This is a genomic window from Streptomyces sp. NPDC031274 (assembly GCF_055570235.1).
Genome location: NZ_JBVIHP010000041.1, coordinates 1 through 56,272, shown reverse-complemented (window position 1 = coordinate 56,272; position 56,272 = coordinate 1). Strand labels below are relative to the sequence as shown.

The following is a 56,272-nucleotide window of genomic DNA, read 5'->3' as shown; positions in this document are numbered from 1 at the left end:
TGGTGCGGTGGGCGGCCTGGGCGCTGCTGCTCGCGGGCCCGGCCCTTGGCCTGTATGCGCTGGCGCAGCCCCCGTCCGCGGTGGGCGCACCCCAGCCGCAGGCCACGGCACCGGCGGTGGCGCGCGATGCGGCGGGGCCAGCGGGGTTCGCCGAGCTGTACGTCGCGGCGTACGTGAAGGCCGGGGAGGGCAGTGAGGCCTCGCTGCAGCCGTACTTCCCGGGCGTGCGCGACGTCGTCCTGGACGCCAAGCCCGATCTCCAGCGTGCGGAGCGGCTGGCGACGGTGCAGGTCAAGGAAGCCTCCAGCGGCTACTGGTCGGTGACTGTGGCTGCACGCGTGACCGGTGCCAAGGGCTCGGCGAAGAAGGAGGGGCCGAGCGGCGCTGACTCGTCGCAGGCGGCGGCTGGTGAGGTGCTGCGGTACTTCCAGGTTGCGGTGAAGTCGGCTGGTTCCGGCGGCGGGTATGTCGCCGCCGCGCTGCCGGCCGAGGTCGCCGCGCCGGACCCGGGTGAGGCGCCGGAGCTCGATTACGGCCACCCGGTGCCCGCGGACGAGGACGAGCCCGCCACCGACGCCGTGGGCGACTTCCTGGCCGCCTACCTCAGCGGCACGGGCGAGCTGGACCGCTATCTGTCGCCCGGCACCGATCTGAATGCGGTCTCGCCCGCCCCGTACAGCGAAATCAAGGTCACTCAGCTCGCCGAGCACGGCGGTGAGTTCCGCCCCGGCGCGGCCACTGCCGAGGGCACGCGGCGTCAGCTGCTCGTCGACCTGGAGGCCACCGACCACGCCGGACAGACCCGGCCGCTGACCTATGCGCTCGCGCTCACCGCGCGGGATGGGCGCTGGGAGATCTCCGCGCTCGCCACCGCGCCCGCCCTGGGCGCCTCTGTGAAGGGACACAAGTAATGAACAACCTCACGATGGCCGCGGGCGTGCTTGAGGACGTCACCTCGCTCGGCGGCGACGTCAACGGCATCCTCGTCAACCTCGCCCCGCCGATCGCCGGAGCGTTGTTCGTCTTCTACGTCTGGGGGCAGACCAAGTCCCCGCTCAAGGCCTTGGTGGCGACGGTGATGGCCGGGGCGATCTGGTGGGGCATTGCCAACATGGAGACCCTGCGCGACAAGACCGGCGAAGACATCGACAGCGCCAGCGGGCACGTCCTGGTCGTGCCCGTGCAGGAGCGTCCGTGAGTGCCACGGAGGCGGCCTTCAGCACCGAGGTCGAGGACGCGCTCATCGGGCGCTGCTACACCAAGGCCCGCCGACATCCTCTGGTGGTCGGCACCCTGCCGGGCGGCGGCCGGCTGTGGGGTGGCCCGTACACGATTCCGCAGCTGGTCGTCGCGGCCGCATCGTTCGCGCTGCTGCTGCTCTTTCGCCCGGTGTGGGCGCACTTCGGGTCCGTGCTGAACGTGCTGATCGCCGTGGGAGTGCCGCTGGGCCTGGCGTTCGCGGTGCGGCGGGTCAGTGTCGATGGGCGTAATCCGCTGGCGGTGGCCGGCAGCGTGCTCGGCGTGCTGGGTTCCCCGGCCGAGGGGCGCCTGGGCGGACGTCCGGTCAAGGCGCTGACGCGCCGGACATCGGTCCGCGGTGGCTGCACCCTCACCCTGCGTCCGCCTCAGGACGCAGCGGCCGCATCTGCTGAACCGGCGACAGCCCCGGTGGTGGACCGGATCCCGGCCCGGCGCGTCCGCCCCCAGCCCGCCCCGGGCAACGGCCACGACGCAACGCGACTGCAGCCGCCACGCCGCCGCCCGGCGGCCGCTGCGCCGGTCACAGGCACAGCGCCCGCTCCGGTGCGGGTGCGCTCGGGCGTCCAGGCGCGGCTCGCCGCCCACACCAACACATCGCACAGCAACAAGAAGTAGGGACGGGGAAGCGTCATGCGGGTTCCGGTACGGCACATGTCCGGCAACGTCACCTGGACGGTGCACGGCAGCGTGTGGGCGATCTGGCGGGTGGAGGGCTCAGCGCACGCCAACGCCTCCCGGCGCGCGAAGAAGGAGCGTCTGAGCGGCCTGGAGTCGCTGGTCAAGCAGCTTGAGGGCGAGTCGATGCTGCTGTCGCTGTGCCCGCAGGTCAACCCCGCCAGCGTGGTGGAGAAGATGACGGCCGGGGTAAATCTGGCCGCCTCCGAGCGCTACACCGCCCTGGCGCACCGGGTGCTGGACCAGCTGGAGCAGCTGGAGCTGACCGCGCGCACCGACTGGCTCGCGGTGAAGCTGCCCACCTCGCGGCGCCAGGCCGTGAGCGATGCGGTGCGGGCCTCGAAGGCGGAACTGGCCTGGCAGCTGGGCCTGCTGCCCGCGCCGGTGTCCGCGGCCGAGGAGCTGGAGCGCCTGGTGCAGGCCGGCGACATGGCCGCGACCTGGCCCTCGGCCGTGCGGATGCGGCCCGCCAGCGAGGCCGAAATCATGTGGATCTACGGGCACAGCGCGCGCCGCGGTGTCATCGAACCGCTGCTGCCCGAAGACCCCAGGCGCCATGCAACGCGTGGGCGGGGGCGCTCGGTTGCCGCGCTGGGTCAGGTGATCCTCGCCGAGGGCGGCATCAGCCGCCAGCCGCCCGCGCAGAAGAGCCGGCGCAGTAACGCGAAGGCGAAGGCGCCGTCGTTCGAGCGGCGCTGGCTGGAGTCGACGACCGAGTGGGGCACCTCCTACCAGGCGCTGCTGGGCCTGTCCCAGATGCCCGAGTCCTTCATCTTTCCCGGCAGCGAGTACCTGGCCGACGTCGACCAGTTCCCCTACCCGGTGGACTGGGTGGTGCGCCTGGCCGTGGAGGGCGGGGCGAGTGCCGAGGCCAAGTCCCGGCGCCAGGCCCGTGAACTGGCCAACCAGTACAGCGAATACGAGGCGGAGACGGCCGGGGTGCCCGCGAGTGTGGAGAAGGCCGCCAGCGGGATGGATGAGTACCGCGACCGGCTGAGCTCCTCGGCCTCCGAGGTCGAGGTGCGGGCCATGGTCACGCTGTGCGTGTGGGGCGACAGTCCCGCCGAGGCCGAGCGGCGCGCGACCGAGCTGCGCGGGCACTTCGGCGGCAACGAGTACGTCTTCGACCGGCCGCGCGGGGAGATGGAGAACCTCTGGTACGGGATGCTGCCCGGCGCCCGCACCCCGCGCGTCATGACTCAGTACGCCCAGTACCTGCTCGCCCGGGACTTCGCGATGAGCGGGCCCTTCTCCGGCAGCGGTCTGGGCGATGACAACGGCCCGCTGTACGGGCTGCAGCTGGCGGGCGGCGGCATGCGCCCCGTTTTGATCGACTTCGCGCGGGCGCCGCGGGAGAACGCCTCCGCCTCCGCGGCGTACTGCGGCGAGCTCGGCGCGGGCAAGTCCGTCGCGCTGAAGGCGGCGGTGTACGCGATTCTGGCCGCCGGGCGCCGCAAGGGGGTGCGGGGCAGCCGCGGCCGTGCGGTGATCGTGGACCGCACGCCGAAGCAGGAATGGGTGAAGTTCGCCAAGGCCTGCCCCGGCGAGACGCAGGTCATCACGATCGACAACACCGCCTCCGTCTCTCTCGATCCCCTGCGGATCTTCGACAACCCGCAGGAGGCGCAGCGGTTCACCGAGTCCTTCCTGACGCTGTTGCTGGGCATGTCGCCGATGAGCGATGAGGGCATCGCGCTGTCGGAGGCGATCTCCTCCGTGCTCGCCGCGCCGCGGGCCTCGATGCGGGTCCTGGCCGAGGAGCTCGCCACCCGCGGCGCGGAGGATCCGGCGTCCAAGACGATGGCGCGCCGTCTGGGCGCGGTGGCCCGCAAGGACCTGGGCCGGGCCCTGTTCGACGAGACGCTGCCCGTTGTGCGCACCAGCGAGGCCGACAGTGTGGTGTTCTCCGTCGCCTCGCTCACGCTGCCCAAGAAGCGCGAACTGGAAGGCTCGCGCCTGGACCGCCTCGAGTTCGAGAAGACCTTCGGACGCGCCGCCATGTATCTGATCGCCGCCCTGTGCAGGAAGATCGCCTTCCAGCGCGACGAGGAATTCACCGCGGTCGTGTGGGATGAGTGCTGGTGGCTCACCTCCTCCCCCGAGGGCTGCGAGCTGCTGCTGGAAGTCGTCCGCGATGGCCGTAAGCACAATTCGGCGGCGCTGGTCGGCTCGCACGACCCCAACGACATCGGGCCCCAGGACAGCGAGATCGGCCAGGTCATCCTCGGCCTGATCCCCCGCAAGTTCCTCTTCCGCCACACCGACCGCGAACTCGCCCGCCGTGGCCTGCGCTTTTTGGGCTGCGACCCGCACGACGAGGACCTGCTGACCGTGGTCACCACGGGCCTGTCCCCCATCAACGTCGACGACGAGGAAAAGGCGGCACGGGCGGGCGAGTGCCTGCACCGCGATCTCAACGGGCGCATCGGCGGCATGCAGATCCTCATCCCCGCCGACACGGCGGCCGCAAAAGCCATCCACTCCCAGCCGTTGGCCGCCGTATGAACGCCATCGACGTTGCCGGCGCCCGAGCCCGGGTGCTGGGGCGGCGGCTGGGAAGCGGCGCCAAGACCTGGGCGAGCCCGCGGCGTGCCTTCGCCGCAGGAGCGGGGCTGTTGCTGCTCGCCACCCTGTTGTCGCTGCTGCTGGCCGGCAGCGCGGGGGCAGCTCCCGAGCCGCCGCCCGCTCCCTCGCCCTCCCAGTACGAGCCCGGCCTGGAACCCACCGCCCCCGGCCTGCTGCCGCCCGACGAACGCCGCGAGGAACCGGCCGTTCCCTACGCCCCGGACGGGGATGAGGACGCCGCCGCAGACAAGGCGAAGGAGGACAAGGAGGAGGAACGGGCGGGCAAGCGGGCGACCTGGCTCGCGGACTGGAACAAGCGCATCGCCCAGTACAAGAACGACCGCCGCAACGGCGGCGTGCTCTCCGCATTCGAGGTCACCGACCAGTACGGCAACCCGGTCTCCCTCTACCGGATCTACTCCGACACCGGCAGCTGGAAAGACTGGGACCTCAAGATCGAAGCCTTCCTGGTCGAGATGCTCTTCCTCGGCACGAAGTGGCTCGTCAGCTTCGCGTGCTTCCTCATCGCCTGGTCACTCAGTTTCAAGCTCGCCGGGCTGCTGCTGAAACCGGCGCTGATCGTCTCCGATGCGCTGTACTCCAACGTCGTCGTGCAGATCGGGCTGCCCGGCCTGTGCCTGACCTATGCGGGATGCATCGCGGGATGGCATCTGATGTTCGGGCAGCGCGCCCGCGGCTGGGGCGAGGCAGCCGCCGCCCTGGTCATCTCCGCACTCGCCGTGACCACCCTGGCCGCCCCGCCCCAGATGCTGCTCTCCGAGCAGGACGGTGCCGTGGCCACCACCCGCGCCCTGGCCGTCGAGGTCGCCGCCCTGGTCCTGGACAACCAGGACCTCAAGAACGACAAGGCCACCACGCTCTCCAACTCCGGCAAGGACAACAACGGGTGGGAGAGCGACGAGTCCCACCAACTGTCGCGCCCCATCACCGACGCGCTCGCCGACGCCTTCGTCGTGCGCCCCGCGATGCTCCTCTCCTACGGCCAGACCTTCGAAGGCTCCTGCGCCAAGAAATTCCAGGAATCGCGCATCGAGCAGGCCGTCGCCCTCCAGTACCTGGATGAGCTGCTGGACAAACCGGAGAACGGGATGAAGGAGAAGATCCCGTGGGTCGGCGACACCCTCGGCGGCATCGTAGGCGACCTCACGGAACCTACCGATGCACTCATCAAGGAGAAGGCGGTCGACGACGCCGGCCCCGTCACGAAGTTCGAGAAGACCTGCGTCAAGGGCAGCACCGCGTCTTTGAAGAAGGCCTCGATGGACAAAGTGGGCGGCGCGTTCTTCATGCTCCTCGCCGCGTTCCTCACCTGCCTGTTCATCACCGTCGTCGACGGCAGCTTCCTCTATGCGCAGTTCTGCATCGCCAAGGAAGCGATGATCGCCAAGGTCGCGCTCGTCATCGGGGTGCTGCCCGGTCCGGGGCGTTCCTGGCTGTGGGCCAGAGCCACCTCGATCGCCCGCTCCCTGGCCCTGATGGTCGTCACCGTCCTCGCCCTGAGCGTGCTGATCGTCATCATCACCGCCATCATCAACGCCCCCGAGAAGGATCTGCCCGGCGGCGTCACCATCCGCTTCATCGTCATCGACCTCGTGTGCATCTCCGCGTTCGTCTACCGCAAGCGCCTGGCCAGGGCCACCGAGAACGCGACCGCGCGCGCCCGCTCCCGCCTCAACCGGAGCATCTTCGGCGGCAGCGAGCCCTCCGAACTGCCCCAGCAGGGACCGCGGCGCAGCATCGGCCGCAAGCTGCTGGTAGGCGGCATGATGCTCGGCGCGATGGCCGCCAGCGGCGGCGCGGCCGGCGCCTCCTTCGGATCCGCGCGCGGCTCCACCGCGCTGGCCGCCCGCCTGGCCCGCGGATCGGGACGCATGATCGGCGGCACCGCGAAGGCAGCGGCCCACACCACCAAGGCGGCCGCCAAGGGCGGCCTCGCGGTGACCAAGCTCGGCCTGAAGTCCACACTGGGACTTCCGGTGTACGGGCCGAGAGCTGCCCGCCGCACGGCCGCGGCAGCAGCCGCGGTTCCCGGACAGGTCACCGGCAGCGTCCAGCAGCTCGGCCAGCGCCTGGCCCAGGTCCACCAGCAATACGCCCCGCCCGTGCAGAACTTCGGCAAGGAGTACTGGCACAACCTGCGCTCCGCCGGACGCATCGCCCGCGGACGACGCCCGCTGGGCCGCTACACCCCGTCGCAGCACCCCAACACGGCGCCGGCCCGCACCGGGCGCCGCCCCTCCCCTGCACGTCCCGCCGCGCCCGTCCGCACCACGGGGCCCGCGCGCCCCACTGCTGTGGCGCCCTCGCCCGCACCACGGCGCCGCCCGGTGCCCCCGCGCGTCCCGCAGCCGCCGGCCAGCAACCGCCAGGCCTCGCTGCAGCGGCGCCTGGCCCGCATCCAGCTGCGCATGCCGCTGCCCGGGAACAACAACAACGGGAACAACGGCAACAACCCGCCCCCGCCGCCTCCGGCACCACGGCTGCTGGCGCGCCCCGCTCCCCGCCGTCGCAGCGGTGGCCGCCCGTGACCGGCGGCAAGAAGGCGCTGTTCGCCTCCGGCCTGCTCCTCAGCCCGATCGCGTTCGTGCTCGGACTGTGCATCCTGTTCGTCGCCGCCGTCGCCGGCGGAGCCGCCGAGCACGAGGAGGAGGCAGGCGGCGGCGCCCCGGCTCTGGGGCATGGGGTGCCCGCGAAGGTGGCGGGCGTGGACCCGGTGATGCTCGCCGCCTACAGCTCCGCCGCCGACCGCATCCGCAGCGTGCGGCCGAAGTGTTCAGGGGTGCGGTGGTCGGTCATCGCCGGAATCGGGAAGGTCGAGTCCAACCACGCCGGCGGCCGCAAGGTCACCGCGAACGGAGCGATCACACCCCGCATCATCGGCGCCCGCCTCGACGGCAGCGGCGCCGGCGGCAACACCACCGCGTTCACCGACACCGACGGCGGCGCCTGGGACGGCGACACCACCTATGACCGGGCGGTGGGGCCCATGCAGTTCCTGCCCTCCACCTGGAAAGGCGGCACCGGCCAGGACGGCAACAACGACGGCGATAAAGACCCGCACAACGCCTTCGACGCCGCGCTGGGCACCGCCGCCCACCTGTGCGGAACCGGCAAGAAGAACCTCGGCGACGACGGCCAGCTGCGCAGGTCGATCCTGCGCTACAACAACGCCGGCTGGTACGCCGACAAGGTGCTGGGCTTCATCCACCAGTACGACCAGCTCGCCCCCTCCACCGACAACAGCGCCGTCGGCGGCCGCGCCGGAGACGTCATCCAGGCCGCCCTCGCCCAGCAAGGCGTGCCCTACGTCTGGGGCGGCGGCAGCACCAGCGGCCCCACCAAGGGCGGCTTCGACTGCTCCGGACTGCTGATGTACGCCTTCTACAAAGGCGCCCACATCACCCTGCCACGCACCTCACAGGCCATGCGCGGGTTGAAAGGCTCCGTCTCCCGCAGCGAGATGAAACCCGGCGACATCATCGTCCTCAACAACGACGGCAACTGGGGCCACGTCGGCCTCTACATCGGCGGCGGAAAGATGGTCCACGCCCCCAGAACCGGCAAGACCATCGAAACGACCCCCGTCACCACCGGCTACTGGACCCAATACGACTGGGCCATCCGCCGCGTCTTGTAAGTGCTGTAGGGACTCATTTGATCTGTCGGTTTCTCATCGGCTTGTCCGGCACTTGTCCGACCGGACAGACCGATGAGAAACCGATCTGTCCCGTCGCACTCCAGCTGGCAGATTCTCAATACTCTGCAGACCGACCTTGCGGATTCTCATTCGCCACTGAGGCGGACCAGACGCCAAGGTCGCCTCCCGGCAGAGACACGAACCGCCATCCTCCAGGTCCGGTGATCTGCCACGCCTCGAACGCCGCATCGGTTGGACACGTCAGATGTGTGCCGTCCTCGAACACCATCCGAAGCGTGCCGGACTTGAAGGCGACCACAGAGACGACCTTCGCCCCGAAGAGCGGGAGAACTGCGGCCACGTCCTGAGTCTCCGGCACCAGAAGCACGCCGGAATCGGTGTGGGCCGAGCCGGATGAGAGCCGAGCAGATGTCTCGAGTACGACTTCCCAACCTTCGTCGAGGGCCAGCGTGAGGCGGTAGTCGACAGTGATCCCAACAACGCCCTGCCCTCGGAGATTCACCATCCACCGGTCATCGTGTTCGACCGGTTCTGCTTCGGTACTCATCACCCCACCATGGTGCACGGTCCAGCCGAGAGCGACGGACGGTCATCAGGGGTTCCGCCGAAGCCACGCCTGTTGAGAATCCGGCGAGGTGTGTTCTCGATCCACTTGGCGAACCAGCAGCTCAGGCCAAGATCCAGAGATAGCTCCGATGCGACAGGACACGATCAACCTCTCTGGTTCCTCAAATGGAATCGGGCTCTCGGCACAGCCCATACCGTCATCAGCACCCGTCCGAGGAGAGGCTCAATGAAGTTCATCAAGAAGCGGCTTGCACGACGCCGAGTCGGGCGCGTAGCTCTGGCATCGCTGCTCGCCAACGAACTTGAGTACGGCGACCTGCGGGAGCGAATCTTCCAGTGCCTCGACGAGCGCGGCGCCGATGATGTGCTGCGAGAAGCGGTGGCCCACGAGCTCACGAAGTTCCGCCGCACGGCCACGCGGAACATGAAACCTGCTCAGCTCACCGAACTGGCCAGCGTTGCAGGGCGCGGGAATGCCTATCACTTCTTTGCAGGCATCGAGGCGGCAGACGTACGAGCCGAACGACTGTTGCCTGACTCATCGTCGGCAACGGAGAACCGGACATGCTGATGAGAAGCCACGGGCAGAACGGTGAGAAGCGGCCGCAAACGTGCAGCTAGCGGTGCTCCGGCTGGACAAGAGGGATGAGTACCTACAAGTGCCTGTTCCATATCCTCCACGTACGTGGAGAGAGTGGAGAATCATGGACCATCACGCCATCCCGTACGTCGCGAGCAGCCGGGCGTGCTCCTGTGCCGTGCGGCGGGATCGCGCCCAACGTCGAGTGTCCTGACCACGGTCATCGCAAGAACCCGGCTTTGGCGTGGCACACAGAGGGCAGCGCCCGCTGTCTGGAGCTGGCTACCGAGGCCCGGGCCGAAGAGCACTAATGCAGTTCAGGAGGCCTTGATAGGGCGAGAGGGGGCAGCGGGGAGAGCCTGTGCTGCTGCTTCCTTCGCGGCGATCAGCGCCGTGGTGAACCGGTCAGCGACCGCAGCCGCGTCACTGGACATCTTGTCCAGACCCTCGACGGCGACGTCAGCGCGCGCGGTCGAGGCCAGGAAGTCGAGCAGCTCGCCGCTGTCCCTATCGAGCCGCTCGACCTGTTGCAGCTCATGCAGACGGGCGTCGGCCTCAGCCGTCTGCGCCGCGTACGCCTCGATGGCCTCGACCTGACGCTCGATGGCGCCGAGCCCGGTGGCCAGTGCGCTCTTTCGTGCTGCTGCCTCGCTGATGTCGGGTGTCTCGTCGACGAGGCGGCTGTACTGGGCCAGTGAGCGGGCAACCTCCCACACCTGCGCAGGGAGGTGGAGCTGTGCGTGCTGCCGGTCGATCAGATCGCGGGCGTGGACCTCGGAGCGCAGGATCCGACGCGCAGCGCCACTCGCTCGCCGCAGCAGGGCCGCGGCCTTGCCGGTGAGCTGAGAGAACAGCACGTACCGCTGCCGTGCCGCTTTGGCCTCCCGCCACCTCCGCGCCTTGCCGTTCGCATTAATGGTCAGGAAGATGACGCAAACGGCCGCGACGCAGGTAGCCGCGGGCAGGACACTGCCGACCCACTCGGCGGCGCGACTGAACACGTAGTGAAGAGCTCCGGTGTTCGTGGTGTGCTCGGCGGAGGCTGTGTTGTCCGCACTCCTGTTGAGCGTCCACCACACGCCCGTCGCCGCGCCCAGCGGGGCGACGAAACGGATGAAATAGCGACCTGCGTCCCACAGGGGTGATGGGGTCGGAAGCGCGGGATCGCCGTAGCTCTTGAGGACCGACAGCGGGGTCTCGTGCAGGAACTTGCGCACGTGGTCGGGGAGCTCAGGATCGACCACAAGCGGAGTGTCGCCGGAGTCGAGCAACGCTTCTATATCCCGCTCAGGTCCTCGTGCTCGCCGCGTCATGCTCCGCATTGTCCCCCTGGCGGGGGCCGTCTGTGGAGTCGGCTGTCTGCTCATTTTCCCTCCACGGTCTTCTTCCCGGGGTTCCGGCTTCCGCTGCTCAGCCACCGCCGCACCTTTCGTCTTGATGACCTGGGATCACGCGTAGGGGGTGAGGGGGGACACTCCGGTGCCGGAGTACAGCTGGGGGGCAGTGCTGATCACGTGGAGCGCTTCGCCCTGGGACATTGCCTGCCAATACAGGGCGGCCGGGTGCACGACAGCCCAGCGGAGAGGTCACCAGTCGGACTGCGGATGCCCCGCCGCCGATCGGCAGCCACGGGCAAGCGCCTGCAGGCTGACTCCGATCAGCCAGCGCGTTGTGGCTTCCACACGCAAGGGGAGATGTTCCCTGCGTTGAACACCTCCCCTTGCTCAGGGCGCCAGCGTATGACGTCGTGATGTGGCCGCGCTGGATCACCGAGCACATCCGCCTTCTGCTTCCCTCTCTGCTGCGGCTGTCAATGCCCCGAACGGTGGGCATTGACCGCTCAACTCACGTCCCGGGTGACAGTTCGGCAAGAGCCTGAATGCAGTAGTGCCGACGGCGGATACTCGCGTTCATGACGCTGAGTGTGGGCCTGGATGCGAAGACTCAGAAGGCAGCCCTGGAGGGTGTGATGCCGTGGTTGGCGCCGACTGGTCTGGCAGCGGAGGCGCTGGCGAGGCTGGACCGGCCGCTGCTGGCCTGGATGCAGGATCCCGAGTTCCACATGTTCGACTCGGCGGCGCACTACGCCGGATTCGAAGACGAGCCGGGGGGCCTTTCCCGGCTGGAACGGAAGATCGCGAAGCTGCCGCCGCGCCCGGAATGGGCGATGGAACGAGTCTGGACGCCCGACGAGGAGACCGGCGAGGCGTACGAGAAGGCGTGCGTGACGATCGGAGGCCGCCGACTGCATCCTCGCGATCTCGACGCGTACACCACCATCGCCTACGAGCTCGCCGACCTCGCCGACCAGGACGAGGACTTCGACCCCAACGATGTGGAGAACGAGGCGGATCTCGTCCGTGGCGACCTGGAGACCGCGCTGTCCTGGGCTGCCGCCGGGGTCTGCGTCCTGCAGCAGTCGCTTCCCTACCCCTTCCGCGCCGTCCTGCCCTACGGCGAGCTCGACAACCGGCCCGCTCACCGCACGGTGTACGCCTACGCGAACCTGCTGAGCCTGAAGCATCCGCGCAAGGCCGGGACCTGGTTCACAGCCATGGTCTACTTCAGCCCGATGGACAACATGGGCGCCCGCTTCCTCGCCCCGAAAGGGCCCTCAGGCCGCCAGTCCGTCCTCGACGCCGCGCAGCAGCTCACTACGCTCGGCCTCGGCGACGATCTGGCAGGCGAAGGTGACACCTTGTGAAACGTGGTGACATCTGGACGCTCACGGACGGCCGCCACGTAGCTGGTCGCTTCGACCTTGTCGACCTCGCTTGGTCAGCGAGAAGGACGGACCATCACTGTGAGGACCGGTGAGGCCGCTGAGGGCTGGCTCTGCCCGATGTCCTCGTACCCCCACGACTGGTAGAGCGAGTGGACCTTGCCGTCACCGGCTGCCGTGTTGACCATGAGCGTCACGTACGGCTCGTCGCGACTGGCGAGCAGGGCGTCATGGATGCGCCGCGCGGTGCCTGTGCCCCGCCATGCGGGACTCACCCCGATTTCTTTCAATGCCACGGTCGGGCGCTGGGTGTACTTTGCCGCCGGCGCCGGGTTGGTGCGCTGCCAGTACCGGTCGCCGTGCTCGATCGTGTTGCCGTAGGCGTAGCCGACCGGCTGTCCGTCCGCGTAGGCAAGGACGGCCACGAACCCGGGCTCGGTGCCGTGCCGGTCCAGGCGTTCACCGAACACGGTGACCGCGTAGTTCGGCAGGTGCAGCAGCGGGGCACGCACCTCGGCGTACACGTCGAGCAGGTCGCCCCGGGCGGCGTCGAGTTCGGTGAACGTGCGGAGGTCGATCGTGGGTGCCGTGGTCATGTCGTGGCCCTCCAGGCGGCAGTGTGCTCGGTCCAGGCGTGTGCGGTGGAACTGCCCGGCGCAGTGGCGCGCAGCGCAGCCCCGAACTCCTGAAGCATCCTCGATACACGGGCGTGGTGGGTAGCGGCGTCCGGCGGTACGGACATCGCGGTGGCCGTGGCGGCGTCGGTTGCTCCTTGGGCGAGTTGGGCGTGGGCGAGGCGGCTGGTGGTGATCGCCCGTGACCGGCGCATGTACGGCCGAAGGGCGGCCAGGCTGCGGTGCGCGTGGTATTCGGCGGTGGGGTAGTCCCCGAGGGACAAGTGGGCCGAGAGGGCAAGGGAGTGCAGCTCGGCCTCGTCGTAGAAGGCGAGCAGCCACACGGGACGGTAGGCACCCGGGTCGGCGCGGTCCATGGCGTTCTGTGCTTGATCGAAAGCGCGGTGCAGGCCATTGCGGTCCTGCACGACGCCCTGGATGGCCATCTGACGGGCCGTGCCCAGCGAGGCGAACAGGGGGTCGCGGCGCGTGATGTACAGGCCCCGGGCGACGTCGTTGGCGGCGAAGGCGTCGGCGGGACGCCCCATGTGCCGGTACAGGCTGCCCGCGTGCGACCAGATGCGGAACTTGATCGCCTGGTCGCCGGAGAGCTCGGCCAGAGCCTGGGCCTCGCGCATGTGCCCGATCGCCTCGGTGTAGCGGCGGCCGTCGATCGCCGCCCACATCGCGGACGACCGGAAGGAGGCAGCGCATGCGTACAGGCTGCTGCGTACCCGCTGGGTCGCGCTGCCCGAGTTCTGGAGGTTCAGCGCTTCGGTGGCAAGGGCCACGGCGCGCCGCTCGATGGCGGGATTCCCACCGTGGCGGTGGTCGCTGGCGATGACGTCGGCAAACGTGAGCTGTAAGCGCTCGACGTCGCTCATGCCGATGCGGCGGGCCGCAGCGTTTCCGGGAGCGGCTGCGGCGGCCACTGCCGCAACTCCGCCAACGACGATGGTGCGGCGCTTCATGGGGTCCTCCTGCGGTGGGGCGGGGGCGGACTGAACCCGGCCCCGCGGCACGAACCCTAGAGCGACAGCGGGCAGTCCGGTGACATCCTCCAACGCCCGACGTGTGGCCGCGTTGGGCCAGCGGGCGCGCCCCGAGCGCCACTCCCGGACCGTGCGGCCGTCGAACCTGCCGGGGTGCCCGGTGAGGCGCTCCAGGGCTGAATTCAGCTCGCGCGACAGGCTGCTGGAGCTGTGGCCGTGCTCGTCCATCCACGCCTCAAGGGCCACGTTGCGCGTGGTGTCCATAACCGCACCGTAGACCCCTGCACACGAACCGTCAGGTAAACGAGTCGTCAAAACCCCCTAGGGGAGACACCGTGATGACGCCGCCTAGCTCCTAACCCCCCTACCCGCTACCGGCGTTACCTGGTGCGTACGGCCCCACCGGGCCCCCATCCGGGGCGCGGCACTGTCCCCACCCAAGGTGTGATCATGACCATGGCAGCAGCCAGACAGCCAGAGCACCCGGGCTACGACGTCACGCTGGCCAAGGCCGAGCAGACCGCAGGCGAGGCCCGGCGTCTGGTCCGCACCGCCTACAAGGCGTGGGGCGTGGAGGACTACGCCGATGCGGCACAGCTGGTGATCTCCGAGCTCGTCGCCAATGCCGTGCGCCACGCAGACGGGGACTCAATCAGCGTCATCGTCCAGCCCCCGCACATCGACCGTCTGCTGGTTGCCGTCGAGGACTCGTCGCCTGACCTGCCGGTCGTGTGCGCCCCGCACACCGACGACTTAGGCGGCCGCGGGCTGCTCCTGATCGACGCGCTCACCGAGCACTGGGACGTCACCCGCCTCCCCGGCGGCAAGCGCGTCTGGGCCCTGCTGGCGGTCAAAACCGGAGGAGCAGCGGTGAGCGCCGCACCGCGCCCACAGGTGGGCGACGAGGTCGAGTACGCGCCCCACTGCCGGGCCGTCCTTGCCGATCTCCACGACGGGGTGCCGCTCCTGCGCGGGCCGGGCGGTCTGGAGTGGACGGCCGCCGACCCCGAAGGGCTACGCGTGACCCGTACGCGTGCCGAGCGCATCGCGGCGGCAGAGTCGTGAAGGTCCGCCGTAGTTCTCGCCTTTGTCTCAGCGGCCGCGCCCAGTGGCTCCCCCGTACCGGCCAGCTGACTCAAGCCGTCAGCCGACCACCAGATGAGACCGCACCTGCCGGTGCGGCCAGTTCCGGCGGCGCGTGGCGCGCACGCTCCCATGCGCCGCTGGTTCAGCTCCCGCCCCTTTGGTCAGGGGCGGGAGGTCTGGAGGCGTCCCCCGTCGCCGCCGGGTCACCGGCTGCTCCCCTTCCCGTGAAGGGGAGCAGCCACAAGCCCTCCGGGTCCGGCTCGTTCAGCTGGCCCGGCAGGCACGCACCATTCAGTGAGAAGGAGCGAACCATGCCCGTCACCACAGCAGCAGTACTCGCGGGCCTCCCCGGGGAGCCCTGGCCCGGCCCGCAGGACCCGCCCAGCCCTGATGGCGGCCCCGGCATTGGCAAGGCGCGCAAGCCCGATGGGGCAGCAGCGGCGTGAGGACGGCCGCGTATCAGGAGCGCCCCAGCCGTACCGGGCTGGGGCGTCTGCTCATGTCTGCGGGCGCCCTCACTGCCGAGTGGGCGCCCACGTTCGCGGCCGTCGACCGAGCCGCTTTCCTGCCCGATGTCATCTGGCCCTACGACATGGACAGCGGCCAGAGCCTCACCATCGACCGCCGGGAGAACCCACGCGCCTGGTACGGGCACGCCGATATGGACATCCCGATCGTCACGCAGTGGGACGACGGCCACCACCAGGGCCCGGGCCCCGGAAAGGTTTCCACGTCCTCCAGCTCGATGCCCTCGGTCGTCTACCGGCTGCTGGCCGATCTCGACGTACAGCCGGGCATGAGCGTCTTCGACGGTGGTTCCGGCAGCGGTGAGACCGCCGCTGCCCTCACCCACCGGCTCGGCCACGGCGCCGTCACCACCGCCGAGGTCGACCCCGCGGTGGCCCGTGCGGCCCGCGAGCGGCTAGGCGGCATGGGCTTGCGCCCGCAGTTCGTAGAGGGGGATGCCACCGCCCACGTCGTCGGTGCCTTCGACCGGGTCCTGATCACGTTCGGACTGCGGGACTTCGGCCACCTGGTCCGCATCACGAAACCAGGCGGCGTGATCGTCGCCCCGTTTGGTACGCACTACAGCAACGCCGATGCCGTCGCCCGCCTGACGGTCCGCGGCGGCACCGCACAAGGTCACTTCGTGCGGCCCGTGGAGTTCATGAAGGCTCGCGCCCAGCGCGCCCCCGACATCGTGCACACGGACTTCGTCGCCAGCATCAGCGACGGCGACAAACGCACCGCCAGCGTCGGCGAAGGCGCCTTCACCACAGGCAAGTTCGACCCGGCGCACTGGGCGGTGAGCCTGCGCGTACGCGACGTCGTCAAGGTCGTCGCCGACAAACGCGACGGCGCCCGCCCCATCTGGCTCTACGGGCCCCGCGACAAGTCATGGGCCTGCGTCTTCTTCCGCGACGGCGTGGAAACCGTTGTATGGCAGCACGGGCCACGCCGCCTGTGGGACGAGGTAGACGCCGCGTTCGCCTGGTGGGTGGAGCGCGACCGGCCCGGACACGAGCGGTTCGGGCTGACCGTCGCCCCGGACGGCACCCGCGCGTGGCTCGACTCTCCGGCCAACTCCTGGCCGCTCTAGCCACCGGGCCGAGGTCGGGCGTCTCATCCCCGTGACGGCACCCTGGCGGCCAGGTTCGACAGCAGTCGGCCTGCAGCCTCGACGTCCGGCTGGCCGCCGTTCATCACCGCGGCCAGCACCCCGAGCAGCTCCTGTGCCTCGGCCAGCGACAGCACCGGCAGCAGCGGGGCCGGCGGGTCGTCGGCGGTCGGAACATCGGCAGCGAGATCGCTCATGCCCGGCACAACGAGAACATCCCCGGCCGGACACCGCAGCCTGCTAATCCCGTGTTACCCGACCGGGCGGGCGGCCGGGCGGTACCATCCGATTGTCAACCGCGAACTCATCTGGATTCAGATCCCCGAACTCAGTCGAGAACCGCAACGGGAGGACGGCATGAGCGACCAGCCATGGACCATCGAGTCCATTAGCGACGCCCTCGGCAACCCTGCCCTCGCCCAGCGCTTCCTCAGTGAGATCAACCGAGCGCCCGCGCATGAACTCCTCGGCGTCTTCGCCCGATGGGAGCGCGTGGCCAGGGACACCCTCGCCTCCGTACAACGCGGCCGCGAACTCGCCGCCTACGACGCCCGCGGCGAAGAGCCCCCCGGCGAATGGATCGACGTCACCGACCGCGTCCTGGCAGAGGCTGAGCGGGCGCGCGACCAAGGCGCTGCCTGACTCCAAAGAAGTCGCCCCCTCCACCCCCTGCACCCGCTACGGTGAGTCGTCTTAAAGTCACTGCCCGCCGTCCAGTGATTTCATCGCGTCCTTCGGGATGCCCGGAATCCAAGGAAACCAGTGATGCACCGGCTCAAGTACGACCCTGGGGTTGAAGCAGTTCACGACGCGCTCCCCGCGCAGGTCAGCGAGCAACTGAGCCAGGCACTCGCCGCCGCATGCCACGACCCCCTTGGCGCCACACAGCCTTACGGCGAAGAGGACGACCTCGTGCGGATGACCGTCACCGAACACGCCTTCGCAGTCCTGTTCATCGGCCACACCCTCAAGACCGTCACCGTTTTGCAGATCAGCTACCTCGGCTAGACGCGACATCGCCCCTGACCGGACACGGCGAATTCCAGGGGCCGAAGCAACACAGTGATCAACTGGGGACTTTGAGCGCCTGGTGCTGGAATGTGGCAAGGAGCGGCTGGTGCGCACACCGTGGGCGGTGCTCGCCGGCACCCTGTGCGTCAACGCCGGTCTGGGCTGGGGCAGTGTCCTGGGGCGGGCCCGCTTCGAGCCGCCCGCCATCGGAACGGAACTCCTCTCTGAGGACGGTGTTCCCGGCCCGGACAGTGAGCCACCGCCGTGGGGTGTATCGGTCGAGCGGGCGGTGCTCCTGGCCCGTGGCGAGAGTCTCGGCGATGTGGTGCCCGCTCTGCGCAGCGCTCCGTACGGACAGCAGGACATTGCCGTCACGTTCAGCTGCCTCGACTTCGGCAACCCTTCGATCCTGGACCACTATTGGTACGAGGACGAGCGCACTGTGCTGGCCTGCTTCGCTCTGGCTACGCCGCAGCAGCGGCCTCTGGAGGCGTACACCGGATGCCGGTCGGGCGGGGCGACGCACCCTGTCCAGACGTGCGTGGTCAACACCTTCAAGCACGGCGAGGGAACACCCTGCCCGGCCATCGAAACGGTCGCTGCCCGGCACTTCGGCCCTGCCCTGGCCAGCGGAGAGACCTGGGGGTGAGCCCCCTGGAGCCCGGCCGGTAGATGTGTCTGCGCTCGGTGAGGGGCGGGAGGAGGGCTGTTGGCCCCCTCGCGGCAAACAAGGGGGCCGTGTCCCGGACAGGGATCTTGCAGCCGGAGCGCGGTGCCGTGCTCCTTCCTTCCTCTATTGGGCCGTGGAGCGGCAGGGCGGCGCAAGCGGAAAGGGGAACATGGCCCTTTCCGGGCCATGGCGGGCATGAACGCGCGAAAGGTGACACGAATTCGCCCGTTCTGCCCGTCCTGTGGGCACTCGCATTGTTCCCGGATCACCAATGGTCGCCTCGCGGCCCTTGGCCGCGTTCCATGCTGAGGCTGGCTTCTCGATCTGGGGGACGCGGCAAACGTCCGAGGAGCCTTCAAACGGACTAGGAAACGCAGTCAAAGGAAGCCCATGTCAGGCAGAACTGCCGTTGTCGTAACGGCGATCGTGTCACTCGTCGCACTCTGCGCGGTGATGATCGCGATGGGACAGACCGCCGCCGCGGCCATCACCCTCATCCCGTCCATCGCGCTCGGCGTCCAACAGATCTTCCAGGCCTACACCCAGCACGCCGAATCCCCTCGCACGGCCGCCGGTCCGCGCGACGGTGAGGAGCACCAGCGGTGACTCTGCCGATGCCGCCGACCGGGCCGGGAGACCCGGCGCAGCCCAGAGCGGGCCGCAAGCTGGGGCCGATCGACGCCGATGCGGGCCCGGCCCACCGGGCCTGGCTGGAGCCGCTGCGTGAGACCTACCAGGCCAGCGGCATGACCTTCGCCCAGCTCGGCCGCAACGCAGGCTGGTCCCGCTCAAAGATCAGCGAACTACTGCGCGCGGTGGGCCGCTACCCCCGCTGGGAGTGCCTGCGCGCCCTGCTCCAGGCCCTGGCCCTGCCCGACACCTCGGTCGTCGACCTGCGCGGTCAGTGGGTCCTGGCCGCGCTTGACCTGAACAAGCGCACCGTGTGGATCAACGGCTGTGTTGCCAAAGACTTCCCGCACCCGGACAGTGAGCGGCCCGTGCAATTCAGCGACTTCCAGGAGCGGCACCGCGAGACCTACATCCGCTACGCCCAGACGTTCCTGCGCAGCCCGACCGATGTACAGCGCACCGTCGACGCCACGTTCTTCCTGCTCCGCCTCGTCTGGGACAAAGACCCGTGCAGCACGAACCGCGCGCTGTTCTCCTGGCGCCGGCTGCGCGAGACCGTCCTGGAACGCGCCCCCCACCCCGATGGCTACCCCGACCTGGTGGAAGCCGCCTTCGACTCCATCGCCCTGCGCCAGGCCCACGACCATGCCACCGAGCTGCACCAGGTCGAGGAGTCCATGAGCCTGTTACACGCAGTACGCCGCCTGCCGCCCGATCAGCTCGACGTGGTCGTCCTGATGCACCTGCGCGGCATGCAGGACCTTGATGTCGCCAAAGTCCTGGGCCGTTCCGTGGGCCTGGTCGGCTCTACCGAACGCCACGCCAAACACAGTCTGAACGCCTTCCTCTTCCCCAACCGTTCCACCCCGGAGGGACCACGGTGACCTCACCCATCGACGACCTTCTCGCCAGAGCCCGCCTCATCGACGCCCCCCACACCCCTCCCAGTACACGGTGCACGCACGACACCGCACCAGAGCCCTGGAACCTCCAATCCGCCCGCCGGCACGCACGAGGAGACGACCGGAACCGCCAGGCCACCGCAGACCTGCGCATCCTGTGCGAAACCGTCGCCACCCGCGCCGCGCTCGACATCCTCAGCCGCGGCTTCCTCACCCATACGGTGCCCGCCGAACCAGACGCCGCCCGCGTGCTGGGCTGCCTCCTCCAACTCGGCCAAGCTGGTGACGCCGCTCGGTTCTGGTGGCAATTCGCCGGCGGCGCGGGCGACCACACCGCCGCCTACTGTCTCGCCCTCCAGCACCGCTCGCAGGGGGAAGAGACCGCCGCCGCCTGGTGGCTCGAACAGATCCCCGGCGCCACCGAACCCGACACACACGTACGCGCCATGCCCGGCCAGGTTCCCGTCATCGAACGGCCCGCGAGCCTGCCCACCACCCTGCGCATCCTGCGCAGGCTCAGACCCGACCGCCGCTTCCGCTCCCGCCAGCCCGTCATCGCCGCAGTCGTGGACTATGTCGTCTCCGCCATCAGATACGTCGACGACGACCTGGAACTTCCCCTGCCCGGGCCCGAATTCCCCGCCCGGATCCGCTCCTTGACCAACCCCGGGGCCCCGCATCCGGCCTCCGCCACTCCCCCGGTTCTCCAGCCAGACCCAGATCCCCTGCCTGCCCGCCACCGCGGCGGAACAGCCATCCGCTCCGTCCAGCGCCACACCGACGACTGGAACATCTGCGCTTCCACATAGCCGCCCGCGACGCTGGCTCGCCTACCGCGGGCGAGGCCGGGGACATCCCGACGCCCCGGCCTCGCCCAGGTACGGCTCCCGCCCCCTTGTGCCGTGGTCAGAGGGGTGTCCCATCCTCTTCCCGTCGAGCCCGGAGATGATGGGGCACAACGGAAAGCGATCAGGGCCGGGACGGGGCGGGGCGAGCCGCCCTTCGGCGCACTACGGGGCCCTGCCGCCGCGTTGCGTGTTCCGCGCCGCGTAGCCCCTCACTCCCGCGACGGCACCCTGGTAGCCAGGTTCGACAGCAGTTCCTCGGCAGCCTGGACGTCCACCTGGCTCCCGATCACCACCGCTGCGAGCACACCCAACACATCGTGCGCCTCGTGCGGCGTCCGTCACCTTGACGTGTCGTACTGGCAGGTCGGCGGATACTACGGCTCGGACCGCGCCATCGACGTGAAACGCTTCTACGACGACTTCGTCATCCCCTGCTCCTTCAACTAAACAAGCGAACCGCTCCAGCTCCGGGCGCATAGGCACTTCGGGGACTGTCCCCAGGCGGCGTGCTCACCAGTCAGAAATTCCACCACCAGTGGGAAGACCGGCGCGACACCTCCCTCCTCGTGTGTCGACACGCACACGGTCTTGCCCTCGAACGCCGTCGAGATCAGGAACGTGTCGCCACGTCCGCCTGGGCGAAGGTGGATGCGGCCGTCAGTGCGGTACTGGCGGCCTTCTGAACGCGCACTCATCCTTCTGCTGATCTGGTAACCCAGCGGGTGGGGCACCAGTTTTCGCGGGGCTGGGACAGCCCTTAGCCTTCTCCGGCAAGGGGTTCTTTGACGACCTTGCTGAGCAGCTCACGCGTCTGCTTGTTGAAGACGTCGACGAAGCCGTCGTCGAGGGCATCGGCCTTCTCGCCGTTGACGGCCGGGGGTGAGTCGGATGCGGGCCTGGTCGGCTCGCTCTCATGGGCCTGTGCGACACCGGAGAAGGACAGGGCCGCTCCGGTGAGGGCGACAGCGGCCAAGACGCGCTTCATGTTACTCATGGCCCGCCAACGATCACAGTCATGGCAGGTCACGGTAGTGACAGGGGGCTTGACCGGGAAGGGCCGGACAGCATCCTCGTTTAGGGCGTCGCATTCCCCTCTGGACCATGGCACGTAACCTGCGGCCGGGCGGCGGACTTAGACGCAGTGATCCGCTTCAGCGATCGTGATCCCCGAGGCCAAAGCCGCGGGTGTCAGTAGCTCCACCGGACACAGTTCAGCGGCCAGCCACTCGGCCAGCCGCTCTTGGTCGTCCTCGGTGTTCGCCCGGAACCCGTACGCCTCCCGAATCCCCTTGCGATGCCGCTAACAACGGATTAGCTATACGAGAACAGGGCCAAACCGATCGCACAGGGATGCGGCACGGTTCTTCCCCGGTCACGGTCTAGAACGGCCGGACATCCCACCTCTGCGTGGAATCGGTGTCGTCGCAATCTTCGAGCGTGACGTTGTTTTCGCTCGTCAGGTCGGTGAGGCAGGAACTGAGGTAGGCGCCGTTGGACAGCTGCAGGCTTTCGAACTGGGTGGTGCGGTTGTCGACGCTCCACGACGTCTGGTCCCCGTTGTCCTCGCACCGGTCCCGGCTGAGCCCACTCTCGCTGTCGGCAGAGAGGCAACCAGTACTCCAGAGGATCTTCGCCGAATTGAAGCCCCCGTCCGGACTCGTGTACCGCTGCAGCATGAGGCGCTGGCCGTCATGGTTCGCGCAGTCGGTCGCGTGCGCGAGGTCTCCGGCCTCCATTTGCAGGCACCGCCCCGTCGCCTTGTTCACGAGGCGTACAGGCCCGTACTGGTCGTCGGCCTGAGCTGTCGTGGCGGTACCAGCGAGCAGGGCTACGGCCACAGCGGTGATAGCGGCGCGCCAACGTGCCTGGTGGGTTCGGCTCATGTGGGTGGTTCCTTTCAAGTGCGGACAGAGCGCTGAAGCGGATCACTGTGTCTAAGCCCGCTGCCCGGCCGCAGGTTACGGGTCATGATCCGCGCGCAGGCACCACCGAGACCGGTCGGTTCTCCCGAGTGGCACTCCCCACCAAAGACGAGGGGCCATGGTCCGCGAGTACGGATCAACCGTGCTCGATTCGCAGTGGAAGCAACAGCTCGCAATGGGCGAGAGAACAGGAGGTCGCCACAGGGCATGCGGCCCCACCGAAATCCTTGCCCGCGAACTCCGCGACCGGCGGCCGCCAGGTCGAAGTCGAGCACCTCCACACACACCTGCCGCGCGTCCTCAAGACGCCCGCCGGCACCCGCACCGCCTACCCCGAGCAGGAGACCGCCCGATGATCCGTCGCATGTTCAGCCGCTGCGCCACCACATCCAGCACCGTCCCACCCGAGGACCAGGCCGTCGTCGACCAGTTCCGCGCGATGCTCGCCGCCGTACGTGACCCGGAGCCCTGGACGCCCGACCGCGCCCAGGACGTCAGCCGCCTCATCCACGACGCCCTCACCCGGATTGAGTCCACCGGCCTGAGATCCGCGCCCCAGGCGGCCGCGTACGCCCAACTGCTGTGCACCACCTCCTACACCGCTGCCCGCGCGGGCGACCGCACCCAGGCCCTAGCCACGATCGAAGAGGCCACCCGCGCGGCTCGCCACCTCCCCGACACTGCGCCAGTGGGGCGACTATTCTCCATCACCCCGTCCGCAGTCACCCTGTACTCCGTCGGCGTCCACTGGGCGCTCGGCGACGCGGGCACCGCGCTGGAGACCGGCCGCCACCTGCGCGATGATCAGTTCCCCACCGCGGAGCGCCGGGCCCGCAAGCACACCGACTTCGCCCGCGCCTGGTGGCTCCTGGACAAGCCCGAGCAGACAGCGCGCTACCTGCTGCCCGCCCACCGCTACTCCGCCGCCGAGGTGCGGGAACGTCCCGCCATCCGACAGATCGTCACCGGCCTCACCGAACGCCACCGGCACGTGACCGGTGTCCGTGAACTGGCGGCCGCCACCAACATGTAGACGACGTTGCGCCCACGGTTGCTGCCCCGCACCGCCGAAGGCCGGCTGCCGGGATGAGGTAGCCAGAAGGGCTGCCCACCTGCGACCGGCGCTGACACACTCGGCACGTTGTGATGCCTACCGAGCGCCGACGGAGGATGTCTTGAGCCAGCCGGAGCAGCCCTGGCTGCCGGGCCCGAACGATCTGCCATTCACCACTCACCTGATCAACCCGCACGGCGACCGGCACCTCGGCTTCAACGACGCCGACGGCCGCTTCTACCGCCTGTGGCAGCACCGCCCGCCTGAGCCGCTGCATACCGGCGAGGCGATCCTGTTGCGTCCGAGCGACGTCGACCAGATCATCAAGTTCGCCATGCTCTGGGCTACGCGCCATGCGGCCGTCCCGCGCAGCGACGCTCTGATCGATGAAGTCGCCGCCGGAGCCAAGGCCGTCGTGATGCACTTCGCCCAGGCCGCCCAGGCGCCAGTACAGCGTTAAGCCCTTCCCGCCCCGAACATTTCTTGCTCTTGGATGTCACAACCCGCGGCGAGGAGCAGTCGCACAAGTCAGCCCCCCCATTACCTTCTTCGTAGCCCCGCAACGGGGTTACCGGTCTTCGGAGTTGGCATGACTGCCTCCCCTTGTCGAACGGATGGCCTGGGGGGTGATGTCACCGGCTCCGGAGGCACTGACAGACCGCTGATTAGGGGCATGACCACCGGCCTTTTCGCAGGTCGGGAGGCTCTTCGTAATGTGGATGTGGCGATCAGTGCCGTGGCAGGGCCGGGTGAAAACAGCACCGAAGGATGCCCGACGTGATCGATACCAGCAGCATCGACGTCTACCTCGGCCTGGACGTCGGCAAGGGCGAACACCACGCCACCGCACTGACCCCCACCGGCAAGAAGACCTTCGACAAGCGGCTACCCAACAGCGAGCCCAAACTCCGCGAGGTCTTCGCCAAACTGCAGGCCAAGCACGGCACCGTGCTCGTGATCGTTGACCAGGTCGCCTCCATCGGAGCCCTGCCGCTGACCGTCGCCCGCGACCTGGGCTGCCACGTCGCCTATCTGCAGGGCCTCACGATGCGGCGGATCGCCGATCTCTATCCCGGCGAGGCCAAGACCGACGCGAAAGACGCGTTCATCATCGCCGACGCGGCCCGGGCGATGCCGCACACGCTGCGCTCGGTCAACCTCGACGACGACACGATCGCCGAGCTCCAGATGATCGTCGGGTTCGACGACGACCTCGCCGCCGAAGCGACGCGACTGTCCAACCGGCTCCGCGGCCTGTTCACCCAGATCCACCCGCACCTGGAACGGGTCCTGGGACCGCGCATGCAGCACCCGGCCGTGCTCAAAATCCTGGACCAGTTCGGCTCTCCGGCCCAGATCCGCAAGGCCGGACGCCGACGACTGGTCACCCTGATCCGCCCGAAAGCCCCACGGATGGCCGAGCGACTGATCGAGGACGTCTTCACCGCGCTGGACGAACAGACCGTCGTCGTCCCGGGCACCGACGCGGCCGCACTGATCGTCCCCAGCCTCGCCAACTCACTCCAGGCAGTACTTGACCAACGCAAACTGCTGGCCCACCGGATCGAGGAACTGCTGGAGGCCCACCCTCTTTCCAAGGTCCTGATGTCGATGCCCGGTATCGGCATCAGGACCGGCGCCCGCATCCTCATCGACGTCGGCGACGGCACCCGTTTCCCCAGCGCCGCACACCTCGCGGCCTACGCCGGCCTCGCCCCAGCGACCCGCAGCTCGGGCTCCTCCATCCGCGGCGAACAACCCTCCCGCAGAGGAAAAAAACAGCTCAAACGCGCCTTCTTCCTCTCCGCGTTCGCCGCCCTGGCCGACCCGACCTCCCGGACCTACTACGACAAGAAGATCGCCCAGGGCAAACACCACACCCAAGCCCTCCTCTGCCTCGCCCGCCGCCGAGCCGACGTCCTCTTCGCGATGCTCCGCGACGGCACCTTCTACCAAGCCCAACCCGCCCCAACCCCTTGACCAAAGTCATAGGGCCCCATGAAACACGCCCAAACATGGAGCGGTACCACTCGGCGAGACCCGTAGCTATGACCAGGTCAGTTGACTGATCTCGCGCCCTCCGAACATTTCTTGTCCTTGCCTGTCACATCCCGCGCATCGCGGGTCCCCTTCCCGAAGTACAGGCGGCGTTCGTCGCCGCGTACTGAAGGGAGGCACAGTAATGATCAGCGATGTAGTGCCCCAGGGAGTGGACGCTGGGGCAGGGTTCGGGATCGTCGCGGACGCGGTGGCCTCGCATGCGGGCTGGATCATCTCTGCGGGCGCGGTCGCGCTGCTCTGCTGGGCGGCCTCGGCTGCCTGGTGGCGGCGTCGGGCCGTGCGGGCGTTGGCCGAGCGGAGCAGCTTCAGGATGGTGCCGGCGGCATCGTTCGATCCGAAACTGGCCGACGTCGGGCAGGCTGCGGCCCGGTTGGGCCAGGCGCGAGCGACCGCGGGGCCGATCCCGCAGCGAGCTGCAGCGACACGCATCTGGATGACGGCCGGAACTGATGGACAGCTGGAGTACGGGTGGGAAGGACCGGAGCGGGCAGCGAGCGTGCTGCGGCTGGCCGGCTATCGGCAGGTCGAGGTCCTGGCCGCCGATGCCGCTCGCGGCCGCTCGGCCGGGGTCCGGTTCGAGGGCGTCGCGCCGCTGGCTGAGCGGGGTGGCTGGTGAGCACGGTCGTCCTGGCCAAGGACGACGTCAACGCGCCGCCGATAGAGGATGCGGTGCAGGTGCCGGGCGGGCAGTTGTATGTGGCGCGGGCTGAGCTGGTGCTGGCCCGTGCTGATCATCGGGCGCTGGGCAGCCCGGTCTTGAACCCCGATCCCCTGGAGCAACTGGCGGCGGCGTTCGCCGAGGTCCGCACGCAAGACGGGGAGGAGGCCGATCTTGTTGTCGATCTGCTGTCTGTGGCGGATGGCCGCGTGGCGCGCCGTCGGCGTCGCCTGATCGCGCGGGCTACGCGGCGCGGTCCCAGCGCGTTCGGCGAACAGCTGGAGGGCAGCCGCCCGAGCAGCGGCGGCGGTGCCGGGATCTGGGAGGTCCTGAACGGCACGGCCTCGAAGTCCTCGCCGGGCCGGGCCCGGGTGCCGCGGCAGACGGACCTCGCCGAGGGGGTGGGCAAGTTCGTGCCGGGCGCGGAGGTGTTCGCGGCGCAGGTGCTGGTGCGCTGCACGGCGCGGCATCCCGCGCGGGCGCGGGCGCGGCTGCATCAGGTGATGGCCGCTTTGCAGGCGTTGCGCGGGGAGAACCGGTTCGTGCCGGTCGGTCCTCGGGTGGGGATGTGGCGGCCGTACTCGAATGCGCTGTGGTTGCGAAACCGCTTCGACCTCCGGTTCACCCGCGGGGATTTCGCCCCGTCCCGGCGTAGTTGGGTGACGTGGCAGGAGGTCGCCGGACTGCTGAAGCCGCCGAGCGTGCACTGCACGGCGCAGAACGTGCTGCGCACCGGCGGGGTGGTGGCGCCCGCTCCGGCCGCGCTGCCCACCTGGACCGGTCAGGCCGATGTCCTGCCGCTGGGGAAGGTGACCGGCGCGGACGGCGTGCAGCGGATGGCGGGCGCGTACGCGGATGAGGTCCTCTTCGGCGCCTCGTTCGGCAAGTCCGGCTACGGCAAGACGGAGCAGGCGCTCGTGCAGTTCGCCGCGCGCGCCTATGCCGGTGATGGCGGCTGGTTCCTGGATCCCCACCGGGCGGCGTGGCAGCGCATCAAGCCCTACCTCGCCCATCCTGTGCTGGCCGGACGGGTGTGGGAGGTCGATCTGTCGCTGTCGCGCGATGAGGACCTGATGACGTGCTGGAACCTGCTGTCGATGGAGGGCCGGCGCCTCGACGAGGTGCAGGAAGTCGTCGGGGCGGTGGTCGGGGCGATCGCCTCCGCGCACAGCTGGGGCGAGCGCGCCACCCGGGCCCGCACCATCTTGTCCAACGCGGTCCGCACCCTGGCCGAGCTCTCCCACCTGATGGTGAAGGACGGGCATCCCGAGCTGCAGCCCACGATCTTCCAGATCTCCTCGCTGCTGGAAGACGAGGACTGGCGCGAGCAGGTCCTGGCCCACCTCCCGGCGAGCACCACGAAGTACTGGCGCCGCTCGTTTCCGAACGTCGAACCCAACGCTCTCAACACCGTCACCAACGTCCTCTACCGCATGAGCAACTCCCGCTCCCTCAAAGCCTTCCTCGGCTCGCCGCGCTCCGGCTACGACCTACGCCGAGCCATGGCCCACTCCGCGGTGGTGGGAGTCTGCCCCGGCGGGACCGGCGAAAGCGACGAGCTGATCTGCGCGCTCCTGCAGTTCGATCTGTTCCGCGAGGGAATGGCGCGCGCCAAGCTCACAGCCGACCAGCGCCCCGTCATGTGGGCGTTCGTGGACGAACTCACCGCGGTCGACGGCGCCTCGCACGGCTACGTCGCCAAGATCCTGGAGCAGCTGCGCAAGTACGGCGTGAAGTTCATGGGGATGACCCAGATGGCGATGCGGCTGTCCGACACCACCCGCCAGGCACTGCTGCAAAACCAGAGCTGGATCTCGGCGACGGGCGCCGACTTCGACGAGGCGTCCTTCCTCGCGAAACGTCTGCCGGGCCTGGACAGCCAGACCATCCAGCAGACCCCGCGCTACCACTACATCCAGTCCGTCGACCTGCGCGGCGAGCGCACCACCCCCTTCCGCGTGGAAGGCGTGGCCGTCACCGACGTGTTCGCCGACTACTACAACCCCGACGGACTGCCGGCACTCGACGCGGCCATCGACACCAACCTCAACCGCCGCCCCATCGGCGAGATCCTCGCCGACCTCGACGAGCTGGACGAGCAGATCACCGGCTACCTCGCCACGCGCTCCTCCCCCGCCGTCCGACGCAACCCCCGCGACGCGGGCCAAGACGTCGTGCACCGACTCCCCCGCCCCACTCCGTGAGAGAAGGAGACCTCTTCATGCCGACCGCCACCGCCACGCGCCCGGAGAGCCTGTCTCAGCTCGCCCAGGAGCTGCTGCCCGTCCTCTACACCCACCGGCTGCTGACCGCCGCCCAGCTCAACCGACTGCTGCGACCGAACTCCGCCAGTTCCCGCTACCTGCGCCGACAGCTCCAGGCCCTGCACACCCAGGGTCTGGCCGATGCGACGGTGCGCCGCCACAACCGCGCCGGCGAACTCCTCTGGTACGCCACCGCGCTGGGCGCCGACACTCTGGAAGCCGGGCAGGAACTGCCCTCCCGCGCCTACCGGATCACCCAGCAGGCCGCCGCAAGCGCCCTGCAAGAGCACACCCTGGCCATCAACGAGACCGGGCTGGCCATGGTGGAGCACGCACGCCAAGCCGGTGACGAATGCGGGCCACTGAGCTGGGACATGGAAGTCGTACACCGCGTCCGGGACGGCAACGCACGCCACGGCGATGAGGCGTGGCTGACCCCCGATGCCGTGCTGCGCTACACCCGCACCACCGGAGACGAGCGCCGGCTGCTGAACTTCTTCATCGAGGTCGACCGCACCACCATGAGCGTCGCCCGCCTCGCCGCGAAACTCCACGCCTACGCCCGCTACGCCACCTACATCCCCCAGCCCGCCCCCGGACGCAGCCGCCAGACCACGGCCGGCGACCTCGTCCAGGAGGCGTGGCGCGAGCGCTACCCGACTCTGCCCAGGATCCTGATCGTCCTCACCGGCGCCCCGGAATCAGTCCTGGCCCGACGCGCCTGGGATCTGCGCGCGCTGGCCGCAGCCGACACCCGTCTGCAGCGCGCGGTCTCACGCTCACCGATCCAGGCCGGCGTCACCAGCCTGCGCCTTCTCGCCGAGCACGGGCCATTCGCGCCCATCGTCACCCCACTCCTGGGCGAGGACGCCACCGCCACCGACGTACTCCTGGCCCGCTCCCCCGCTAGCGCATGAACCGCCCCGGCCCGAGAGGCCATCACTGATTGGAGACACATGCGCCTTCGACTACGCCGCCGCCCGCGTCCCGCGCCCTCAGCTGGGGGTTCTGCGCAGCCCACGGGGTGGGACCCGGCCCAGCATTCCTGCTCCGAAGTTGTAGACGGAATGCCGCCCCTCGGCTCACCACTCGTCACCGAACTCATCGCCCTGCACGCGCATACCCGTCACCTGGGCTGGCTCAGCAGTCGTGAGACCTGCCCCGAGCAGTACCGGAACCTCGCCCGGATTGCGCTGCAGGGCCTCCTGGAGGGATGGCAGCAGCAGACCGCAGGGGCTGGCCGTCTCGAGGATCTGCTGACGCCAGAAACGTCGGCGCCGCCGCGTGCAGAGGCACCTGTGCATAGGCACAGAGCAACTTGTCGACCTTCGTGATCCTTTGTGACCAGAAACGCCCCGAGTTGCGAACCTTTAAATTCCTTTCCCCGTTGGGAAGTTGTTGGGCATATGCGTAACCTCTTCGCTACGGATTGCATCACTGCAGCTGGACCAGGCTGCTCAGGCGTTCAGCGTGGCGCGTACGCCTACACAAGCGACTTGCTCGCAACACACCCGTACGGGGAGGCACCTTGAAGCGCGCTGAACGACCGTCGGAATATGCCGCTGTTCGCTTCCGAAATCAGACAGCAGCAGTAGGCGCTGCCCTGTGCGCGGCGCTTGCTCTGTCTGCATGTAGCTCGTCGGACGGCGACGGCGGCACGAAAGCCCCTGACGCCAAGTCGCCGGCGTCAAAGTCCTCCGCTCCCAGCACAACGTCCTCACCCAGTACGGACCCGGAGACCGCCGAGAAGAAGGCGGTCACGGACGCCTACGCGCGCATGTGGGACGAGCAGGTTAAGGCCTATGCCAAGGCGGATCCCAAAGGCACCGAGCTGTCGACATACAGCGCTGCGTTGGCTTATGCGCAGACGAAGAACGACCTCAAGGGCCTCAAGGAAAAGGGCATCGTCACGACCGGCGAGCCCAGCCACGAAGTCGAGGTGACCGGCATTAAGCCGGACAAGAAGGTTCCTTCGGCAGAACTGACCGACTGCCTGGACACCAGCGACTGGAAGTTCGTCTATCGCAAGTCCGGCAAAGCCGTAGCGATGCCTAAGGACAGGCTCAAGAGCTACGTGATGGAGATCCAGGCCGAGAAGTGGGGGAAGCAGTGGAAGATCGTCGTCGCAAAGCCACAGGACCGCGCCTGCTGAGTACGGCTATCGGCGCCGCGAGCGTACTGACTCTGCTGCCAGCTGCGGCCGTGGCCCAGCCCGTTTCTAGCGGCTGCACCAGCCCGAGCATCATGATCCGGTGTGAGGCCACGACGAATGGAACGCCAGCCGGAGAGTCATCCGGCTCTTCCGACAAGGGTCAGGGGAAGACCCGTGGAGGCGGTGGCAAGCCTTCGAAATGCGCAGTGGAACGCATGGAGGATCAGCCTCCTCCCGGCAGCATGTGGTACGCGGGCGAAGGTAAGACCGCCTACACGCGGACTTGCCCGAGTGGCGTGACCACCGGCCTCGCGGCCGAAGAGGGGGAGGAGCCCCCGCCGATTGACCCGGCGGTGGTTGCTCAGCAGGCCGTGGACAAGATGAAGCTTGTTGGCCCCGACATTGCCAGCCCGCGCGCCGCGGGGAAGTACGTGGTGGGTGTGCCGATGTGGCTGTGGGTGCACCAGTCGCCGACCACGTACGGGCCGAACACCGCGACGGCCACGGCGGGCGGGGTGACGATCACCGCGACGGCGAAGGTGAAGCAGATCGTCTGGCGGCTGGGCGATGGCAGCACGGAAACGTGCACCGGTCCCGGCACGCCATACAAGAAGTCGTACGGCATGAAGGACTCGCCGAGCTGCGGCCACCGCTACACCAAGACGTCGGCGAAGTCCGAGGCCGGGAAGTTCGCGTTGAACGCGACGTCGACGTGGGCCATCGACTGGCAGGTCACCGGTGGCGACGGTGAAGCGGGGGAGTTGACCGAGGTCCGTGAGACGCAGGTACAGGTGGCGGTCGGCGAAGTCCAGGTCGTCGGATAGCGCCCCTTCGGAGGGATGAACGTGAGCAAGACAAAGGAACGCGCCGCCGGGCCCGCTGTGGCCGGCATCCCGGCGCAGGGGCAGCCGTCCGGTCCGGTCGCGCCGCCGAGGGTGTCCGCGCGTCGGCGCAGGCCGGGTGTGATCGCACTGTCGCTGGCGCTGATCGCCGCGGGTGGGGCGGGCGTTGTGGTGCTGGTGATGCAGGCCGGGCACCGTACGCAGGTGGTGACGGTGACACGTGACGTGCAGGTCGGTGAGGTCCTCACCGAGGCAGATCTGGGACAGGCGTCCATCGCCCTGGACCCGGCCGTCAAGGCGGTCAAGGCCTCGGACCTCGATTCGATCGTGGGCAAGCGGGCCGCGGTGGAGCTGCGTCCGGGCTCGCTGCTCAACCGCTCACAGGTGACGTCCCGGTCGCTGGTCAATGCCGGTGAGCAGCTGGTGCCGATCGGGTTGAAGCCCGAGCAGGTCCCGGCCACAGCAATGGTTCCGGGCCAGAAGCTGAGCCTGAAGCACGTGGCTGCCCAGGGCGAAGAGGCGACGGACGCGAAGGAGTCGCAGACGCGCGAGTCGATCGCGGCCCGGGTGGTGAAGGCGGGCAAGGCAGCACCCGGTACCGGTGTGGTGGTCGTCGACGTCGCGACGCAGGCCGCGGACGCGTCGCGCCTGGCCGCGTGGGTGTCGGCGGACAGTGTGCGTCTGGTGATCGATGCGCCGGGCGGCAAGAAGTGAGCGTGATCGCGCTAGCGGGCTGCAGCGGGGCGCCTGGGGTGACGACGAGCGCGCTGGCGCTGTTGCTGTCCTGGCCGCTGCAGCCGGGCCGCAAGATGGTGCTCGCCGAGTGCGACCCGGACGGTGGTGCCGTGCTCTACGGGCTGCTGCAGGGCAGCCTGGGCGATCGCTACGGGCTGCGGAATCTGTCGGTTGCCTCCCGCAAGGGCGAGATGGTCGAGGCGTTTTGGCGCCAGCTCATCGACGTGAGCTCCGAGGACGGGAAGCAGGAGTCGCGCGACCGTCTGGTCCTGCCCGGCGTGACCGACCCCGCCCAGTCGGCCGGTCTCGGCCCGGCGTGGGAGGACCTGGCCCGCCTGTTCGCCGGAATCGGCGAACAGCCCGCCCAAGCTCACGACGTATTGGTCGACCTGGGCCGCAACGGGGCCTTTGGTCCCTCCGCGGTGCTCGCGCAGCGCGCGGACGCTTTGGTGTTCGTCGTGCGGAACACGGTCCGCTCACTGCAGGCGGCGCAGACGCGCATCGAGGCGTTGGAGGAACGCGTCGGGAACGTGGGGGTCTTGATGATCGACGAAGGCCCCTACCCAGCCGGGGAAGTGCAGCGGGTGCTGCGCGCCCCGGTGGTGGCCACGCTGCCCCACGCCCCGCGCGAGGCGCGGGTGCTCTCCGACGGGGCAGAGCAGCCCCGCAATTTCACGAAGACTTCCCTGATGAAGGCCGCCCGCTCGGCGTGCACGGTCCTGGAGCAGCGGGCCGCGTTGCGCCGCGCCCGGCTGGCACCCCGGTTCGCCGGGCCGGGTGGACCGGAGGCGAGCCATGCGCGGTAAACCGGTCCACGCTGACCCGACGGTGCGTCCGCAGGCAGGCGGCCAGCCGGTCAGTTCCCGGTGGCAGGCACACCTGAAGGGACGCAATGGAGCGGGTTCCGCTTCGGTAGCTCAGGTACCGGCGCCGGGCACGGGGGTGCCGCGAGCGCTGGTTGATCCTCGGGTAGCCCAGCAGATCAAGGCACTGGTCGCCAAGAAGCGTGAGGAGCTGCTGAAGAGCGAGCCGACGCTGGACAAGGCGAGCGAGGAGCAGCGCTGCCTGGGTTGGATCAATGACGAGGTGGCGCTGTGGTCGTCCGCTGCGGCGGCCGAGAGCGGCGTGAGCCCGACCGCGGCCGAGGACGATGCGCTGCGGCGCGCGGTGTATGACCTGCTGTTCCGTGCGGGCCGTCTGCAGCCCTACCTGGATGATCCGCGGGTCGAGGATATTTTCATCAACGGCCCCGATGAGGTGTGGCTGGACTACGGCGACGGGGAGCGCCAGCGGGTCGGTGCGATCGCTGACTCTGAGGAGGAGCTCCTGGAGCTGCTGCGTGAACTCGCGCGCGATTCCGGGCACGGAGAGCGCACGATCTCCACGGCGAACCCGCTGCTCGCCCTATCGTTGAAGGACGGGTCGCGGCTGCAGGCCATCACGGATGTCAGCCCCACCACCTACGCGGTGATCCGCCGTCACCGGGTCCAGAGCGCGGACCTGGAGGGCATGGTCGAGCTCGGCACAGTCGACCCGATCCTGGTGGAGTTCCTTCGGGCCTGCGTGAAGGCCGAGAAGAACGTGATCATCGCCGGGAAGCAGAAGGCCGGCAAGACCTCCCTGCTGCGCTCGCTGCTCAAGGAGCTCGACCCCGACGAGCGGTTCGCCACGATCCAGACCGAGGACGAACTGTTCGCCCACCAGAACGGCCACCACCGCCAGGCGATCTCGCTGGTGGCCCGCGAGGGCAACGGGGAAGTCGGCGCCAACGGGCGCAGTGCCGGAGAAGTGACGCTGCTGGACCTCATGCACCCTGCTCTGCGTATGTCGCTGGAGCGGATGGTCGTCGGTGAGGTCCGCGGCCCTGAAGTCGTGGCCATGATGCAGGCGCTGACCAACGGTGCGGGCGGCAACCTGTGCACCATCCACGCGCGGCGCCCTGACATCGTCTTCGACCGCATCGCCGAGCTGTACGCGCTGACCCAGGGCAACTTGTCCGAGCAGCTCGCCTACCGGCAGATCGCCAACGGCTTGGACTTCATCGTGTTCGTCTCCATGATCGATGAGACGAAGATCGGGGGACGGCGTCACCGCTTCGTCTCCCACATCGTGGAAATCACCGGTGTCGCGGAGTCCGGCCGCCCGGCGACCAACGACATCTTCGCTCCCAACCTCGCCCTCGGCGAGGAGCGGGCGGTGCCCACCGGTACGCATCCCGAGTGCATCGACGAGCTGCGCCGCGTCGGCTTCAACTCCGAGTATCTGCAGTACTCCCGTGGTGCGTGGGCGCAGCCGCTGCCGCTGAAGGTGGTGAGCAGCGCATGACGCTGATGTGGGCCCTGGTGTCCGGAATGGTGACCGCGGGCGGGCTGGCCGCCCTGGTGTGGGGTGTGGTCGGCACCACGGAGCCGAAGCAGGACTCGCGCGCCGGATGGCGGCTGCGTCAGGGTGTGAGCGCGTGGAACGCCGGCACGCAGGCATCGCAGATGCGGCGCCGCACCCAGGCCGGTGCCGCCGTGGTGCTGTGGATGGTCATCTGGCTCATCTCCGGGAACTTCACGGCCGGACTGCTGATCGGCGTGGCCGTCATCGGCGTGCCGTGGCTGCTCTCCCCGGCCCAGGCCGCCAAGGTCCGCATCGGTCAGCTGGAAGGCCTCAGTGAGTGGACCCAGCGGCTGGCCGGGCTGCTGCGGCTGGGCATGGGCCTGGAACAGGCGATGATCACCAGTCGGAAAGGGGCTCCCGAGGAGCTCGCCGAGCAGATCGGCACGCTCGCCGACCGGCTGCACATGGGCTGGCGTCCCGAGGAAGCACTACGGTCCTTCGGTGACGAGCTGAACGACATCACCGCCGACAAAGTGGTGGCCGCGCTGATCCTGTCCGTGTCCGACCGCGGGCCCGGACTGGCCCAGGCACTGGAGGACTTGGCCGCCACCGTGCGCGCGGAGGTAGCCGGGAAGCGGGACACCGAAGCGGACCGGGAGAAGCCCCGCACCACCATGCGGTGGATGGTCATCATCACCCTCGGGGTGATCGTCGCCGGGTTCTTCGTGCCGTCCTACACCGCCCCCTACTCGACGCTGCTCGGTCAGCTGGTGCTGGCGATGCTCACCGTCGGGTTCATCGGCACGCTCGCGCTCATGCGCCACCTGGCCCACTACCGGCGCATCCCCCGGTTCCTCAACCGCGATCCGCACAGCACCGTGCGGCTGCCCGCACAGGCCACCACACCCGATCGCGACACCGACATGGCGGGTGCCCGATGAATCTGACGCCCATGGTGCTCACCGGCGCTGCCGTCGGCGGGGGGCTCGCGCTGCTCACGCGTGAACTGCTGCGCCCGCAGCCCGCCTTGGCGGTTGCCTTGCAGCGCACCGAGCAGAGCAGCCTGGCCGGTCTCCCCGAGCCGGTCCTTGAGCGGGATGAGGTGTGGGGGCGCTGGCTGCTGGCCCGCCTGGGGCGTCTGCCGGGCGTGCGTATCCCGACGCAGAACCTGTCCCTGTTGGGCGAGGGCCCGGGCCGGTTCATGCTGCAGAAGACGGCGCTGGCCGCTTCGGGGCTGCTGTGCCCCGTCGTGGTCTCGATCCCCTGGATCCTGGCGGGCGTCTCGCTCCCCTTCTATGTCCCCGCCGTGTTCGGGTTGATCGTGGCGGGGCTCCTGTGGATCACCCCGGATCTGTCGGTACGTGACAAGGCCAAGCGGGCGCGGGAGGAGTTCGCCCACGCGATGGCCGCCTACCTCGAACTCGTCGCCCTCAAGCGCGCGTCGGATGCCGGTCCCACCACGGCCCTGGAAAAGGCCGCGGAGGTCGGCCGCGGCTGGCCCTTCGTCTACGTCCAGGGCGCACTGATGCGGGCCCGGCTGGAGAAGATCCCGCCGTGGCAGGCCCTGACCGACCTGAAAGAGGAGTACGACCTGCCGGTCCTGGGGGACCTGGCGGAGATGATGCGCGGCTCGAGCACCGATGGCGCCGCCGTCTACAAGCAGCTGCGGGCACGCAGCGCCGCGCTCAACCCCGAACTGCTGGCCGCTCAGGCGGCCGAGGCGAACGCCGCCAGCGAGAAGATGACCGCCCCCGGAGCACTGCTCGCGGTGCAGGTGATGTTGTTGATGGCGTTCCCCGCAGTGATCCGCATGCTGACCACTTGATCGAATTGATCGAAAGACGTTGGAGCTGACATCCCATGAAGTACACCGCCCACCGCACCTACCGTCTCGTGCGCGAGCTTGGCGCCCGGCTGGAGGAGGCGCAGAAGCGCCCGGACCGTGGCGACATCAGTATCACCACGGTCATCATCTGGGTGGCCTCCGTGACCGGTGCGCTGGTCATCGCCGGAACGATCGCGGTGATCGTCGCCAAGTACAACGGCAAGCTGAACGGCATCTGATGCAGCGGCGCATACCGCATCCCCTCGCCCGGGGAAGCGGCCCAGCATGGCGGGATGACCGGGGAGACTCCTCCATCCAGATGGCGATCATCTTTCCGGCCGTGCTGCTCATCACGATCGCCGTCATCCAGGCCTCGATGTGGTACTTCGCCCGTGAGATCGCGCTCACCGCGGCCCGCGAGGGCCTGAGCGCGGCCCGCTCCTACCAGGCCGGGCCCGCCGAGGGCGCGCAGCGCGCTCGCGAGGTCCTCTCCCGTACGGCGGGCGACAGCCTCATGGGCTCCAGCGTCGCGGCGGGCAGCACCGGTGAGCGGGTGCGCCTTCAGGTGTCGGGGACCGCGCAGTCGATGCTGCCGGGCGTTCCCGGCCTGCGCATCACCCAGTCGGCATCCGGTCCAGTCGAGCGTTGGACGGTTCCAGGGGAGTGAAATCGGTGTTCTGCAGGGCCCGTTCCGCGCCCCGTGATGCGGGCAGTGTCGCGATCGAAGCGTCCATCGTCCTGCCCTCGTTGCTGGTCTTTGTCTGCCTGGCGATCGCGGGGGGCCGCCTGGTCATGTCAGGATCCAAGATCGATGCGGCGGCGCAGGACGCGGCGCGCGAGGCCTCCATCCACCGCACTGCAGCCGACGCCCAGGGTGCTGCCCGTACGGCCGCGTCCGAGTCCCTGGCTGATCAGGGCATCACCTGTGCCAGCACCAGCGTCACCGTCGATACCGGCGGACTGGCCGTTCCGATCGGTCAGGTGGCCACCGTCTCGGCCACGGTGCGCTGCACCGTCAACTTGTCGGATCTTCTGCTGCCCGGGGCCCCGGGGGCCCGCACTCTGGAGGCAACGGCCACCTCGGTTGTTGACCAGTACCGGCAGAGGGGGCAGGGCTGAGATGTCACTCCCCCAGCCTCCCTATGGCGACCGGCGGTTCGATGACCTCGGCGGCATCACCGTCTTCGTCGCCGTCTGCGTGATCGCGCTGCTCGGCATCATCGGCCTAGCCATTGACGGGGGCGGCAAGATGCGCGCCACCGAGAGCGCCGACTTCATCGCCACCGAGGCCGCACGCGCCGGCGGACAGGCCATCGACCCGGCCCAGGCCGTGCCTGGCGACGCCATCACGGTGGACCCGCAGGCCGCCCAGGCTGCCGCGCAGGCCTATCTGAGCTCCGCGGGCACCGCAGGAACTGCCGTCGTCTCCGCCGACGGCAAGACCCTGACCGTCACCACGAAAGACAGCTACGCCACCAAGTTCCTGTCCGTCGCGGGCATCGGCTCGCTGAACGTGACCGGGCACGGCCAGGCCACCCTCCTGCACGGCGTCACCAATCCCGAAGGACCGTGATGCGTACCAACGCCGCACCCACAGGCACAGGCCGCACCCTCGCCGCGGTGCTGCGCGCCCTGGCCAGCCTCGCCGTCCTGGCCGCCGCCGTCGCCGGCCTGCCTCTCCTGTTGGTGAAGGTCACCCCGGTCGTGTGGGACACCAGCCACAACGATCTGGCCCACCTGCTCGACCGGCAGGACACCGGCGGCGCTTTCCTGCTTCTGCTCGTGGCGATCGCGTGGCTCGGCTGGGCGCAGTTCACGTTCTGCACCCTGCGGGAGATCCCCGCCCAACTGCGCGGCCGCCAATGGCGGGCACCACGCGGGCTCGGCTCCTCCCAGCGTCTGGCGGCCGTACTGGTCGGCAGCATCCTGGTCCTCCTGCCCACCAGCACCGCCCTGGCCAGCCCCGCCACCGCAGCCCCGCCTGCCACCGCCACGGCAACTCACCACCCCCAGCAGGCTCCGCAGGCACCCGGGTCATCTCCAACGGCCCGTACCGCGACTGCTGCGGATGACGACTCGACCCCCACGTACACCGTCCGCGACGTGCGCCCGGCAGAGAGCCTGTGGAGCATCGCGGAGACGGAACTGGGTGACGGTGAGCGCTGGCGGGACATCGCCGAGCTCAACCAGGGCCGCACGATGGCCGATGGCAGCACGTTCCACGCCAGCACGTTCCTGCAGCCGGGCTGGCAGCTCCGCATGCCCGACAGCCACACTGCAAGAAACAACACTCCCGGCCCGCAGGGCGAGCGTTCGAACCGTGTCACCGTGCACCCGGGCGACACGCTCTGGGGCGTAGCCGAGGACCAGCTGGGCGACGGGTCGAAGTATCCCGAGCTGTACGAGGCGACCAAGGACCACGACCAGCCCGCTGCCCTTCCCGCAGTCGAGGACCCGGATGTGATCTATCCAGGGCAGGAGGTCGTCCTCCCCGCCGACCGTCCGGCAGACGAAAGCGATCAGCAGCGCGAGAGCACTCCGCCGCCCTCCGCGGACCGCGACGATGTGCCCCCTGCCGACGAGAGTGATCGGGACAAATCCGATGCCGGAGCGGCGAAGCCATCCACGCCGCCCACCACAGCCACCCCCAAACCGGACGCATCACAGCCAGAGCAGAGCACGCCCACCGAGAAGGCACCCGCAAAGCCCGCCCCCAGCGACACCGAAAGCCCGGCCACAAAGGAGCCTGCGCAGTCCTCGCCATCTGCCGCAGCAAAGTCGCCTCAAGCTCCCGCCGATGCGCAGGAGTCCAGCACCGATCAGGGGCAGCAGCTAGGTGTGATGGGACTGGCGGCAACCGGTGTCCTGGCCAGTGGCTTCCTGACGTTCCTCGGGATCCGTCGCATCAAGCAGCTGCGCCGGCTGCGCCGCGGTCAGGCCATCGCCCTGCCGGACGGCAATGCGGTGGACATCGAGCACGCCCTGCGCGTCTCCGAGGCGACCATGGACTCCTCGGTCCTGGCGACGGCGCTGCGGACGGCCGCAGTTCATCTCGCCGAGGCCGGGTCCGCCCTGCCGCCCCTGGCGGCCGCGGTCGTCGGCGAGCGAGAGATCGTGCTCCACCTGTCCGCGCCCTCCCCCGCTGTGCCTCCCTTCAGCACCGAGCCCGGCACGCTCACCTGGACCTGCCCCACCAGCAGCCCCGAACTGCTGAGTGAGGACGAGCTCGACCAGGTGGAGGACCCCTACCCGGCACTGCTCAGCCTCGGCTGGGACCAGTCCGGCCAGTTGGTCCTGGTCAACCTTGAGCACGTCGGCCATCTACACCTGTCCGGCCCAGCCCACACCGCGGTCCAGCGCGCGCTCGCCCTGGAACTGGCCACGAGCGAGTTCGCCCATCACCTCGATGTCAGCCTGGTCGGCGAGGCGGTGCGCGCGGCCGCGGCGGAGATGCCCGAGCGGCTCACCGCACACGACTACCTGGACCAGGCGCTCCCGGTGGTGCGGGCGCACCACCACGATCAGCAGCGGGCGTTCACCGTGCTCGGGTGTGACGGCCTGCTGAGTGCGCGGACCGGGGTGGACACCGCGGCCGCGTGGACGCCGCACGTGGTGATGGCGGACGGTCTTCAGGACGAGGATGCGGCTGCGCTGGCCGAGCTGGTCGAGATGGCGGCTGCGCAGCCGCGCAGCGCCACCGCGCTGATCACGTCCGGCCCGTTGCCGGTGGAGCTGCCCGACACGTCCTGGGTCCTGGACACCGATCCGGCCGTCGCTCCCCTGCGGCTTCCACTGGCGGGAGTGGAGCTGGAGTGCAGTCTTCAGGCCTTCTCTGATGACGATTGGTCTGCCGCGCTGGAGATCCTGGAGCGCAGCCGCGCTGAGGCCGTACCGGAGGAGACCTATCAGGATCTGTACGCCGCTCCCCCAGCCCCGGATGCCGACCTCGACTCAGAGCCCGAGAGCGATACCCCGATCGTCAATCCGTGGGCTCCCCAGGTGGTGGCCCCGAGCAAGGCGACGGCGACAGCGGACGAGCCCGGGCAGGTGCCGAGCCTGGCGCAGTTCGCCTCGTTCGAGGACTCTGGCCTGGACGAGGACGCCGACCTTGACGACGACGCGTCGCCCCGGCCTGCGGGTGCTGAGGAATCCAAAGATGACGCCGACGGGGGCGAAGTACTGGCGCCGTTGACCAATTCGCCTCTCCCGGCCCAGCAGAGCATTCCGACGCTGAATGTTCGTCTCCCCGATCCTGAGCCCTCTCCGGGGGCCGGCGGGGTGGTCGCTTCGCGGACGTCGCATCCGCCGGTCATCGGCCCCGGGATCACCTCGACGGGCCCCGTGATCCGGGTCCTTGGCCCCGTCGACGTGGTCGGTGCCCGCGGTGAGGTCAAGGAGAGCAGCAGGCGGCGCACCAACACTGAGCTCGCCGCGTGGCTCGTCCTGCACCCCGGCCGGGATCACCAGCCGCTGGATGCCGCGATGTGGCCCACCAAGGAGACCCAGACCGAGGGGCACACCAAGTACCGCAATGTGTGCGTGAGCCGTCTGCGCTCGTGGCTAGGCCAGGACGATGCCGGGCGCCCGTTCCTGCCCAAGCTGCCCCCCAGCGCCGATGCCCGCTACTCCCTCTCCCCCGCCGTCACCTCTGACTGGCACCAGTTCCTGCAGCTCGTCGACGCCGCTTCAACCACGAGCGGACCGCACACCCCCCAGGCGCTGCGTGAGGCTCTCGAACTCGTCCGCGGCAGGCCGTTCATGTCCGATGACCGCCGCCGCTACCGGTGGGCCGAACACCTGGCCCAGGTCATGCTCAGCAAGATCGTCCTCACCGCCGAGGAACTCGCCCAGCGCTGCCTCGAAGACCGCGACCCGAGGGGCGCAGTCTGGGCCGCGGCCAGGGGGCTGGACGTCGCCCCGGAGGTCGAGAGCCTCTACCGCATCCTCTTCCAGGCCTACGCCGCGCTCGGCGACCACGACTCCCTGGAACGGGCCGCCGAGGCCCTGGAGGACTTCAACATGAGGCTCGGCACCGAGACCGAGGACGAGACCATCGCCATCCTCAACGAGCTCATGGCGAAGGCCTGACCGCCTGTTGGCCCCGTCGGCCACCCACAGCGAGCCGTGGGTGGCCGACGATGGCCGACGGATGTGGCCGACCGACCCATCGTCGAGTCGTCGTCACCCCATCGCCGCCCATCGGTGAGCCATCGCTGGTGCCCGTCGCGGCCGGAACCACCCACCAGCGGACGATGGGCCGCCCATCGCCGGCACGCACCGGGCATGATGCCGCCGGGTAACCGCGGTCCTGCGCGCGTTCGGTTACCGGGCTCATCGGGGCCAGCCGGGACCGGTCATCCGTTACCCGATCTGGGTAGCCAGCACCGACAGGGCTTGATACCTGCAGGTCAGCCCGCGGTTAGCCACGACGGATGTCGGTGGGGTCCGGGCGAGGCGCCGGTGCCGCCGTCGAGGGGCGAGAGGCTTCAGGAGCCTACTCGTGCGTGGTCATCGGTGATGGCCGGTGCGGTGGGATCGGATATGGCCAGTGGCCGACCCAGCCTCATCGGCCATCACCGATGACTTCAGCGGCCAATCAGGGTAATGGCTACACGCTGGCCGATTACTTGAATCTGAGATCAATCGGCCAGCGCTGACCGGCTCTCAACGCTGGTCCGATCGCTGCGCCGCTCATCGCCGGCTCGGTGCGCAACAGTTCCACCGCCACACGGAGCCGCTCATTCTCCGGCAGCTCCGCCTCAAGCAGCCGCCGGGCGGGATCATCCCCGCAGGCGCGGGAAGCACCCCACCCTCAAGCGCATGAATCTGACCCCGCAGGGACCATCCCCTCGGGTGCGGGGAGCACGACGCCACCGGGGCCTGGCGGGTGACGCCCGCGGGACCATCTCCGCGGGTGCGGGGGGGCACGTACTCGCGGCCGACGTTGCGGTCTCGGAGGGGGGTGATCCCCGCGGGTGCGGGGAGCACCCGTGCAGTGATATCGCCTCCGACCGCATCGCGGGACCATCCCCGCGGGTGCGGGGAGCACGAGGTAGGCGAGAGCGGCGCTGAGTCCGGGTCGGGACCATCCCCGCGGGTGCGGGGAGCACAGCGTCTCGACCTGTCCGGGGGTCAGTGCCTTGGGACCATCCCCGCGGGTGCGGGGAGCACCGTCACCGTCTTCGCGGCCTGCGCCTGGGCATCCGGACCATCCCCGCGGGTGCGGGGAGCACGGAGCTGCACGGCGGCTTCATGTCGGATCTTGAGGACCATCCCCGCGGGTGCGGGGAGCACCCGGTGCGCTCGGTGCGGAGTGTGGAGCAGCTGGGACCATCCCCGCGGGTGCGGGGAGCACCTCGCGTGGGTGATCGCCGACGCGGCAAGCTCGGGACCATCCCCGCGGGTGCGGGGAGCACAGCCGCTCGGAGAGGGTGTCTCCATCAGCCTTGGGACCATCCCCGCGGGTGCGGGGAGCACGTCCGCCGCCAGCACGACCCGGCGACCCTGGTGGGACCATCCCCGCGGGTGCGGGGAGCACGCCTGCGACCATCAGGGCCGCCTGCATCAGGCGGGACCATCCCCGCGGGTGCGGGGAGCACGGCACCGAGCACGAGACCGAGCACGACAGGCTGGGACCATCCCCGCGGGTGCGGGGAGCACTCCGTGACCAACGAACTCCCGGAGGTGGCGAAGGGACCATCCCCGCGGGTGCGGGGAGCACTCGAGGATGTCGGCGAGAGCCCATTCGATGGCGGGACCATCCCCGCGGGTGCGGGGAGCACAGCAGCCAGTACGGGTAGAAGTCGCCGCCCCAGGGACCATCCCCGCGGGTGCGGGGAGCACCACGGCAACGGCGGCATGGGGATGGCGGGCGGGGGACCATCCCCGCGGGTGCGGGGAGCACCCCCGGAGCCGGTGAGGGGCCGTCAGGCGGTCGGGACCATCCCCGCGGGTGCGGGGAGCACGCTCGATGGCTGCGGGCGTAGTAGTCGCGGATGGGACCATCCCCGCGGGTGCGGGGAGCACTCCGTGACCAACGAACTCCCGGAGGTGGCGAAGGGACCATCCCCGCGGGTGCGGGGAGCACCGGACCGCGAGCTGCTTGAGGGTCAACGGGTAGGGACCATCCCCGCGGGTGCGGGGAGCACCACGTCCTGGCGCACGATGCGGGACACGACGTGGGACCATCCCCGCGGGTGCGGGGAGCACTACGGCAATGCCTACCCGGCGGGGCTGGGGGTGGGACCATCCCCGCGGGTGCGGGGAGCACATCGCGCACTCGCACCTGGAACCGACCGGAGCGGGACCATCCCCGCGGGTGCGGGGAGCACACTGCTCGACCTGCTGTTTTGTCAGCACCTAGAGCCGTTTCGGAGCAGTTTCACCGAATCCGGCAAAAGCAGCCAAAGAGGCATGGAGTCGGGTCAGCCTTTGCCGAATCGGCGGCGCTTCGCGGCGTTGCTCCAGCCGGGTTTCGGTGTGGCGGAGGCCGGGGGCTTCTGTGTGTTCGGGCGGCGGATGAGGGTCAGGCCCTCGTGGTCGACGGGGTGCCAGGCGTGGTCGTGGGTGCGGAAGGTGAAGCCCTGTTCGTTGTTGGTGGTGTGGGCGAGCAGGGCGCGGCCCTGGCCCGCGTATTGCTGGACCTCGTTCCACAGGATGTCGCGGACGCGGGCGGAGGGGTTGCCGATGAAGACGCCTGCGGAGATTTCGAGTAGCCAGCGGGTGAGGAATCCACGGAGTCCGGGTGGGCAGGTGGTGAGGACGATGACGGTCACCAGATGACTGCCTCGTCCGCGTCTGTGGCCACCTCTGCGGAGCCGTAGTTCACTCCGGCTTCCACCTGGTGGCCGCGGTCGCTCTGGAGCGTCACATGGTCCTGTTCACCGGCCCGGTCGTCAGCCGCAGTCGGGGTGCCGGGCAGCAGCAGGTGCTTGATGTCCTTGACGCAGCGGTCCAGGAGTCCGGTCTCGTTGATGCGGTCGCGCAGGCCGCGGCGGGTGCGGGGGCCCACGTCCTCGGGGCCCTCGGCCGCGGTGTCGAAGGCGAGGGGAATGCCGATCTCTGTCTTGTAGAGGTCGGCGATGTCCAGGACGAAGACAGTTCGTGTCCGGAGTGGACGAATCCGAGGCCCGGGCTGCATCCCAGCGAAGCGACGACGGCGTGGGCGATGCCGTACATGCACTGGGCTGCGGCGGTGATGCCCTGGTTGACCGGGTCGCCGCTGGCGAAGTCGCCGGGGGTGTATTTCCTGCCCTGCCAGCGGATGCCGGTGCGGGCTGCCTGGGCGCGGTAGCACTCTTTGACACGGTCGCCTTCGCGGCCCAGGAGCTGTTGGCGGGTCAGGCCGTCCGGGTCCTCGTCCGGGAAGCGCAGCCGGTACATGGCGCGGGCGACGGTGAGACGGCTGCGCTGGCTCGCCCACTGGGTGGCCTGGGCTTCGACGAGTGCAGCTGAGCGGCTCAGCGCTCTGCCGCCGGCGTAGAAGCGCACGCCGTGTTCCCCTACCCAGGCGACCGCCGCTCCGGTCTCGCCGAGAACGCTCATCGCCTGGTGGGTGATGCGGGTGCCGGGCCCCAGCAGGAGGGTGGCGATGGTGGCGGAGGGGATGTGGGTGGTGCCGTCGGCGTCCTCGACGGTGATGGCGTTGGCGTCCCGGTGGACGGTGCAGCGCTCCAGGTAGATGAAGGAGACCCGCTCGCCGGTGCGGGTGAGGTGGCGCGGGGTAAGGGCGGCACGCTTGCCGACCGTGGGCACCTCCTCACTCCCCGGGCGCAGAAGGCGTCGGGATGAGGGCCAGGGTCATGAGGCCGCAGCCGTAGGCCTTGGCCTTGCCCAGCCCTTGGGTGAGGGTGCGGCGCAGGGCGTCGGGGTCGGTGACTTCGAGGCGTCCGTCGAAGGTGACCGTCACGACTTTCACCCGGTGGGCCGGTGACCGGTCTTCGCGGGATTTGGCGAAGGACAGGGCGCGCTCGTCGCGGACGGTCAGTTCGTAGCGGTCGCCGTGGTGGGGGTGGTTGTGGTGGGTGGTGCCGGCGGGCAGCAGGCGTTGGTCCGCAGGTTTTTCCAGGACGCGGAAGCCCGAGCGTTCCTGGCGTTGGGGGTCCAGGAGCCAGCCTTGCTGGTGGATGGGGGTCAGGTGCGCGGTGCGTTTGGTGGGTTCGCCGTCCTTGCGCCGGATCTGGTGCACCGGGTTGGCGGTGAGCCGGAAGGCCCAGACGCCGCCCGTGGCGAGGCGGTCGAGGAAGGGGGTGTAGGGGCGGCTTTGCCAGCCGGGGGTGTCCGGGTCGAGGGCGGCGGCCGGCCAGCCGGCCTGCTCCACGAGGTGGGTCAGGTCGGGTCGGTGGGGGCTGACGACGTAGAGGAAGACCTCGGCCCGGGCGTTGTGATCCAGGCGCCACAGCACCCGGGGCCCTTCAACGCCGGCCGTGCTGGTGGTGGGCAGCAGGCCGGGGAAGGAGGCCATGACGGCCGCGTGCAGCGACTGGGGTGAGGAGAGCAGGCGGCGGGCACCGGGCCGCGCGGTGTTCACACGGAAGCGGGTCAGATACATCAGAGGGTCTCTTCCTCCACGGCGTCGAACGGGTCATGGTGCGGCACCGGGCGGGCGGCGGGCTTCCGGGAAGCCACGGCGCGCGGGTTGGGCACCTCCACGGTGGTGCTGACCACGGAGCGCAGGGCGTGACGCCGGTGCGCGGCAGCGAAGCTGAGGGGCTGATCGCGCAGGACGTCCCCGTGCTGTTCGCCGGGGACCGGTTCCCGCGACACGACCAGGGACACCGTGGGTTCCTGGCCGCGCAGGCGCTGGTACCAGTCGGCGGCCTGCCAGGGCTCATCGCGCAGGGCCGGGGAGAGGGAACTGTCGCGGGTGCCGAGTTCCACCGGGAGGGCCGGTGGGCAGGAACGCCGGCCGAGGAAGAGGGGGTGGGCGGGCGTGCGCAGGGCGGTGTGGAGGTCGTCCAGGAAAGGGGCCTCGCCTTCGAAGGCGGCGACGAAGACGGCGTCGGCGAGGTAGAAACGCTCGGACAGCGGCATGGATTTGCCGGTGACGGCGTGGTGAGCAGTCTGGAAGTCCCTTACCCGGGTGCCGGGTTGGTCGATGCGGACGCCGAAGCGCAGGGCGGCCAGGCGGGCCAGGCCGGCGTCGTCGCCGCGGTCAAGGCCCTGGGCGGCGGCGAGCATGCCGATGACGCCGCTCTTGGTGGGTGCGGATTCGGTGGTGCGGCGCACGAAGCGGGCCGATGCCCCCCAGGCTTGCAGGGGGCCGGCCAGCCGCAAAAGCAGGACACTCATGCGGGCTTGTCCAGGCGCTCGGCGACGGCCTGGCCGACCGCCTCGACCAGTTCGCTCAGCCGGTGGGCCTGCGTGCCGAGGCCGGAGAGCTGCTCGGTGTTAGGTCCGACCCGCAGGATCCAGGAGAGGGTGGACTCCTCGTCCCCGTAAGTGCGTTCCACGTCCGGGACATACTCGGCCAGGCGAGCCACCGCTTGGCGCAGGTGCCCGCTCTCCCCGGTGACGGGTTCCTCGAATGCGGCGACGTAGCTGATGGGCCGGGTGGTGCGCAGTTTGACGATCACCGCGTCGGGGAGGGTGTGGTTCCCGAACGTGTTGATCTTTCCGGTCGGCAGGGACTCGAGGAAGCTCTGGACGAATGCCTCCACCGCGCGCCGCACGGGTGCGGTGCGCGGTTCCTCCTCCCGCAGTCCCTCCCCGAGGTTCTTGGCGAGCTGGTGGACGCTGAGCGCCGCGTAGCGGTAGAGGGTGGAGGAGTTGAAGTCGATGGTGCCGATCATTCCGGCGCCCGATTCAGCGTCGGTGTTCTGATCGTCCACGGCCGTGTAGTAGTCGGACTCGGACTCGACGCGGTGGACGCTGATGGCGTGGGCGACCTGGACGGCTGCATCGACGTTGAAGTCGGCGGAGTCGGCGACCATGCGGCCGAACAGGGCGATGTCGACGGAGTGCCGGGTATCGGCGATCTCCCGGGCGCGCGCCTTGGCGTCCTTGTCCTTGAGGAAGGTCTTGATGTCGGCCGCGCCCTCGACGGCCAGCACGGCCAGACCGTCGAGCTGGCGTGCGCTGAGGAACATCAGGTACTTCGACTCCGGCGCCGGCTCCTGGCCGCCGTCCTTGGCGGCATCGGTCTTGGCGGCCTCGGTCTTGCGTTTGGGTGCCTCGATCTTGGAACCGGTGGCTCCCTGGATCACCTCGGCGGCGAGCTGGAGGGCCTCGGCGCCCATGAGGGCGGGATCGAGGGCGGTGATGCGGGCGGCGAGGACTTCGGCGACCTTCTTCGTCCGTACGCCCAGTTCGCTCGGGTCCAGGAGGTGTTCCTGGCTGAAGTAGGTGCGGGTGGCGCGCTTCCAGGCCTGGCTGGAGACGCGGGCCCGGGGTACCCCGCCGTAGACGGCTGACTTCGGCTGCCCGGTGTCGTCCCGGTTGAGGTTGCTGGGCGGCACCGTCTGCAGCGCGTGCACGTCGAGGAAGATGCGGTTCACGAGGCGTCCTTGTCCGTGAGGTCAGTGATGTCGTCGGTGCAGTCAGGAGCAGCCGGGGCGTTCGCCTGGTTCTTCTGGGAATCGCGGTAGGAGTGGAAGGACCGTCCCCAGGCCCGGCGTACGGCCTCGCGGCCGGTGGGGTCCGTCCAGCCATAGAGCTGCCCGGCCAGCAGGGCGTAGTCCAGGGGGATGTCTGCGCCTCGCAGCAGCAGGACGATCTCGCGCAGACGCTGGGCCAGAGCGGGCAGGCCGGGTGCGGTGCCGACGCGGACGAAACGCTTGCGGATGGGCTCGGCGATCTCGCCCGGCGGCATCAACTGGCGCACCGCGGCACCCAGTCCCCGGGGCGCGGTGCGCGAGCCGGGCCTGTGCATGAGGGTGGAGCGGGACTGCTGGTGCAGTGCCCACAGGGTCAGCGCCACGTGCACCGCGTCCTCGGCGCGGATCAGTTCGTCCTCGCGCAGCGGCCGTCCGCCGTCGGCGGGCCGGTCGTGGAGGGCTCCGGTGTCGGCCAGCCCCCACAGATCGGGCGCCTGGGAGAACTCCTTGCCCGCGCCCCGGCGCAGCCGGGCCAGTGCCCCCACCGCGTGGGGCTGGTCGCCCAGATACCCCCGTTGCAGCGGGACGATGATGTCGCTGGTGAGCGTGCTGACGCGCTGCGCAGGGGTGGGGGGTGCGGTGGTGGTGGTCATGCGGGCACCTCCGGTGAGGAGTTGGGCTCTTGTACGGAGCCGTCGTCCGGCGGCCGGTCAAAGGGGTAGGGATCGCTGAGGGCTTTGCTCAGGCGGATGCGGAACCACTTGTCGGCGAGCGCCGAGTTGAGCCACTCGGAGCCCTTCTTCGTCGCCACCACCCGGCCTTCCCATGCGGCGTCACCTGCCTGGTTCATGAGCTGTTCGCCCAGGCGCCGCAGGTGCTGGTGGGCGTCCTGCTGCCAGCGGGTGCGGTGGGCGTCGGGGTCCTCGGCCGTGGCCAGGTCGCGCAGCCAGAGGCGGTAGGGGCCGTCCAAGGTCGCGAAGCCGAGGCTGCGAGCGGCCGTGCGCGGGCCTTCGTTCTCGCTGCCCGCCGCGCGGGCCAGATCCGTGGCGAGATCACCAAGAACGGTGACGGCCCGCTCCGCCTCCCCGACCGCGTCGATGGCCTGGCGGGCATACACCCTCTCCTGCCGGTGCAGCAGCACCACGGCCATGGCCAGCCGGTCGTCGACGACCTCGTCAATCACCGACTGCTGCGTTCCATAGACCGCCCCCACCACGCGCGCCCGGATCAAATAGCCGCGTGGCAACTCGCCCTCCGTCACCAGCCGGGCGACCCACTCCAGGATTCCCGGCCGCAGCATCTTGGCGGCCTCACCGCCCTGACCGGCCTCGGCCCGCCCCGCCACCAGGGCTTCGATACCCCGCCAGGCCGACCGGGCCGGATCATGCTCGCGCGGCAGATACACCAGCGGCTCGCCGCGCTTCTTCTCCTGCGCCGGGCTCCTGCGCCAGGCGGTCATCGGCTCCTCGCCATGCATGTTGTGCGCGGCGAGCGGATCGCCATACCCCAGCACGACGCCGTAGGCGCCCTCCGTGTCGAAGCGCAGGCGCAGCCGGCGGGACTGCCAGGTGTACAGGTCACACACGCCGGATGGACGCGTGCGGCCCGACGGACCGGGGCCGCACGGCTCGCGCCGCCAGGCGGGAGCGTCGTCGCCGGAAAACCGCACGCCACTGGTGTCGGCGGCGACCAGATTCAGCAGCAGGGTCTCGCGCAGCGTCTGCCCCTCGGCGAAGACCCCGCCCAGCGCGCCCGCCCAGCCGACCCCCAGCGGATACACCTTGCCGCCCTTGACCCGGGTATCGCCCTCGATGCCCGTCTTGATGCCGGAGGTGTCATAGGCGTGCGCGTGCACGACCCAGCGGGCCGCCTCGGCGAAACCGAGCCGATCGACGGCCGGCATCCGGGAGGTGAAGAACGGCTCCCCGTTGGGGACATCCGCGACGACCCGGTTGAGGGAGAAGACCTCGTCGCGCACGGTGCGCAACTGTGCGACCTGGAAGAACGGCGTGGACGGGTGCAGCAGGTCGAACCGCTCACGGTGCTCGTCCAGATAGGCCGCCACCGGCGCGAAGCAGTCCTCGTCGGCCCACAGGCGTGCCCAGTGCTCAGTGTCGCGCGGGCCGCCCAGCGCGTCGTGGGCCAGCGCGAGCAGCAGACGTATCAGGGCGAACTCCTGGGTGGGCAGATCCCCCGCCACGCCCCGGAGTTGGCCCGCACGGTAGAAGACGTCACGCAGCGACAGTTCGTCCTGCACGCCGTCCTCATCCAGCACCGGGATCCACGGCCGGCGGGTCAGGTCGAACGTCAACACGCCGTCTAACGCGGCTGGTTCACCGGATTCAGTCACTGCTCACCTCGAGGCCGTCGCTTGGGCTGTAGCGGAGTGCGAAGCCTGCCAGAGAGGTCTGACAATCGGCGTCGAGCGCCAGAATCAGCTGGCCGGCCAGCCAGTGGCTGTCCTTGCCCTGCCAGGCCGGTATATAGAGTTCCTCCAGTTCGGCGATCGCGCGGTCCATGACCGCGGCATGCGAGAACTGGATGGGCAAGCGCAGACCGCAACTGGCCGCGGCCCGCGCCGCAGCCGCCCTCGGAGGCCGGTCGGTGGGCAGTTCCAGCCCACCCTGGCCCTTCGCGAGCCAGGGCAGGGTGGCCAGCGCCCCATCAGCACGCCGCTGCACGACCACCACCTCCAGGCTTTCCTTGCTGTCGCGGACCTGGGCCCGTCCGGCCCGGGTGTCGTCCGCATCGCCCACGCCCGCCGCGATCCACCCCATCAGCGGCCGGCCCGGCCGCCCCACCTCATCCAGCCGGAACACCTCCGCCCGCCCGGTCTGCTCCACCCGGTGCTTCGCGTGCCGCTCCCCCGCCGCGGCCATCGCCTCGGACCACACTGCGGGGCCGACGGGACAGTCGGCGTAGGCGCCCTGGACCAGGGGGCTGATGTCCCCGGGCAGCCGCACGGGCCGCCGCGCTCCCTCCAGGTGGGGCAACAGAACAGCAGCGGAACGCAGCAGCGCGTATGCCCCGTATACGGCGACCGACCCGCGCACCGGCACCGGCACCTGCCCGCTCCAGTCGATACCGGTGACCAGACACCGTGCCCTACGCAGCCGCGCGGGGCGCTCCGCCTGTCCGGTGCCGCGCCGGTGACGGTGCAGGCGTCCCATCCTCTGCAGCATCAGGTCGACCGGGCACAAGTCGGTGACGAGCAGGTCGAAGTCGACGTCCAGGGACTGCTCGGCGACCTGGCTGGCGACCACGATGTGCGGCCCGGCCGGGCGCCGCCCCTCGGCTTTCTCCGGCGGCCCGAACCGGGCCAGGAGATCAGCGTCCTTCGCCGCCCGGTCCACATCGACGAAACACGAATGGGTCACGGTCACGGCCCGATCCCCGAAGCGCGCCCGAAGCACCCGGGCCGTCTCCAGAACCCGCCGGACCGTGTTGCGTACGACCAGAACGCAGCCGCCGCCCTCCAGTTCGGCCGCCAGCCGCTCGGCCAGCACCATCTGGTCGTCGTCGATCCGCTCCAGATGGACCTCACTGCCCCGCGAGGAGGCCGCCGTCCCTTCAACGACCGGAACCTGACCGGGCGTCACGGCGGTCAGCAGCGGATAGGAGACAGCCTGGGCCACCTCCTCAAAACCATCCGGCGCTCCATCGGTCTCACCACCGGCTGCGGCATAGGCTTCGGCGAGCTGACGGCGACGGGCCGAGGGCAGCGTCGCGGACAGCACCACCACCGGCACCCGGTAGGCGCCCAGCCACGACAGCACCCGGTCCAGATAGACACTCATATACGTGTCATAGGCATGCGCCTCGTCGATCACCACGACCTTGCCCGCGACAGCGAGATGACGCAACGCGAGATGGCGGCTCTTGAGCCCGGCGAACAGCACCTGGTCCACCGTCCCGGCGACAAACGACGCCAGCATCGCCTTCTTGCGCCCCCGCAGCCACGCATGGGCCACCAACTCCGCCGGAGCCGACCGCGTCCCGTCCGAGGGCCGCCACCGTCCCGCCTCGCCGTCCACATCGACGGCAGCGATCTCCTGCCGGCCACTGCGCATCAACTCGGCGTACTCGTCGTTGAGCGCGGCCTTGGAATGCGCCAGCAGCACCGACCGCCTCTCACCCTCCCGCGCCGGCAGCCGGTCCAGCCACTCCAGCAGCCGCGGGAACATCGCGTTCCCGGTCGCCATCGTGGGCAGGGCGAAGAACACCCCGCCCGCGCCAGAACGGGCCGCGAAGATCTCAGCGACCGCGAGCGCGGCCTCCGTCTTCCCCTCCCCCATCGGCGCCTCAACGATCATCAGGCCAGGCGCGGGTATCTCACGCGCCAGCCGCACCGCGGCCTCCTGCACTGGCCGAACCTCCGCCCCCGGCGGCAGAGCGAAACGCGACGCGAACACCTCCTGTGCGCCCCCGGCCGGTTCCTCGGCCCGCCACGGCGCAGGCAGCCGCAGCCCACGCCAGGCCGCGGCGACCCGCTCCTCACCGCTACGGGTCTCCTGCGGGAAATACGGGAACAGGTCCGGGTTGCTGGCGATCCAGTCAGCGACGATCACCACGGCGGTGAGCAGCACCTGCACGGGCTGCGCCAGCTTCACCGTCCGCCAGGTGTCGAGCCGCTCCCGCACGCCGTACTCTGCGGCACACGCCTCCAGCAACTCCTCCTGCACCCGCCGCCACAGCTTTTCACTGGCCCCCGGCGACCGCAGCAGGTGCGGCCGGTCATACAGATCATTGAGCTGCCCGTGCTCCGGCGGCACCCCGTGATGGCCGCCCACAACGACCGCGAACTGCCCGCTCTGCCGGGCCGGCCAGCCCTGCCGCTCCTCCAGCCACTCGGCCAGCAGCACCTGCCCCGCCAGCCCGTGCGGAGCCATCTTGCGATCGGCCCCGAACTGCCCCCGGGTCTTCATCGCCAGACCCTGCCGACGCATCTCGTCGGCAAGCTGATCGACCTGGCAGGCAAAGGCCGGCGTGGCCTTGCCGATGTCATGCACCGCCGCCAGCCACACCACCAGCGACCGGCCGTCCTCCGCCCCGCCCGGCAACACCTCAGCCGTCAGCGCCCGCACGCTCGCAGGCAGCCACTCGTCCCACAACAACCCGGCCACCGCCGCGCTGTCGTCCATGTGCCGCCACAGCGGCAGCCACCCCTCGGTATCCCGGTCGTGCTTGGCCCACACCGAACGCACCGGCCCCCCAAGCCGACCCCCCAGCCCCGCACCTAACTCCCCCTCAACCCTCATGCCACAGGCATACACGCAAACCCAAGACCACGACAGCGATACAGAAAACACGCACCCCTGTACGAACAGATAACGGAGAAACCGGACAACAGCTCACAGCACGTCGTACTATCGCGCGTCGCGCACACTCGACGCTCAAGCACCCACCAGCGCCAAGGAATCCACCACCCCCGATGCCCGTTATGCCCGAATCGGCGAAGCTGCCGGAAACCAGCACCCAGCCGCGATAGAACCGCAGGCCACGGAGCGTGCTCCCCGCACCCGCGGGGATGGTCCCTCATAGCGCCCGAAGTCCTCGATGCGCTGCCCGTGCTCCCCGCACCCGCGGGGATGGTCCCGACCATGACGCGCACCCCAGACGTGCCCGCCTGTGCTCCCCGCACCCGCGGGGATGGTCCCTCCCCCGCAGCCTTGATCTGTTCGGCCTCGGCGTGCTCCCCGCACCCGCGGGGATGGTCCCGGCCTGGCTTCAAGCCCCTTGAGGGTGGGCCAGTGCTCCCCGCACCCGCGGGGATGGTCCCGAAACGGCCTAGTGCTGGATTCCTCAAACGGTGTACGTATATCGGCGCCGTAGTTGGCGGGTTGGTGGTGCGGGTCTGCCCCAGACCCAGGGGCTGGCACGGGAATTGAGCTGGCTGGTTGCGAGGGCTGTGGCGTATGCAATGTCGTCGGGGTTGGCGAACGACCGGCCGGCGAGGGCGGCCTTGCGGAAGATGCGCCACCAGCCTTCTTGCAGGTTGAGCCAGCAAGCGCCGACGGGGATAAAGGCGTGGTGGATGCGGGGATGGTCTTCGAGCCAGGTCCGGGTGGACACACTGTTATGACTGGACAGGTTGTCGGTGACGATCCAGATTTCGCCGTTCGGGTTGGTGTCCTCGAGCAGTTGCAGGAACTGCTGGTAGAAGACGCTGTTGCGGGAGGACGCGGTCATCGTGACGGCCTGGCCGTCGGCTGGCCGCAGACCGCCGTAGACCCAGGTCTTCTCCGGTCCGCGGCTGTAGTCGAGTTCCGCTTTTATCCTGTGCTCGTCCGGTGACCAGCCCGGTGCGGGCGGAAAGGTCCGTGGGATCACCGGCCCCAGCTCGTCGGCGCAGATCACCGTCGCGTCGTCGGGCGGGTGGGTGTAGAGGCCGATGATCCTTGTCCTTTTGGGACGAAGTCCGGGTCCTTCGAACGTGTCCAGGACCGGGTGCGGCGCCAGCGCACACCCTCGGCGAGCAGGATCCGGCGGACCTGCGAGCGGCCCACCTCGATTTCTTCGGCCCGCGCTGCCGCAGCCAGAGAATCCAGTGTCCACTCCGATGGTCCGGACTCATCGAAGGCCCACAGTTCCCCGACGGGCTCCCACCGCAGCCGCCCCGGCGGCACGCCTTTGACCAGGGAGATGATTCTCGACCGCTCCTCCTCGGTGATCCGCCGCTTGCGGCCCTGCCCGCCCAGATCGTCCAGTCCCTGCAGGCCTGAGCGGTTGAAGCGGTGCAGCCAGCAACGGACCGTCTTCTGGCTGCAGTCCAGCTCCGCGGCGATGGCAGGCACCCGCAGCCCCGACCAGCTCAGCTCAATCATCCGGGCCCGCATGACTGCATCACGCGGAGCCTTCCGTGCCCGCGCCAACCGGCGAACGACGGTCCGCTCACCCTCGTCACGCCCCGGTCGCGCCCGTAAAACCATCGTCCAGCACCCGCCCCCGAGTACCACCAACGTCCCCGCCACCCAGACATATACCCAGCGAAAGAGGAATCCAGCACTAGTAGTGCTTCGTTAGCTCTGTGTGCTCCCCGCACCCGCGGGGATGGTCCCCCGCGCGAGCACGTCCGCCCGACAGTCAGCCTGTGCTCCCCGCACCCGCGGGGATGGTCCCACCCAGGCCGCCCGCCTCCCCGGTATCCAGCTGTGCTCCCCGCACCCGCGGGGATGGTCCCGCTCCCGCCCGGATCGGCAGGGGTGGCCATCTGTGCTCCCCGCACCCGCGGGGATGGTCCCGTCGGCATGCCGCACCGCCGCGCCTTCCCCGAGTGCTCCCCGCACCCGCGGGGATGGTCCCGACTCCGTGAGCGCGTCGATAGACCCCTCGAAGTGCTCCCCGCACCCGCGGGGATGGTCCCGCAGTGCGGGCACCACCGAGGTTCCGCCCGTTGTGCTCCCCGCACCCGCGGGGATGGTCCCGGACAGCGGCGCCTTCTTGGGGGCGATCTCGCGTGCTCCCCGCACCCGCGGGGATGGTCCCCCTCCCAGGTGTCCCTCTTCGGTCAGTTCGAGGTGCTCCCCGCACCCGCGGGGATGGTCCCAAGGGCAAGGGGGAGAGCTGATGCCCGTATGGGTGCTCCCCGCACCCGCGGGGATGGTCCCGGCTGGCCGAGACACCCCCTATGGACTCCCGCGTGCTCCCCGCACCCGCGGGGATGGTCCCATTCCCGCGCTCATCATTTCTCTGATGGTGACGTGCTCCCCGCACCCGCGGGGATGGTCCCCGGGTTCAGCGCTGGTCGTACCGGGGCCCCGTGTGCTCCCCGCACCCGCGGGGATGGTCCCAACGGCGCGAGCGGCTGGACCGCCCGGTTCTAGTGCTCCCCGCACCCGCGGGGATGGTCCCGACCGACTCGGCATGCCACGCCTGCCGCTACTGTGCTCCCCGCACCCGCGGGGATGGTCCCCCATCGGTAGAGCACGCCGGGGCCGACGCCCGCGTGCTCCCCGCACCCGCGGGGATGGTCCCGACGTACGGAAGGCCGCGCGGCTCAACTGGGAGTGCTCCCCGCACCCGCGGGGATGGTCCCGCGATGCCGCCCGCGTCCCACGCGCCATCTCCGTGCTCCCCGCACCCGCGGGGATGGTCCCCACAGCGGCGACGATGCAGCCACAAGGGCGGCGTGCTCCCCGAACCCGCGGGGATGGTCCGTACACGGCAGCGCTGGAGGCCGCCGTGTTGAAGTGCTCCCCGCACCCGCGGGGATGGTCCCCGGCACACAGGATCTCGGGGTAACTGACGTGCGTGCTCCCCGCACCCGCGGGGATGGTCCCGGCGCAGGCGTTGAAATCGACCTGACTCCGGAGTGCTCCCCGCACCCGCGGGGATGGTCCCGGCGCGGCCGGGAACCTTTAGCCGCCTAAGATGTGCTCCCCGCACCTGCGGGGATGATCCCGTTCAGGCGAAGGACGGCACGAACGTCACTGTGTGCTCCCCGCACCCGCCGGGTTGGTCCCGGCAGCCAGCGCGGTCGGT

General features: G+C 69.6%; 52 protein-coding genes, 1 pseudogene and 3 CRISPR repeat arrays (1 of these 56 cut by a window edge). Of the genes and pseudogenes, 36 read left to right on the top strand and 17 right to left on the bottom strand.

Features of this window, described 5'->3' with window-relative positions; translation table 11 throughout:
• The 6 genes in view from ACZ5CR_RS41175 to ACZ5CR_RS41150 are tightly spaced (at most 36 nt apart) and all read left to right on the top strand, a layout consistent with a single transcriptional unit that may run on beyond the window.
• Nucleotides 1–911 carry the 3' portion of a conjugal transfer protein gene (locus ACZ5CR_RS41175; protein ID WP_468867627.1) on the top strand. 136 nt of this gene lie to the left of the window's left edge, so only the last 911 of its 1,047 coding nucleotides appear in the window; its start codon lies beyond the left edge, outside the window; its stop codon occupies nucleotides 909–911.
• Nucleotides 911–1,198, top strand: a complete 288-nt coding sequence (locus ACZ5CR_RS41170) for a hypothetical protein (protein WP_468867625.1) — start codon at nucleotides 911–913, stop codon at nucleotides 1,196–1,198. The genes ACZ5CR_RS41175 and ACZ5CR_RS41170 overlap by 1 nt, the downstream gene beginning before the upstream one ends.
• A complete protein-coding gene (locus ACZ5CR_RS41165) occupies nucleotides 1,195–1,875 on the top strand; it encodes a hypothetical protein (RefSeq protein WP_468867623.1) in 681 nt (226 codons plus the stop codon). The genes ACZ5CR_RS41170 and ACZ5CR_RS41165 overlap by 4 nt, the downstream gene beginning before the upstream one ends.
• 36 nt (nucleotides 1,876–1,911) lie before the next feature.
• Nucleotides 1,912–4,440: an ATP-binding protein gene (locus ACZ5CR_RS41160; RefSeq protein ID WP_468867621.1), complete on the top strand. Its 2,529-nt coding sequence runs from the start codon at nucleotides 1,912–1,914 to the stop codon at nucleotides 4,438–4,440.
• Nucleotides 4,437–7,049, top strand: a complete 2,613-nt coding sequence (locus tag ACZ5CR_RS41155) for a hypothetical protein (protein ID WP_468867619.1) — start codon at nucleotides 4,437–4,439, stop codon at nucleotides 7,047–7,049. Before ACZ5CR_RS41160 ends, ACZ5CR_RS41155 begins: the two co-directional genes overlap by 4 nt.
• Nucleotides 7,046–8,158, top strand: a complete 1,113-nt coding sequence (locus ACZ5CR_RS41150; RefSeq protein ID WP_468867617.1) for a C40 family peptidase — start codon at nucleotides 7,046–7,048, stop codon at nucleotides 8,156–8,158. The genes ACZ5CR_RS41155 and ACZ5CR_RS41150 overlap by 4 nt, the downstream gene beginning before the upstream one ends.
• A 115-nt stretch (nucleotides 8,159–8,273) precedes the next feature.
• Here the strand turns inward: ACZ5CR_RS41150 and ACZ5CR_RS41145 are convergent, their stop codons facing one another.
• Nucleotides 8,274–8,726 carry a DUF6188 family protein gene (locus tag ACZ5CR_RS41145; RefSeq protein WP_468867616.1) on the bottom strand — a complete coding sequence of 151 codons (453 nt, stop codon included), beginning with the start codon at nucleotides 8,724–8,726 and terminating at the stop codon, nucleotides 8,274–8,276.
• A gap of 246 nt (nucleotides 8,727–8,972) precedes the next feature.
• Between ACZ5CR_RS41145 and ACZ5CR_RS41140 the strand changes: the two genes are divergently transcribed.
• Nucleotides 8,973–9,317: a hypothetical protein gene (locus ACZ5CR_RS41140; RefSeq protein WP_468867614.1), complete on the top strand. Its 345-nt coding sequence runs from the start codon at nucleotides 8,973–8,975 to the stop codon at nucleotides 9,315–9,317.
• Between the two features lie 326 nt (nucleotides 9,318–9,643).
• Here ACZ5CR_RS41140 and ACZ5CR_RS41135 read toward each other — a convergent pair whose 3' ends face one another.
• Nucleotides 9,644–10,639 carry a hypothetical protein gene (locus tag ACZ5CR_RS41135; RefSeq protein WP_468867612.1) on the bottom strand — a complete coding sequence of 332 codons (996 nt, stop codon included), beginning with the start codon at nucleotides 10,637–10,639 and terminating at the stop codon, nucleotides 9,644–9,646.
• A gap of 599 nt (nucleotides 10,640–11,238) precedes the next feature.
• Here ACZ5CR_RS41135 and ACZ5CR_RS41130 point away from each other — a divergent pair.
• Complete coding sequence (locus ACZ5CR_RS41130) at nucleotides 11,239–12,030, top strand: hypothetical protein (protein ID WP_468867609.1); 792 nt, start codon at nucleotides 11,239–11,241, stop codon at nucleotides 12,028–12,030.
• A gap of 74 nt (nucleotides 12,031–12,104) precedes the next feature.
• Here the strand turns inward: ACZ5CR_RS41130 and ACZ5CR_RS41125 are convergent, their stop codons facing one another.
• Entirely contained in the window at nucleotides 12,105–12,644 is a 540-nt protein-coding gene (locus tag ACZ5CR_RS41125) for a GNAT family N-acetyltransferase (protein WP_468867607.1), read from the bottom strand.
• Entirely contained in the window at nucleotides 12,641–13,918 is a 1,278-nt protein-coding gene (locus ACZ5CR_RS41120) for an XRE family transcriptional regulator (RefSeq protein ID WP_468867604.1), read from the bottom strand. Before ACZ5CR_RS41120 ends, ACZ5CR_RS41125 begins: the two co-directional genes overlap by 4 nt.
• Nucleotides 13,919–14,104: 186 nt before the next feature.
• Between ACZ5CR_RS41120 and ACZ5CR_RS41115 the strand changes: the two genes are divergently transcribed.
• From ACZ5CR_RS41115 to ACZ5CR_RS41105, 3 genes are all read left to right on the top strand, one after another.
• Entirely contained in the window at nucleotides 14,105–14,719 is a 615-nt protein-coding gene (locus tag ACZ5CR_RS41115) for an ATP-binding protein (RefSeq protein WP_468867602.1), read from the top strand.
• Nucleotides 14,720–15,051: 332 nt separating this feature from the next.
• Entirely contained in the window at nucleotides 15,052–15,186 is a 135-nt protein-coding gene (locus ACZ5CR_RS41110; RefSeq protein ID WP_468867600.1) for a hypothetical protein, read from the top strand.
• 53 nt (nucleotides 15,187–15,239) lie between these two features.
• Nucleotides 15,240–16,340: a protein-L-isoaspartate O-methyltransferase family protein gene (locus ACZ5CR_RS41105; protein WP_468867597.1), complete on the top strand. Its 1,101-nt coding sequence runs from the start codon at nucleotides 15,240–15,242 to the stop codon at nucleotides 16,338–16,340.
• A 23-nt stretch (nucleotides 16,341–16,363) separates the two neighbouring features.
• Here the strand turns inward: ACZ5CR_RS41105 and ACZ5CR_RS41100 are convergent, their stop codons facing one another.
• Complete coding sequence (locus ACZ5CR_RS41100) at nucleotides 16,364–16,555, bottom strand: hypothetical protein (protein WP_468867595.1); 192 nt, start codon at nucleotides 16,553–16,555, stop codon at nucleotides 16,364–16,366.
• A gap of 160 nt (nucleotides 16,556–16,715) precedes the next feature.
• Here ACZ5CR_RS41100 and ACZ5CR_RS41095 point away from each other — a divergent pair, with 160 nt between their 5' ends.
• From ACZ5CR_RS41095 to ACZ5CR_RS41070, 6 genes are all read left to right on the top strand, one after another.
• Entirely contained in the window at nucleotides 16,716–17,000 is a 285-nt protein-coding gene (locus ACZ5CR_RS41095) for a hypothetical protein (protein WP_468867592.1), read from the top strand.
• Between the two features lie 123 nt (nucleotides 17,001–17,123).
• Nucleotides 17,124–17,366 (top strand): hypothetical protein, encoded by a 243-nt coding sequence (locus tag ACZ5CR_RS41090; protein ID WP_468867590.1) that lies wholly within the window; start codon nucleotides 17,124–17,126, stop codon nucleotides 17,364–17,366.
• Between the two features lie 109 nt (nucleotides 17,367–17,475).
• Nucleotides 17,476–18,018, top strand: a complete 543-nt coding sequence (locus ACZ5CR_RS41085; RefSeq protein ID WP_468867588.1) for a hypothetical protein — start codon at nucleotides 17,476–17,478, stop codon at nucleotides 18,016–18,018.
• Nucleotides 18,019–18,429: 411 nt separating this feature from the next.
• Nucleotides 18,430–18,645 carry a hypothetical protein gene (locus ACZ5CR_RS41080; RefSeq protein ID WP_468867586.1) on the top strand — a complete coding sequence of 72 codons (216 nt, stop codon included), beginning with the start codon at nucleotides 18,430–18,432 and terminating at the stop codon, nucleotides 18,643–18,645.
• Nucleotides 18,642–19,553, top strand: coding sequence for a helix-turn-helix domain-containing protein (locus ACZ5CR_RS41075; protein ID WP_468867584.1), 912 nt, complete (start codon nucleotides 18,642–18,644; stop codon nucleotides 19,551–19,553). The genes ACZ5CR_RS41080 and ACZ5CR_RS41075 overlap by 4 nt, the downstream gene beginning before the upstream one ends.
• Nucleotides 19,550–20,380: a hypothetical protein gene (locus ACZ5CR_RS41070; RefSeq protein WP_468867581.1), complete on the top strand. Its 831-nt coding sequence runs from the start codon at nucleotides 19,550–19,552 to the stop codon at nucleotides 20,378–20,380. The genes ACZ5CR_RS41075 and ACZ5CR_RS41070 overlap by 4 nt, the downstream gene beginning before the upstream one ends.
• Before the next feature lie 796 nt (nucleotides 20,381–21,176).
• Here the strand turns inward: ACZ5CR_RS41070 and ACZ5CR_RS41065 are convergent.
• Both ACZ5CR_RS41065 and ACZ5CR_RS41060 read right to left on the bottom strand, forming a co-directional pair.
• Nucleotides 21,177–21,404 carry a hypothetical protein gene (locus tag ACZ5CR_RS41065; RefSeq protein WP_468867579.1) on the bottom strand — a complete coding sequence of 76 codons (228 nt, stop codon included), beginning with the start codon at nucleotides 21,402–21,404 and terminating at the stop codon, nucleotides 21,177–21,179.
• A 394-nt stretch (nucleotides 21,405–21,798) separates the two neighbouring features.
• Complete coding sequence (locus tag ACZ5CR_RS41060) at nucleotides 21,799–22,302, bottom strand: ricin-type beta-trefoil lectin domain protein (protein WP_468867578.1); 504 nt, start codon at nucleotides 22,300–22,302, stop codon at nucleotides 21,799–21,801.
• Nucleotides 22,303–22,568: 266 nt separating this feature from the next.
• On the opposite strand from ACZ5CR_RS41060, the gene ACZ5CR_RS41055 reads away from it, so the two are divergent.
• The 19 genes from ACZ5CR_RS41055 (at nucleotide 22,569) to ACZ5CR_RS40965 (ending at nucleotide 41,345) form a co-directional block, all read left to right on the top strand.
• Nucleotides 22,569–22,697, top strand: coding sequence for a hypothetical protein (locus ACZ5CR_RS41055; protein WP_468867575.1), 129 nt, complete (start codon nucleotides 22,569–22,571; stop codon nucleotides 22,695–22,697).
• Complete coding sequence (locus ACZ5CR_RS41050; protein ID WP_468867573.1) at nucleotides 22,694–23,374, top strand: hypothetical protein; 681 nt, start codon at nucleotides 22,694–22,696, stop codon at nucleotides 23,372–23,374. The genes ACZ5CR_RS41055 and ACZ5CR_RS41050 overlap by 4 nt, the downstream gene beginning before the upstream one ends.
• Nucleotides 23,375–23,516: 142 nt before the next feature.
• On the top strand, nucleotides 23,517–23,855 hold the full coding sequence (locus ACZ5CR_RS41045) for a hypothetical protein (protein ID WP_468867571.1): 339 nt from the start codon (nucleotides 23,517–23,519) through the stop codon (nucleotides 23,853–23,855).
• Nucleotides 23,856–24,163: 308 nt separating this feature from the next.
• Nucleotides 24,164–25,375 (top strand): IS110 family RNA-guided transposase, encoded by a 1,212-nt coding sequence (locus ACZ5CR_RS41040; RefSeq protein WP_468867568.1) that lies wholly within the window; start codon nucleotides 24,164–24,166, stop codon nucleotides 25,373–25,375.
• Between the two features lie 202 nt (nucleotides 25,376–25,577).
• The gene (locus tag ACZ5CR_RS41035; protein ID WP_468867566.1) at nucleotides 25,578–26,072 is read left to right on the top strand and encodes a hypothetical protein; all 495 of its coding nucleotides are present in this window, start codon (nucleotides 25,578–25,580) and stop codon (nucleotides 26,070–26,072) included.
• Nucleotides 26,069–28,318: a type IV secretory system conjugative DNA transfer family protein gene (locus ACZ5CR_RS41030; protein ID WP_468867563.1), complete on the top strand. Its 2,250-nt coding sequence runs from the start codon at nucleotides 26,069–26,071 to the stop codon at nucleotides 28,316–28,318. Before ACZ5CR_RS41035 ends, ACZ5CR_RS41030 begins: the two co-directional genes overlap by 4 nt.
• Before the next feature lie 17 nt (nucleotides 28,319–28,335).
• The gene (locus ACZ5CR_RS41025) at nucleotides 28,336–29,295 is read left to right on the top strand and encodes a replication-relaxation family protein (RefSeq protein ID WP_468867561.1); all 960 of its coding nucleotides are present in this window, start codon (nucleotides 28,336–28,338) and stop codon (nucleotides 29,293–29,295) included.
• Between the two features lie 611 nt (nucleotides 29,296–29,906).
• The gene (locus ACZ5CR_RS41020) at nucleotides 29,907–30,530 is read left to right on the top strand and encodes a hypothetical protein (protein ID WP_468867558.1); all 624 of its coding nucleotides are present in this window, start codon (nucleotides 29,907–29,909) and stop codon (nucleotides 30,528–30,530) included.
• Between the two features lie 296 nt (nucleotides 30,531–30,826).
• The gene (locus ACZ5CR_RS41015; RefSeq protein WP_468867557.1) at nucleotides 30,827–31,354 is read left to right on the top strand and encodes an ATP/GTP-binding protein; all 528 of its coding nucleotides are present in this window, start codon (nucleotides 30,827–30,829) and stop codon (nucleotides 31,352–31,354) included.
• A 21-nt stretch (nucleotides 31,355–31,375) separates the two neighbouring features.
• On the top strand, nucleotides 31,376–32,086 hold the full coding sequence (locus ACZ5CR_RS41010) for an SAF domain-containing protein (protein ID WP_468867554.1): 711 nt from the start codon (nucleotides 31,376–31,378) through the stop codon (nucleotides 32,084–32,086).
• A complete protein-coding gene (locus ACZ5CR_RS41005) occupies nucleotides 32,083–32,913 on the top strand; it encodes a hypothetical protein (protein WP_468867552.1) in 831 nt (276 codons plus the stop codon). The genes ACZ5CR_RS41010 and ACZ5CR_RS41005 overlap by 4 nt, the downstream gene beginning before the upstream one ends.
• Complete coding sequence (locus ACZ5CR_RS41000) at nucleotides 32,903–34,432, top strand: CpaF family protein (protein WP_468867550.1); 1,530 nt, start codon at nucleotides 32,903–32,905, stop codon at nucleotides 34,430–34,432. The genes ACZ5CR_RS41005 and ACZ5CR_RS41000 overlap by 11 nt, the downstream gene beginning before the upstream one ends.
• On the top strand, nucleotides 34,429–35,373 hold the full coding sequence (locus ACZ5CR_RS40995) for a type II secretion system F family protein (protein WP_468867549.1): 945 nt from the start codon (nucleotides 34,429–34,431) through the stop codon (nucleotides 35,371–35,373). Before ACZ5CR_RS41000 ends, ACZ5CR_RS40995 begins: the two co-directional genes overlap by 4 nt.
• Nucleotides 35,370–36,257: a hypothetical protein gene (locus ACZ5CR_RS40990; RefSeq protein ID WP_468867547.1), complete on the top strand. Its 888-nt coding sequence runs from the start codon at nucleotides 35,370–35,372 to the stop codon at nucleotides 36,255–36,257. The genes ACZ5CR_RS40995 and ACZ5CR_RS40990 overlap by 4 nt, the downstream gene beginning before the upstream one ends.
• Before the next feature lie 35 nt (nucleotides 36,258–36,292).
• Nucleotides 36,293–36,496 (top strand): hypothetical protein, encoded by a 204-nt coding sequence (locus ACZ5CR_RS40985; RefSeq protein WP_389648105.1) that lies wholly within the window; start codon nucleotides 36,293–36,295, stop codon nucleotides 36,494–36,496.
• Nucleotides 36,496–36,924, top strand: a complete 429-nt coding sequence (locus ACZ5CR_RS40980; RefSeq protein WP_468867545.1) for a TadE family protein — start codon at nucleotides 36,496–36,498, stop codon at nucleotides 36,922–36,924. Before ACZ5CR_RS40985 ends, ACZ5CR_RS40980 begins: the two co-directional genes overlap by 1 nt.
• The gene (locus tag ACZ5CR_RS40975) at nucleotides 36,921–37,376 is read left to right on the top strand and encodes a TadE/TadG family type IV pilus assembly protein (protein ID WP_468867542.1); all 456 of its coding nucleotides are present in this window, start codon (nucleotides 36,921–36,923) and stop codon (nucleotides 37,374–37,376) included. Before ACZ5CR_RS40980 ends, ACZ5CR_RS40975 begins: the two co-directional genes overlap by 4 nt.
• 1 nt (nucleotide 37,377) lies before the next feature.
• Nucleotides 37,378–37,830, top strand: coding sequence for a pilus assembly protein TadG-related protein (locus tag ACZ5CR_RS40970; RefSeq protein WP_468867540.1), 453 nt, complete (start codon nucleotides 37,378–37,380; stop codon nucleotides 37,828–37,830).
• Nucleotides 37,830–41,345 carry a hypothetical protein gene (locus tag ACZ5CR_RS40965; RefSeq protein WP_468867538.1) on the top strand — a complete coding sequence of 1,172 codons (3,516 nt, stop codon included), beginning with the start codon at nucleotides 37,830–37,832 and terminating at the stop codon, nucleotides 41,343–41,345. Before ACZ5CR_RS40970 ends, ACZ5CR_RS40965 begins: the two co-directional genes overlap by 1 nt.
• Nucleotides 41,346–42,033: 688 nt before the next feature.
• A CRISPR array of direct repeats spans nucleotides 42,034–43,588; the repeat unit is 29 nt; unit sequence GGGACCATCCCCGCGGGTGCGGGGAGCAC.
• Nucleotides 43,589–43,681: 93 nt separating this feature from the next.
• Here ACZ5CR_RS40965 and cas2e read toward each other — a convergent pair.
• The 10 genes and pseudogenes from cas2e to ACZ5CR_RS40915 form a co-directional block, all read right to left on the bottom strand.
• Nucleotides 43,682–44,032: a type I-E CRISPR-associated endoribonuclease Cas2e gene (gene cas2e / locus ACZ5CR_RS40960; protein ID WP_468867536.1), complete on the bottom strand. Its 351-nt coding sequence runs from the start codon at nucleotides 44,030–44,032 to the stop codon at nucleotides 43,682–43,684.
• Nucleotides 44,029–45,011: pseudogene (cas1e, locus tag ACZ5CR_RS40955) on the bottom strand (type I-E CRISPR-associated endonuclease Cas1e). Before cas1e ends, cas2e begins: the two are co-directional and overlap by 4 nt.
• A 4-nt stretch (nucleotides 45,012–45,015) precedes the next feature.
• Nucleotides 45,016–45,807 carry a type I-E CRISPR-associated protein Cas6/Cse3/CasE gene (gene cas6e, locus ACZ5CR_RS40950; RefSeq protein WP_468867534.1) on the bottom strand — a complete coding sequence of 264 codons (792 nt, stop codon included), beginning with the start codon at nucleotides 45,805–45,807 and terminating at the stop codon, nucleotides 45,016–45,018.
• Nucleotides 45,807–46,547, bottom strand: a complete 741-nt coding sequence (gene cas5e, locus ACZ5CR_RS40945; RefSeq protein WP_468867532.1) for a type I-E CRISPR-associated protein Cas5/CasD — start codon at nucleotides 46,545–46,547, stop codon at nucleotides 45,807–45,809. Before cas5e ends, cas6e begins: the two co-directional genes overlap by 1 nt.
• Nucleotides 46,544–47,752: a type I-E CRISPR-associated protein Cas7/Cse4/CasC gene (gene cas7e, locus ACZ5CR_RS40940; protein WP_468867530.1), complete on the bottom strand. Its 1,209-nt coding sequence runs from the start codon at nucleotides 47,750–47,752 to the stop codon at nucleotides 46,544–46,546. Before cas7e ends, cas5e begins: the two co-directional genes overlap by 4 nt.
• Nucleotides 47,749–48,444, bottom strand: a complete 696-nt coding sequence (casB, locus tag ACZ5CR_RS40935) for a type I-E CRISPR-associated protein Cse2/CasB (RefSeq protein ID WP_468867527.1) — start codon at nucleotides 48,442–48,444, stop codon at nucleotides 47,749–47,751. The genes cas7e and casB overlap by 4 nt, the downstream gene beginning before the upstream one ends.
• Entirely contained in the window at nucleotides 48,441–50,105 is a 1,665-nt protein-coding gene (gene casA / locus ACZ5CR_RS40930; RefSeq protein WP_468867525.1) for a type I-E CRISPR-associated protein Cse1/CasA, read from the bottom strand. Before casA ends, casB begins: the two co-directional genes overlap by 4 nt.
• 28 nt (nucleotides 50,106–50,133) lie before the next feature.
• The gene (cas3, locus tag ACZ5CR_RS40925) at nucleotides 50,134–53,049 is read right to left on the bottom strand and encodes a CRISPR-associated helicase Cas3' (protein ID WP_468867523.1); all 2,916 of its coding nucleotides are present in this window, start codon (nucleotides 53,047–53,049) and stop codon (nucleotides 50,134–50,136) included.
• Nucleotides 53,050–53,297: 248 nt separating this feature from the next.
• Nucleotides 53,298–53,570: direct repeats of the CRISPR family, unit length 29 nt; unit sequence GTGCTCCCCGCACCCGCGGGGATGGTCCC.
• Nucleotides 53,571–53,593: 23 nt separating this feature from the next.
• On the bottom strand, nucleotides 53,594–54,148 hold the full coding sequence (locus ACZ5CR_RS40920) for a transposase (protein WP_468867520.1): 555 nt from the start codon (nucleotides 54,146–54,148) through the stop codon (nucleotides 53,594–53,596).
• Entirely contained in the window at nucleotides 54,145–54,720 is a 576-nt protein-coding gene (locus tag ACZ5CR_RS40915) for a helix-turn-helix domain-containing protein (RefSeq protein WP_468867519.1), read from the bottom strand. Before ACZ5CR_RS40915 ends, ACZ5CR_RS40920 begins: the two co-directional genes overlap by 4 nt.
• 99 nt (nucleotides 54,721–54,819) lie before the next feature.
• Nucleotides 54,820–56,253: a CRISPR direct-repeat array (repeat unit 29 nt; unit sequence GTGCTCCCCGCACCCGCGGGGATGGTCCC).
• Nucleotides 56,254–56,272 lie beyond the last annotated feature (19 nt).

Coding starts and splice junctions, on each gene's coding strand:
- ACZ5CR_RS41040 (WP_468867568.1), top strand. CDS start 24,164: ATGCCCGACGTGATCGATACCAGCAGCATCGACGTCTACCTCGGCCTG.
- ACZ5CR_RS41090 (WP_468867590.1), top strand. CDS start 17,124: ATGCACCGGCTCAAGTACGACCCTGGGGTTGAAGCAGTTCACGACGCG.
- ACZ5CR_RS41035 (WP_468867566.1), top strand. CDS start 25,578: ATGATCAGCGATGTAGTGCCCCAGGGAGTGGACGCTGGGGCAGGGTTC.
- ACZ5CR_RS41060 (WP_468867578.1), bottom strand. CDS start 22,302: ATGAGCCGAACCCACCAGGCACGTTGGCGCGCCGCTATCACCGCTGTG.
- cas3 (WP_468867523.1), bottom strand. CDS start 53,049: ATGAGGGTTGAGGGGGAGTTAGGTGCGGGGCTGGGGGGTCGGCTTGGG.
- ACZ5CR_RS40970 (WP_468867540.1), top strand. CDS start 37,378: ATGTCACTCCCCCAGCCTCCCTATGGCGACCGGCGGTTCGATGACCTC.
- ACZ5CR_RS40965 (WP_468867538.1), top strand. CDS start 37,830: ATGCGTACCAACGCCGCACCCACAGGCACAGGCCGCACCCTCGCCGCG.
- ACZ5CR_RS41130 (WP_468867609.1), top strand. CDS start 11,239: ATGACGCTGAGTGTGGGCCTGGATGCGAAGACTCAGAAGGCAGCCCTG.
- ACZ5CR_RS40915 (WP_468867519.1), bottom strand. CDS start 54,720: ATGGTTTTACGGGCGCGACCGGGGCGTGACGAGGGTGAGCGGACCGTC.
- ACZ5CR_RS41025 (WP_468867561.1), top strand. CDS start 28,336: ATGCCGACCGCCACCGCCACGCGCCCGGAGAGCCTGTCTCAGCTCGCC.
- casB (WP_468867527.1), bottom strand. CDS start 48,444: ATGACCACCACCACCGCACCCCCCACCCCTGCGCAGCGCGTCAGCACG.
- ACZ5CR_RS41080 (WP_468867586.1), top strand. CDS start 18,430: ATGTCAGGCAGAACTGCCGTTGTCGTAACGGCGATCGTGTCACTCGTC.
- ACZ5CR_RS41110 (WP_468867600.1), top strand. CDS start 15,052: ATGCCCGTCACCACAGCAGCAGTACTCGCGGGCCTCCCCGGGGAGCCC.
- ACZ5CR_RS40990 (WP_468867547.1), top strand. CDS start 35,370: ATGAATCTGACGCCCATGGTGCTCACCGGCGCTGCCGTCGGCGGGGGG.
- ACZ5CR_RS41065 (WP_468867579.1), bottom strand. CDS start 21,404: ATGAAGCGCGTCTTGGCCGCTGTCGCCCTCACCGGAGCGGCCCTGTCC.
- ACZ5CR_RS41170 (WP_468867625.1), top strand. CDS start 911: ATGAACAACCTCACGATGGCCGCGGGCGTGCTTGAGGACGTCACCTCG.
- ACZ5CR_RS40980 (WP_468867545.1), top strand. CDS start 36,496: ATGCAGCGGCGCATACCGCATCCCCTCGCCCGGGGAAGCGGCCCAGCA.
- ACZ5CR_RS41095 (WP_468867592.1), top strand. CDS start 16,716: ATGAGCGACCAGCCATGGACCATCGAGTCCATTAGCGACGCCCTCGGC.
- ACZ5CR_RS41125 (WP_468867607.1), bottom strand. CDS start 12,644: ATGACCACGGCACCCACGATCGACCTCCGCACGTTCACCGAACTCGAC.
- ACZ5CR_RS41120 (WP_468867604.1), bottom strand. CDS start 13,918: ATGGACACCACGCGCAACGTGGCCCTTGAGGCGTGGATGGACGAGCAC.
- ACZ5CR_RS41050 (WP_468867573.1), top strand. CDS start 22,694: ATGATCCGTCGCATGTTCAGCCGCTGCGCCACCACATCCAGCACCGTC.
- ACZ5CR_RS41100 (WP_468867595.1), bottom strand. CDS start 16,555: ATGAGCGATCTCGCTGCCGATGTTCCGACCGCCGACGACCCGCCGGCC.
- ACZ5CR_RS41000 (WP_468867550.1), top strand. CDS start 32,903: ATGCGCGGTAAACCGGTCCACGCTGACCCGACGGTGCGTCCGCAGGCA.
- cas5e (WP_468867532.1), bottom strand. CDS start 46,547: ATGAGTGTCCTGCTTTTGCGGCTGGCCGGCCCCCTGCAAGCCTGGGGG.
- cas6e (WP_468867534.1), bottom strand. CDS start 45,807: ATGTATCTGACCCGCTTCCGTGTGAACACCGCGCGGCCCGGTGCCCGC.
- ACZ5CR_RS41155 (WP_468867619.1), top strand. CDS start 4,437: ATGAACGCCATCGACGTTGCCGGCGCCCGAGCCCGGGTGCTGGGGCGG.
- ACZ5CR_RS41105 (WP_468867597.1), top strand. CDS start 15,240: ATGTCTGCGGGCGCCCTCACTGCCGAGTGGGCGCCCACGTTCGCGGCC.
- ACZ5CR_RS41135 (WP_468867612.1), bottom strand. CDS start 10,639: ATGACGCGGCGAGCACGAGGACCTGAGCGGGATATAGAAGCGTTGCTC.
- ACZ5CR_RS40995 (WP_468867549.1), top strand. CDS start 34,429: ATGACGCTGATGTGGGCCCTGGTGTCCGGAATGGTGACCGCGGGCGGG.
- ACZ5CR_RS41140 (WP_468867614.1), top strand. CDS start 8,973: ATGAAGTTCATCAAGAAGCGGCTTGCACGACGCCGAGTCGGGCGCGTA.
- ACZ5CR_RS41115 (WP_468867602.1), top strand. CDS start 14,105: ATGACCATGGCAGCAGCCAGACAGCCAGAGCACCCGGGCTACGACGTC.
- ACZ5CR_RS40985 (WP_389648105.1), top strand. CDS start 36,293: ATGAAGTACACCGCCCACCGCACCTACCGTCTCGTGCGCGAGCTTGGC.
- ACZ5CR_RS41145 (WP_468867616.1), bottom strand. CDS start 8,726: ATGAGTACCGAAGCAGAACCGGTCGAACACGATGACCGGTGGATGGTG.
- ACZ5CR_RS41160 (WP_468867621.1), top strand. CDS start 1,912: ATGTCCGGCAACGTCACCTGGACGGTGCACGGCAGCGTGTGGGCGATC.